At 69.1% G+C, this 53,353-nt stretch carries 41 protein-coding genes, 1 rRNA gene and 1 pseudogene; 18 read left to right on the top strand and 25 right to left on the bottom strand.

From position 1 onward, the window contains the following. The 3 genes from D7Y15_RS13040 to def all read right to left on the bottom strand — a co-directional run. Positions 1-79, bottom strand: a 16S ribosomal RNA gene (locus tag D7Y15_RS13040); the annotation flags it as partial. 960 nt (positions 80-1,039) lie between these two features. Next, positions 1,040-1,744 (bottom strand): sterol desaturase family protein, encoded by a 705-nt coding sequence (locus D7Y15_RS13045; protein WP_121752768.1) that lies wholly within the window; start codon positions 1,742-1,744, stop codon positions 1,040-1,042. A gap of 3 nt (positions 1,745-1,747) precedes the next feature. Beyond that, positions 1,748-2,287 (bottom strand): peptide deformylase, encoded by a 540-nt coding sequence (gene def / locus D7Y15_RS13050; protein ID WP_121752769.1) that lies wholly within the window; start codon positions 2,285-2,287, stop codon positions 1,748-1,750. A 59-nt stretch (positions 2,288-2,346) separates the two neighbouring features. On the opposite strand from def, the gene D7Y15_RS13055 reads away from it, so the two are divergent. Further along, positions 2,347-2,829, top strand: a complete 483-nt coding sequence (locus D7Y15_RS13055) for a nuclear transport factor 2 family protein (protein ID WP_120599893.1) — start codon at positions 2,347-2,349, stop codon at positions 2,827-2,829. A gap of 1 nt (position 2,830) precedes the next feature. Here D7Y15_RS13055 and D7Y15_RS13060 read toward each other — a convergent pair whose 3' ends face one another. From D7Y15_RS13060 to D7Y15_RS13085, 6 genes are all read right to left on the bottom strand, one after another. Continuing rightward, positions 2,831-4,273 carry a hypothetical protein gene (locus D7Y15_RS13060; protein ID WP_121752770.1) on the bottom strand — a complete coding sequence of 481 codons (1,443 nt, stop codon included), beginning with the start codon at positions 4,271-4,273 and terminating at the stop codon, positions 2,831-2,833. Positions 4,274-4,360: 87 nt separating this feature from the next. Continuing rightward, positions 4,361-4,876, bottom strand: a complete 516-nt coding sequence (locus D7Y15_RS13065) for a hypothetical protein (RefSeq protein WP_121752797.1) — start codon at positions 4,874-4,876, stop codon at positions 4,361-4,363. Positions 4,877-4,930: 54 nt separating this feature from the next. Continuing rightward, positions 4,931-5,548 carry a DUF2378 family protein gene (locus D7Y15_RS13070; RefSeq protein ID WP_121752771.1) on the bottom strand — a complete coding sequence of 206 codons (618 nt, stop codon included), beginning with the start codon at positions 5,546-5,548 and terminating at the stop codon, positions 4,931-4,933. A 45-nt stretch (positions 5,549-5,593) separates the two neighbouring features. After that, positions 5,594-6,703 (bottom strand): 3-oxoacyl-ACP synthase III family protein, encoded by a 1,110-nt coding sequence (locus D7Y15_RS13075; protein ID WP_120575466.1) that lies wholly within the window; start codon positions 6,701-6,703, stop codon positions 5,594-5,596. Positions 6,704-7,210: 507 nt separating this feature from the next. Continuing rightward, on the bottom strand, positions 7,211-7,735 hold the full coding sequence (locus D7Y15_RS13080; RefSeq protein WP_120575467.1) for a hypothetical protein: 525 nt from the start codon (positions 7,733-7,735) through the stop codon (positions 7,211-7,213). A gap of 131 nt (positions 7,736-7,866) precedes the next feature. Beyond that, a complete protein-coding gene (locus D7Y15_RS13085; RefSeq protein WP_233604932.1) occupies positions 7,867-8,559 on the bottom strand; it encodes a vegetative protein in 693 nt (230 codons plus the stop codon). A gap of 108 nt (positions 8,560-8,667) precedes the next feature. Between D7Y15_RS13085 and D7Y15_RS13090 the strand changes: the two genes are divergently transcribed. Both D7Y15_RS13090 and D7Y15_RS13095 read left to right on the top strand, forming a co-directional pair. Next, positions 8,668-9,516, top strand: coding sequence for a MoxR family ATPase (locus tag D7Y15_RS13090; protein WP_121752773.1), 849 nt, complete (start codon positions 8,668-8,670; stop codon positions 9,514-9,516). A 20-nt stretch (positions 9,517-9,536) separates the two neighbouring features. Continuing rightward, on the top strand, positions 9,537-10,742 hold the full coding sequence (locus D7Y15_RS13095; protein WP_121752774.1) for a VWA domain-containing protein: 1,206 nt from the start codon (positions 9,537-9,539) through the stop codon (positions 10,740-10,742). Positions 10,743-10,755: 13 nt separating this feature from the next. Here the strand turns inward: D7Y15_RS13095 and D7Y15_RS13100 are convergent, their stop codons facing one another. From D7Y15_RS13100 to D7Y15_RS44125, 5 genes are read right to left on the bottom strand one after another with little or no spacing between them, the layout of a single operon-like run. After that, on the bottom strand, positions 10,756-11,730 hold the full coding sequence (locus tag D7Y15_RS13100) for a M28 family metallopeptidase (RefSeq protein WP_121752775.1): 975 nt from the start codon (positions 11,728-11,730) through the stop codon (positions 10,756-10,758). A 3-nt stretch (positions 11,731-11,733) separates the two neighbouring features. Next, on the bottom strand, positions 11,734-13,125 hold the full coding sequence (locus tag D7Y15_RS13105; protein ID WP_121752776.1) for a sigma-54 dependent transcriptional regulator: 1,392 nt from the start codon (positions 13,123-13,125) through the stop codon (positions 11,734-11,736). Further along, on the bottom strand, positions 13,122-15,452 hold the full coding sequence (locus D7Y15_RS13110) for an ATP-binding protein (protein ID WP_121752777.1): 2,331 nt from the start codon (positions 15,450-15,452) through the stop codon (positions 13,122-13,124). The genes D7Y15_RS13105 and D7Y15_RS13110 overlap by 4 nt, the downstream gene beginning before the upstream one ends. Positions 15,453-15,479: 27 nt before the next feature. After that, complete coding sequence (locus tag D7Y15_RS13115) at positions 15,480-16,379, bottom strand: hypothetical protein (protein ID WP_121752778.1); 900 nt, start codon at positions 16,377-16,379, stop codon at positions 15,480-15,482. A 4-nt stretch (positions 16,380-16,383) separates the two neighbouring features. Further along, on the bottom strand, positions 16,384-17,178 hold the full coding sequence (locus D7Y15_RS44125) for a hypothetical protein (protein WP_233604933.1): 795 nt from the start codon (positions 17,176-17,178) through the stop codon (positions 16,384-16,386). A 307-nt stretch (positions 17,179-17,485) separates the two neighbouring features. On the opposite strand from D7Y15_RS44125, the gene D7Y15_RS13125 reads away from it, so the two are divergent. The 4 genes from D7Y15_RS13125 to tkt all read left to right on the top strand — a co-directional run bounded on the left by D7Y15_RS13125 (position 17,486) and on the right by tkt (position 22,559). Beyond that, positions 17,486-17,929 (top strand): hypothetical protein, encoded by a 444-nt coding sequence (locus tag D7Y15_RS13125; protein WP_121752780.1) that lies wholly within the window; start codon positions 17,486-17,488, stop codon positions 17,927-17,929. Continuing rightward, the gene (locus D7Y15_RS13130) at positions 17,929-19,362 is read left to right on the top strand and encodes a hypothetical protein (protein WP_121752781.1); all 1,434 of its coding nucleotides are present in this window, start codon (positions 17,929-17,931) and stop codon (positions 19,360-19,362) included. The genes D7Y15_RS13125 and D7Y15_RS13130 overlap by 1 nt, the downstream gene beginning before the upstream one ends. A 69-nt stretch (positions 19,363-19,431) precedes the next feature. Further along, positions 19,432-20,364 (top strand): arginase family protein, encoded by a 933-nt coding sequence (locus D7Y15_RS13135; protein ID WP_121752782.1) that lies wholly within the window; start codon positions 19,432-19,434, stop codon positions 20,362-20,364. A gap of 137 nt (positions 20,365-20,501) precedes the next feature. Beyond that, entirely contained in the window at positions 20,502-22,559 is a 2,058-nt protein-coding gene (tkt, locus tag D7Y15_RS13140) for a transketolase (RefSeq protein ID WP_120575473.1), read from the top strand. Between the two features lie 104 nt (positions 22,560-22,663). Here the strand turns inward: tkt and D7Y15_RS13145 are convergent, their stop codons facing one another. The 5 genes from D7Y15_RS13145 to D7Y15_RS13165 form a co-directional block, all read right to left on the bottom strand. Then, the gene (locus D7Y15_RS13145) at positions 22,664-24,175 is read right to left on the bottom strand and encodes a hypothetical protein (RefSeq protein ID WP_222595358.1); all 1,512 of its coding nucleotides are present in this window, start codon (positions 24,173-24,175) and stop codon (positions 22,664-22,666) included. Positions 24,176-24,382: 207 nt separating this feature from the next. After that, positions 24,383-24,979: a GNAT family N-acetyltransferase gene (locus tag D7Y15_RS13150; protein ID WP_121752783.1), complete on the bottom strand. Its 597-nt coding sequence runs from the start codon at positions 24,977-24,979 to the stop codon at positions 24,383-24,385. Positions 24,980-24,991: 12 nt separating this feature from the next. Continuing rightward, positions 24,992-25,888 (bottom strand): tRNA pseudouridine(55) synthase TruB, encoded by an 897-nt coding sequence (gene truB / locus D7Y15_RS13155; protein ID WP_121752784.1) that lies wholly within the window; start codon positions 25,886-25,888, stop codon positions 24,992-24,994. Next, positions 25,885-26,979: an AAA family ATPase gene (locus D7Y15_RS13160; RefSeq protein ID WP_120575477.1), complete on the bottom strand. Its 1,095-nt coding sequence runs from the start codon at positions 26,977-26,979 to the stop codon at positions 25,885-25,887. Before D7Y15_RS13160 ends, truB begins: the two co-directional genes overlap by 4 nt. Positions 26,980-27,006: 27 nt before the next feature. Next, a complete protein-coding gene (locus tag D7Y15_RS13165) occupies positions 27,007-27,765 on the bottom strand; it encodes a hypothetical protein (RefSeq protein ID WP_121752785.1) in 759 nt (252 codons plus the stop codon). 117 nt (positions 27,766-27,882) lie between these two features. On the opposite strand from D7Y15_RS13165, the gene D7Y15_RS13170 reads away from it, so the two are divergent. Continuing rightward, complete coding sequence (locus tag D7Y15_RS13170) at positions 27,883-29,448, top strand: LVIVD repeat-containing protein (protein WP_120575483.1); 1,566 nt, start codon at positions 27,883-27,885, stop codon at positions 29,446-29,448. Positions 29,449-29,458: 10 nt separating this feature from the next. Here the strand turns inward: D7Y15_RS13170 and D7Y15_RS13175 are convergent, their stop codons facing one another. From D7Y15_RS13175 to D7Y15_RS13200, 6 genes are all read right to left on the bottom strand, one after another. Beyond that, positions 29,459-31,486, bottom strand: a complete 2,028-nt coding sequence (locus D7Y15_RS13175; RefSeq protein WP_121752786.1) for a response regulator — start codon at positions 31,484-31,486, stop codon at positions 29,459-29,461. Further along, positions 31,483-34,275, bottom strand: coding sequence for an ATP-binding protein (locus D7Y15_RS13180; RefSeq protein WP_121752787.1), 2,793 nt, complete (start codon positions 34,273-34,275; stop codon positions 31,483-31,485). The genes D7Y15_RS13175 and D7Y15_RS13180 overlap by 4 nt, the downstream gene beginning before the upstream one ends. Beyond that, on the bottom strand, positions 34,275-34,649 hold the full coding sequence (locus tag D7Y15_RS13185; protein ID WP_014400722.1) for a response regulator: 375 nt from the start codon (positions 34,647-34,649) through the stop codon (positions 34,275-34,277). Before D7Y15_RS13185 ends, D7Y15_RS13180 begins: the two co-directional genes overlap by 1 nt. A gap of 67 nt (positions 34,650-34,716) precedes the next feature. Next, positions 34,717-36,297, bottom strand: a complete 1,581-nt coding sequence (locus D7Y15_RS13190; RefSeq protein ID WP_121752788.1) for an ATP-binding protein — start codon at positions 36,295-36,297, stop codon at positions 34,717-34,719. A 137-nt stretch (positions 36,298-36,434) separates the two neighbouring features. Further along, a complete protein-coding gene (locus tag D7Y15_RS13195) occupies positions 36,435-36,890 on the bottom strand; it encodes a helix-turn-helix domain-containing protein (protein WP_233596734.1) in 456 nt (151 codons plus the stop codon). A gap of 53 nt (positions 36,891-36,943) precedes the next feature. Continuing rightward, complete coding sequence (locus tag D7Y15_RS13200; protein ID WP_120575488.1) at positions 36,944-37,321, bottom strand: helix-turn-helix domain-containing protein; 378 nt, start codon at positions 37,319-37,321, stop codon at positions 36,944-36,946. A 230-nt stretch (positions 37,322-37,551) separates the two neighbouring features. On the opposite strand from D7Y15_RS13200, the gene D7Y15_RS13205 reads away from it, so the two are divergent. The 10 genes and pseudogenes from D7Y15_RS13205 to D7Y15_RS13250 form a co-directional block, all read left to right on the top strand. Continuing rightward, positions 37,552-38,766 carry a serine/threonine-protein kinase gene (locus D7Y15_RS13205; RefSeq protein ID WP_121752789.1) on the top strand — a complete coding sequence of 405 codons (1,215 nt, stop codon included), beginning with the start codon at positions 37,552-37,554 and terminating at the stop codon, positions 38,764-38,766. Between the two features lie 114 nt (positions 38,767-38,880). After that, the gene (locus D7Y15_RS46395; RefSeq protein ID WP_121752790.1) at positions 38,881-40,179 is read left to right on the top strand and encodes a serine/threonine-protein kinase; all 1,299 of its coding nucleotides are present in this window, start codon (positions 38,881-38,883) and stop codon (positions 40,177-40,179) included. A gap of 593 nt (positions 40,180-40,772) precedes the next feature. Then, positions 40,773-43,118, top strand: coding sequence for an RTX toxin (locus D7Y15_RS13215; protein ID WP_233604934.1), 2,346 nt, complete (start codon positions 40,773-40,775; stop codon positions 43,116-43,118). A gap of 83 nt (positions 43,119-43,201) precedes the next feature. Further along, entirely contained in the window at positions 43,202-45,607 is a 2,406-nt protein-coding gene (locus D7Y15_RS13220; RefSeq protein ID WP_233604935.1) for an RTX toxin, read from the top strand. Between the two features lie 66 nt (positions 45,608-45,673). Then, the gene (locus D7Y15_RS13225) at positions 45,674-47,953 is read left to right on the top strand and encodes an RTX toxin (RefSeq protein ID WP_121752793.1); all 2,280 of its coding nucleotides are present in this window, start codon (positions 45,674-45,676) and stop codon (positions 47,951-47,953) included. A gap of 137 nt (positions 47,954-48,090) precedes the next feature. Then, positions 48,091-49,011 (top strand): DUF2381 family protein, encoded by a 921-nt coding sequence (locus D7Y15_RS13230; RefSeq protein ID WP_121752794.1) that lies wholly within the window; start codon positions 48,091-48,093, stop codon positions 49,009-49,011. Positions 49,012-49,020: 9 nt separating this feature from the next. Further along, complete coding sequence (locus D7Y15_RS13235; protein WP_211486768.1) at positions 49,021-50,841, top strand: serine/threonine-protein kinase; 1,821 nt, start codon at positions 49,021-49,023, stop codon at positions 50,839-50,841. Between the two features lie 174 nt (positions 50,842-51,015). After that, a complete protein-coding gene (locus tag D7Y15_RS13240; RefSeq protein WP_121752795.1) occupies positions 51,016-52,272 on the top strand; it encodes a protein kinase in 1,257 nt (418 codons plus the stop codon). Positions 52,273-52,397: 125 nt separating this feature from the next. Next, positions 52,398-52,685, top strand: a complete 288-nt coding sequence (locus tag D7Y15_RS13245) for a hypothetical protein (protein ID WP_148712755.1) — start codon at positions 52,398-52,400, stop codon at positions 52,683-52,685. Further along, positions 52,675-53,353 (top strand): annotated as a pseudogene (locus tag D7Y15_RS13250) (DUF2380 domain-containing protein); the annotation flags it as partial. The gene D7Y15_RS13245 and the pseudogene D7Y15_RS13250, both read left to right, overlap by 11 nt.

The raw sequence follows: 53,353 nt of genomic DNA on the forward strand, positions 1-53,353 counted from the left end.
GCCCCTATTCGCGCTCGACTTGCATGTGTTAGGCACGCCGCCAGCGTTCGTTCTGAGCCAGGATCAAACTCTCCAATTGTATTCTTGGTTTGCTTGAACCGGCGTTCCCCGAGACCCGGCTAAGGAGTCTCGGCTCGCTGATTCGTCGGCACTTCCCTCTCGCTGCGCTTTTCAGCGCTGCTCTCGAGGTGAAGCGCCCTCAAAAAATTGACTGCGGGTTTCCGCAATCCATTACTTCTTGGGCTTGCTATTTGGTTTTCAAAGACCGAGCCGCTTGTGCTGCTTCGCGACTTTTGCTACCGTCTACCTCGCTGCTGGTTTCGTTTCAACCAGCGGGGTTGCAGCTTCTATTTCAGTTCGCAATCAGCGTCAACTTCGCTTTTGCGTCCTGCGGGCTGCTTCGAAGTTCGTCGGCGCCGTCCAGTGACTTCCGCCGTTTCTTTTCGAGGGGGAGCGGCTTCTACTTCGGCGCCGTCTTCCCTGTCAACCGCTTGCTGTCAGCTTTCCTCACCGCTTTGCGTCCGTCGTGTTGCTTTCCGGACTGCTGCTTCTTCGGTGGGGCGCGGCTTCTATCTCTTCGCCGCGTTCGCTGTCAACTCGCTCGTTGACTGCCCTATTTCCTTGTCGGTGCTGCTCTCTCCACGAAGTGCCTTCCGCGCCAGTGCGCGGGCTTCGAGGTGAGGGGCGCGGCTTGTACCACCACCGCATCCGCGATCAACCATTTTGGTGGCGACCGTTTGCTGCTGTCCGCTCTCTGCGTTCCGAGGTGCTGCTTTCGGTCCGGTTCGGGCGGGGCGCGGCTTCTACCTCTTTGCCGCGTTCGGGATCAACAACCTTCGTCGATCCTTTTCTTCCCCGCGCTGACTTCCCGAGGCCCGAGGGCCAGCGGTCCGTTGCGCGGAGGTCCAGTCTCTAACGCTTCGGTTCGGCGACGTCAAACCCTGATTGATCCGGGCCTGATCATTCGACTCAGCCGCCGGGGATATGGGCACGCCGTTCCAAGGTGTGAACCCCCGGCTCCGGCTTTCTTCTTTCCCCGTCACTTCCCTCGGCGTGCCGCCTGCTCCTCATCCAGCGGGGCGCGCCATCGCGTCCCGAAGAGCCCGTCCGAGAGGGGAAAGGTGATGTTGAAGTTGTGGCGGCCCATCCGGCTGGGATCGTGGTGCACCTGGTGGTGACGCCGGAGGAAGGAGATGCCGGGCAGCCGGGCGCTCCAGTGGTTGCTCGGCAGGTGGGTGGTGAAGTGCACCCACTCGTACGCCAGGTAGTAGCCGAGCGCCGTGGCGGCGAAGAGCCAGCCCGCGTTGGGGGAAATCAGCAGGAAGCAGAGGGCGCCTAGCGGGGCGGCGATGGCTCCCAGGAAGAAGAGGAGCAGCACCGGCGGGAAGAGCACCATCTTGAAGTCCCGGCTGGACTCGTACGCCATCGCCTCGTGGGTGAAGAAGCGGTGGTGCTGGACGGTGTGCCGCTCGAACATCAGGCCCAGGCCCCGGGTGCGGTGGTGCATGGGGCCCCGGTGCCCGAGGAACTCGACCACGTTCGCGAGCGCGATGACCGCGGGGACTCCGAGCAGCTCCCAGAGGCGGGGGGCCTCCAGCTGGCTCAGCGCCAGGGCGATTCCCCCCAGGCAGACGAGGCTGGTGAAGGCGAAGTGGACCTGCCCCCGGTAGCCGGGCCCGATGGCCTGGGCCCGGTACTCCTCACGGAAGGCCAGGACCTTGCGGGGGACAGGGTGCGGTTCCATGCGTCAGGAGCGCTTCGTTCCCTTGCCGTCCGCGGGCTCTTCCTTCCGGCGCGCGAGCGACTTCTGCAGCTTCTTCATGCGGTCCAGGATGAGGGTGCGCTTCAGGCTGGAGAGGTGGTCCACGAAGACGTGGCCGTCCAGGTGGTCGATTTCGTGCTGGAGCACGTGCGCGAGCCGGCCGTCCGCCTCCAGTTCGTGCCACTGGGCCGTCTTGTCCTGGTAGCGGACCTTCACGCGCTCGACGCGGGAGCACTTCTCCCAGACGTCCGGCACGGAGAGGCAGCCCTCCTCCAGCTTCACGCTCCCCTCCTTCGAGAGTATCTGGGGGTTCACGATTTCGAACTGGGTGCCGTCCTCGCGGCCGACGATGGCCACTCGCAGGGGGACTCCCACCTGGTTGGCCGCGATGCCGATGCCCTTGGCTTCCGCCATGGCCTCCGCCATCTCCTGGAGGAGCGTTTCGAGCGCCGGGCCGAAGTCGGTGACGGGCTGGGTAGACGTGGTGAGAACCTTGTGGGGCCAGATGACGATGTCGCGAGCCATGCGGCGGACTCTGCCATGCGGCCCCTTCCATTGCTCGGCAGTTCCGCTAGACCGGCGGCATGCACCCGAACGCCCAGCTCATCACCGACTTCTATTCGGCCTTCCAGCGGCGCGACGCGGACGGAATGGCCGCCTGCTACCACCCGGACGTGGAGTTCAACGACGCCGTGTTCCAGGGCCTGCGCTACGCGGGGGCCACCTCCATGTGGCGCATGCTGCTGGAGCGCGGCAAGGACCTGGAACTCGTCTTCAGTCAGGTCCAGGCCGATGACCGCACCGGCAGCGCCCACTGGGATGCGACCTACACCTTCAGCCAGTCGGGCCGGAAGGTGCTCAACCGCATCGACGCGACCTTCGAGTTCGCTGACGGGAAGATCATCCGCCACACCGACCGGTTCCCCTTCTGGACCTGGTCGCGGCAAGCGCTGGGGCCAGTGGGATGGGCGCTCGGGTGGACGCCGCTCTTGCACAACAAGGTGCGCGCCCAGGGCGCAGCGGGCCTGCGCAAGTACATGAAGGAGCGCGGCATTCAGGGGCCGTGACTCACTCCCTCACGTCGAGCGCCTTCAGCGTCACCGGTCCCTTGGGGCCCTGGCGTGAGAGGGTCGCCTCGCAGCGCACCTGGCCCATCCAGTCCGTGTAGCGCAGCGACGCGTTGCCGTCCGCGTGCAGCCACAGCGACGCATGACCGTGGTTGCCCCGGTCCTGGCGCACGCCCGTCCATTCCGGGAAGCGCGGCCGGGATTCGAAGAAGCGAACCGGTGCCACCGGGTACTCCGGGGCATCCCTGCGCTCGGAGGGAAAGCCTCCGTGGCCCAGGCTCGCGCCGACGAAGGGGAGGCCCGGGGCGCGGTCGTAGAGCGCTCCGGCCTGGGCGCCTCCCCAGCACCAGAGGTCCACCCACTCGCGCTCCACGACCAGGGTGCGCAGGTCCTCCGTCACCAGCGGGGCGAGCTGCTCCGCGCCCGGGCCGTAGGGCGCGGCGTGGGTCAGCAGGATGTTCATCGCTCCCCGCCGGCGTCCCTCCGACAGGCGTTGCTCCAGCCATTGCAGCAGCGCGGGCTCGCGGTGACGGCCCGCTTCGAACCACGCGGTGTCCAGACCGATGAGCTGGAAACGCTCCGCGGCGAGGCTGAAGTAGCTGCCCTCCTGCGGGTGACGGGAGCTTGCGCCCCGCCGCTCGTCCAGGTAGCGGAAGTAGGCCCCCGCTCCCGAGCGCATCTCCGGCGGCGCGTTCAACGTCAGCAGCGCCGTCGTCCCGAGCAGTGGCTCCAGCGGCTCCGCCAGGTGCGCGTCGAATTCGCCCTGGCGGCCCGAGTAGAAGACACCGCCCAGGTGCACCGCGCAGTCCAGGCGCTCGCCGCGCATCACCAGCTGCCGGGCGATGTACCGGGAGGAGTATTCGCCCGTGCCGAAGTCTCCGAAGAGCGCCACCTCCACCGGGCGGCCGGGCTCCGGCTCTCGCAATGGGTAGACGAAGCGGCTCTTCGCTCCGAAGTGCCAGCGGAATGGAGCCTGCCGCGCCGCCGCGCCCTGCTCCAGCCACACGGGGCCGCTGAACAACAGCCAGCCTCGCAGGTCCGCTTGCGGCTCGAAGCGCGTGCGCATGGGGTCGATGGGGATCTCCTCCGTCCTCAGCGGGAAGGTGAAGTCCGCGGGCAGACCTCCTGTCCCCTGACGGGCGTGGCGCTCCGTCGCGTCCAGCTGCTCCTGGAGCTGGCCGGGGTCCGTGAAGAGCAGCTCGAGCTCTCGCAGCGACTCCACGAACGCGCCCACCGTGACCCTCGCGCCCAGGCCACTCTCCGTCCAGCGCAGCACGTCCTCCGGCTCCCGCAGGAAGGCGGTCTTGAGCGCCTCCAGCTCCTCCGGGCCGAGGAGGGGCAGGTCCGTGTCCTCCGGCGGCGGTGCTCCCGCCGGCACGGCCCTTCCGCTCGCGGGCGGGCAATAGCCGAGCGCTTCGTAGAGCGGATTCCACCTGCTTTCCATGCGTCGTCCCCCTGGTGATGGCGTCGGATGCCCAGGGACGTATTCTCCCAGGCATCCCCGACATTCCTGCTCATCCTGGGGTGCCGCTCAGGGCGCGGCGGTGCCCGTGCCTTCCTTCCGGAAGGTGTAGAGCGTGTAGTACGAGCCCGTGGCGAAGCCGGGCAGCTTGAGCGGGTTGAACACGCTCAGGTTCGTCATCACGCCGCCCACGAAGCCCGGCGGGACTTCCACCAGCTTGAGCGCCCCCCCCGCGAGCACCACGCCCGCCTGGGGCTGGTCGTTGCTCACGAGCACGCACTCGCCCTGCGCGGTGAAGGCTCCCACCGGCAGGAGGAAGCGTGCGTAGAACGGGACCTGCGTGCCTGGCGTGAAGGCCCGGTCCGTCAGCCGGAAGCAGGCCGTGGCCGAGCCCACTCTTTCGTAGCCGCCGTCGCCCGCGGGCACATACAGGCCCGCGCCCAGCTTCACGGTGGGCGTGAAGGGCGCCGCCGCGCACACCGCATCATCCGGTGGCGTCGCGGCGTCCTCCTGCGAGCGAAAGGCATACACCCACTCGTCGCCGGACTGCAGCCGCACCGGGGCCCCCGCCTGTCCTTGAGTCATGTTCAAACCCATCCTTCTTCGAGGACAGCGAGGACCGCTGGGTTCGTGCTCCGGTCACTGCCAGGACAGCGCGTACTCCGTGTCCACCGGGCCCGTCTGCCGGCCCTTCACCTGGACGCCTCGGGCACCGAGCGCCTCGATGACGCCCTGGAGCACGCCTTCGTGGTACGCGGGCGGCATGAAGTCCCGCTTCATCATGAGCTTGCCCGCGCGGTCGCTGGACCACTCCACGCTGCGCTCGCCGTAGCTCACCGCCGCGCGGTAGCCCGTGGGCAGATTCGTCACCAGCCGCCTGGGGCTGTCGCCCGCGAGCAGCAGCAGCGTCTTGCCCGCCGCCGACGACAGGAAGTCCGTGGTCGCCTGCGTGCCCATCTTGCGCAACATCGCGTCGAAGCCGCCCAGCTGCGGGCCCATCAACTGCGCTCCCGTGAAGGACAACTTCAGGAAGCCCGCCACGGGGTAGTTGAAGAAGTCGACGAACTTCTTCTCCTGCACCACCGCCAGGCACTTCTCCACCGCGGCATCGCCGCCCAGGATGCGCACCGCGTTCAACGCGCCGTTGAAGAACATTCCTCGGGCCGTGTCGTCGGGGGTCGCCAGGGCCAAACGCTTCTCGAGATCCTGGGCAATGGCTGGCTCCAGGACCGTGACTTCCTTGCGCTGCTCACTCATAGAGGGGGGAATCTCCGGGGGGGAGGAGATGAACACGCGTGCGCGCTACAGCCGCACGAGCTGGGCCCCATAATGGACGTTGGCTCCGACAGCCGCCACCACCACCAGGTCCCCACTGCCGAGTGCAACACGACCCTGCTCCAGGTCGTCCGCCAGAAGAATCAACATCCCGGCCGCGGACGTATTGCCAATGCGATCCACGTTGCAGGCCACCGACTCCTTGGGCAGACCCGCCCGGGTCACGAACGAGTCCATCACCCGCTTGTTGGGCTGGTGGAAGTAGTAGCGCTTCACCTGTTCACGCAGCGTGGGGGTGAGCACCGCGTCCAGGCACTTCTGCATGTACTCCGGGTAGCTGCGCGCGACCTTGAAGCCGTCCACCACGAAGGCCATGTCGGACGGGCGCGTGCGGCCCGGCTGGTAGGGCAGCTTCAGCATGCCGCCGCCACGGCGCGTCACCAGCTCCGCGTATGCGTTGCCGGAGAACGAGGAGAGGATGCCCGGACCGTCCTCGTCCCCCTCCTGCTTGCGCAGCACCACCGCGCCCGCGCCGTCACCGAAGACATACATGGACAGGTAGGCGTTGAGCGCCTTGGGGCGGCCCGGCGTGGGCGGCAACTCGTCCGTGTAGACCTCCCGGTTGAGCAGCGGCGACGTGAACGCCGAGGCCACCACCGCCACCGTGCGGAAGCGGCCGCCGTCCATCATCTTGCGCACCAGGTCCAGCACGTAGGGCGTGCCGCCGCAGCCGTCATCCACCACCAGCGCGAAGGCGTCCTCGCGCAGGCCCAGCCGCTCGTGCAACGCCATGGCGTCGTGGTTGAAGTGCGGCGCGTCCGGGGTGCACGTCACCACGAAGAGCGCGTCCAGCTCCTTCGGATCCACGCCGCCGCGGGACAGGGCCTGGCGCAGCGACACCTCACACATGTCCGTGTTGGTCGCCGGATAGAAGCGCCCCAGCACGTCGTCCGGCGGGGGGATGGCGCGGCCCGTCTCGTCGTCGAAGTCCCAGAGGAAGCGGCGCTCCTTGATGCCAATCTTCTCTTCGATGCGGGCGGCCGACCAACCGGGGATGGCTTTCGCGATCCGCTCGTTGGAGATGGTCCGTGCTGGGACGAACGAACCCGCGCCCACCACACACACCCGTTCGGTCATTACCATGGCCTCGCGATTTCACAGCCTTGCCGGACGGGATGGATTCCCTGGCACGCGTGCATAGAGCACGTTCCAGGCCACTTCCTAAGCCCTTGGAAAGACGGAGTTCCTGTTTCTGGACGCGTCATTCGTGAAGCACACGCCAGGACAGAACAGCCCCGAAAGCCTGTGAAATCCGCAGGATGCGGAATGTTTCAGAAGTGAAGCTATCGACGTGGAATGAATCACACGCGATGTGTCAATTCACTGACAGTGGACACCGAGGAGACTCATGGTGTCTGCCATTGCTCAATACTGTCAATGGCCCTCGCGTCGGCAAGGGTCCGCCGCCCCCTGCCGGGCGGGCGGTGGACTGACGACAAGCCCGCCGCGCCTCCCCCCCATTGCCAGCAGGTCGCACCGGGCCCGGCTCGCACTACGCAGGGCACGGAAAATCGGATCTCCCGCCGGACACGCCGGACTTCTCTTCGAATATTGCGCGGGACGGGTCCGATTGGATCGCTCCCCTCAGAAGGGGATGTTGTCGTCGTCGCCGGGGGGCGGGATGTCGCCGTCGTCCGGCGGGTTGCCGAAGCCGTAGCCACCGCCCCGGCCTCCTCCGCCACCGCGCGCGGGGGGCTCGCCACCGCCGCCGTCACCGCGCTGCCGGGCGATCTCCGCCTCGATGGAGGCCAGGAGCTGGCGCTCCTTGTCGTGCCAGCGCGACTTGCTGGGGTCCGACAGGGAGCGGCGCGCGCCGTTGGCGTAGAACTCCAGGTCCTGGAGGCTGGCGCCGTAGACAGGGGCGCCCTTGCTGCGGCCGTAGTTGGGCAGGAGCATGCCGTCGCCGCCGCCGCCACCAGACGGGGCGCCCGAGGACGCGGGACGGCGATACGCCGGGGCCGACGCCGCGACGGGCGTGGCGCTCATGGACAGCTCGCCCAGTTGAAGCGTGAAGCCGTCGTCGTTCCTGTACGCCGTGCCCACCCGGACCTGCTCCACCGAACCGTCGGGACGGCGGACCGCGACGGTGACTGGATATTGCTCGCTCATGGGGCCGGGATTCACACCGCCACGGCCCGCATGTCAATCGAAGGAAGCAATCCGTGTCGGTCCCGAGGCACGCACGGCGGGCCGCTCGGGGCGACCCGTCACGCGGGGAGGAGCACGGACGACGTCCTCCGTCAGGTCAGCGACACCATGCCGCCGCTGGAGCCCTTCTTGCGCAGCCACGCCTTGGGCTTGGGCGGCACCGCGGGCGCGGCCGGCTTCGCCGCTTCCTTCAGCGCCTGGCTGCCCGCGCGACCCCTCGGCAGCGTGAGGTCCGGGACCGACTGCGGCTTCGCGCCATCCACCCACGCGTCCGGGCGGCGGCCCGTGCGGATGAGCAGGCGCAGCTTCTGGTAGTGCGCCGAGCAGTAGCCCTTGGAGCGGCTCTGGCGCTTGCAACCGATGACGGCGCAGGCCTGGTTGTCTTCCGCGGCGACGACCTTCGGCGGACGGCCCGGGGACTTCGCGGCGGGCGCCTTCACGGGCGCGGCCTTCGCGGCGGGCGCGACCTTCGCGGCGGGCGCGACCTTCGCGGCGGGCGCGGCCTTCGCGACGGGCGCGGCCTTCGGCGGACGGCCCGGGGACTTCGCGGCGGGCGCGGCCTTCGCGGCGGCGGACTTCGGCGGACGGCCCGGACGGCGGCGGGCAACCGGCTCCGGCGCCAGCGAGGGCGTGCGCACGCCCGCCACGGCTCCCAGGCGGCTGGACAGCGGCGCCAGGCGGTCGGTCACCGCGCGCAGCGCATCCAACGCATCCAGCCCCTTGGCCATACGGGCCACGGCCTTCTGAACGGGAGCCAGTTGCAGTTGCAACTCGCGGCGGACCATGTCGCGAAGTTCGGTTTCAAGGGAAAGTGGGGCCATGTGGGGCAGGATATACACCCAACCGCCCGGGGAGGGATGGAAACATTCCCCAGGATGTTAAAGGAACCATCCATGACTCCGGTTCCCACTCCCGTTCGCTTCCGCGGCACCGACTCCTACCTCACGAGCGAAGGCCTGCAGGCGGCCGTCAACTGCGCCCTCACGCTCCAGCGCCCCCTGCTGGTCAAGGGCGAGCCCGGTACGGGCAAGACGCTGCTGGCGGAAGCGATTGCCCAGGGACTGGGATTGAAGCTGCTCACCTGGCACGTGAAGAGCACCACGCGCGCGCAGGACGGCTTGTATGTCTACGACACCGTGCAGCGGCTGTATGACTCGCGCTTCGGGGACGGGGACGTGCGAGACATCCGGCGATACATCCGCATGGGGCCGCTGGGCGAGGCCTTCGCTTCGCAGGAGCGCGTGGTGCTCCTCATCGATGAAGTGGACAAGGCGGACCTGGAGTTCCCCAACGACCTGCTCCACGAGTTGGACCGGATGCGCTTCCGCATCTCCGAGACCAACGACGAGGTCGTGGCGAAGAACCGCCCCGTGGTGCTCATCACCAGCAACAACGAGAAGGAATTGCCTGACGCGTTCCTGCGCCGGTGCGTGTTCCACTTCATCGACTTCCCGGAGCGCGAGCTCATGCAGCGCATCGTGGACGTGCACCACCCGGGGCTGGACTCGGCGCTGGCGGACCAGGCGATGAAGGTCTTCTACGAGCTGCGCGCGATGACGCGCCTGCGCAAGCGGCCGTCCACGAGCGAGCTCATCGACTGGATTTCCGTGCTCAAGGCCAACGGCGTCGTGGAGTTGAAGCTGGAGGAGCAGCTTCCGTTCCTGGGTGCGCTGCTCAAGAAGGAGCAGGACCTGGTGGCGGTGGCGGAAGCCTTCGGACGCGGCCGGCGGACGCGCGCTTAAGACAGCCCGGGAGCCACGCCATGTTCCTGCCGTTCTTCTACGAGCTGCGAAAGCGCGGGGTGAAGGTGGGCGCGCAGGAAGCGCTCGCCCTCGCCGGGGCGCTGAAGGCCGGGCTGCATGACAGCAGCCTGGATGGGTTCTACCACGTGGCTCGCGCGCTCCTGGTGCACTCGGAGACGCAGCTGGATGCCTTTGACCAGGCGTTCCTCTTCCACTTCCAGGGCGTTGCCTCCGACGCGCTGAAGCTCACCGAGGAGCTGTTGTCCTGGCTGGAAGAGGCCAAGGAGCGCACCGACCTGAGCCCGGAGGAGATTGCGCTCCTGGAGCAGTGGGACCCTGAAGAGCTGCGGCGGCAGCTGGAGCAGCGCCTGAAGGAGCAGACCGAGCGCCACGACGGCGGCAACCGCTGGGTAGGCACGGGCGGCGCGTCTGCCTTTGGCAACAACGGCGTGGCCCGGCAGGGCGTGCGCATTGGCGGCACGGGCGGACGGCAGGGTCAGGCGCTGTGGCAGGCCGGGGCTCGCAAGTACGCGGGCTACCGCGACGACCTGGTGCTGGACACGCGGCAGCTGGCGGTGGCGCTGCGCAAGCTGCGGGCCTTCGCGCGTGAGGGTGTGGCTGAAGAGTTGGACGTGGACGAGAGCATCGCCGCCACCGCGAAGAACGCGGGCGAGCTGGAGGTGGTCACGCGTCCGCCGCGCCGGCCCAACACGCGTGTGGTGTTGTGCATGGACGTGGGCGGGTCCATGGACCCGTACGCGCACCTGGTGAGCCGGCTGTTCAGCGTCGCCAGCCAGGCCACGCACTTCAAGGAGCTGCGGACCTACTACTTCCACAACTGCGTCTACGGGAAGCTGTACGCCACGCCGCAGCTGACGGGCGGCATCACCGTTCCGGAGCTCACCGCGCAGGTGGGAAGGCATCACAAGCTGGTGATGGTGGGCGATGCGTCCATGGCCCCGTATGAGCTGGGCATCCGCACGGACGCCAATGGCCAGTACCGCCAGGAGGGCCTGGAAGGGCTCACGTGGCTGATGCAACTGGCGCAGCACTTCGAGCGCAACGTGTGGCTCAACCCGGAGCCTCGCGGGTCGTGGCGCTCGGGCAGCATCGCGGTCATCGCCAACGTGTTCCCCATGTTCGCCCTCACCGTGGAGGGCCTGGGTGAGGCGGTGAACCACCTCACCCGGGGGAAGACGCCCCGGGGGGCGATGGCTCGGCGGTAGGGACCGCGGCCTGCTACGGCGTGGTGCGCCCGATCCGCCCAGGCACCGACCTGCCTTCGAGCCCAAGCACCTGCTCGGCGAGCCAGACCAGCACGCTCACCGTAATCTCCCGGTGCAGCAAGAAGTCCAATCGCTCCGGCGTATCCGACTCGCGGTGCCGCTGGTCCTCCGACACATCACCCTGTCCCTCGAACGCCCCCACTGCTGGCAACCTCTCTCGGATGAAAGAAGCATGATCGCTTGAGGTTGAACAAAGCGACACGTACGTCTGAAGCGAGGTGTAGGTCGCGGCGGCGCGAACCAGCGCGTCCATGACGCCTTGAGAAACGTCGTCACCTTCGAAGATCACTGAAGGACGTGACGTCTTCAGGTTCGCCACCATGTCCAGATTCACGACACCACTGATCCGCTCCCTGTCTTCGCGGCCAAGGCCATCCACGTAATGCTTGGAGCCAAGCCTGCCTTGCTCCTCCCCACCAAACAGGATGAAGCGGACATCATGCAGAAGCCGCTGATTGAGCAGCATGTGGGCCATTGCCACCAGGCTGGCGCATCCGCTTGCGTTGTCGTTGGCACCCGGCGCTCGCGCATTCGAGTCTCCAGCGGAGTTCAGTGAGTCGAGATGGGCGCAAACGATGAAGAGGCGGGGTGCGTCCGAGGTACCTCGCCGCTCCGCGACGAGGTTGACGGTGTGCCTCCCCCGACCCATCGGGACCGGCTGCCGCCACGTCATGCAACCCGCAGCCTGGAGCCACCCCTCAACCAGGTTCAGGGCTGGCTCCAGGTGGGGCATCTCCGAGTAACGCGTGTGTAGAGCAGCGAGAGCCTCCACCTTCGTGCGCAATTCGGAGGGGGTCACCTGCCCGATGAGGGACAGGACGACGGCGCTCCTGACTCCTGGTGCGGCCTGCACAAGACGGCCCTCGCACGGTTTCCCTCGCACCTGGCTCTTCTCAGCTTCGTTGTTCATCGAAATCCCATCCCCCATCGGTCAGGAGTAACCCTCGGACTCCTCCTCTTTGCGTCCCATGCGGCGCTCGATGGCCTTGCGGTGCACCCCCAGGAGCCGCGCGGCCGCGCTCTTGTTGCCTTCGACCAGCGCCATGGCTTCGGTGATCAACTCCTGCTCGAGGCGCTCCAGCTTGTCTCCTGCCTCCGGCAGTCTCAGCACCGCACGCACAAGGTCCTTCAGCGGGTCCACGCGCGGGACGCCCTGCGTGGGACGGCCCGGCAGCTCGGAGAGGACTTCGGGGGTGATTTCGTCCGTCTCGGCGAACACCGCCAGCCGGTCCACGAGGTTGCGCAGCTGGCGCACGTTGCCGGGCCAAGCCATCCGAGTGAGCAGGTCCACGGCTTCCGAGGAGAAGCGCAGGAGCCGCCGCTGCTGCTGGACGAAGTGGGCGAGCAGCGCCGGGATATCCTCGCGACGCTCCTCCAGGGAGGGCACGCGGACCTCCAACACGTTGAGCCGGAAGTAGAGGTCCTCGCGGAACTTCCGCTGCCGCACCAGGTCCTCCAGGTCCGCGTGTGTCGCGGCCGCCACCCGGCCCTGGAAGGATTGCTCCGCTGTCGCTCCGATGGGACGGAAGTGCCCGGCCTCCAGCACTCGCAGGAGCTTGGCCTGGAGGCTCAGCGGCAGCTCCGCGATTTCGTCCAGGAAGAGCGTCCCCTGCCCCACGGCCTTCATCAGGCCGTCCTGCCGCCGCTCCGCTCCGGTGAAGGCTCCCCGTTCGTGGCCGAAGAGCTGTGATTCCATGAGCTGCTCGGGGATGGCGCCACAGTTGATCTCCAGGAGCGGTGCGTCTGGCCTGGGCCCCAGGGAGTGGAGAGCTCGGACCACGCCTTCCTTTCCGGCGCCCGTGGGGCCAAGGACGAGGACGGGGCGGTCTGAAAGCGCCACGCGACGCACCAGGGACAGCAGGCGCTGGTGCGCGGCGGAGCTTCCCACCATCCCTGGCAGCCGTTGGGCGCCTTCACGCGCGCGGAGGACCTGCACCTCCTGCTCCAACTTCCTCCGGTCCCGCAACCCTTCGAGGATGGGGACGATGAGTTCCTCGCACAGCTCGTCCTTGAGGACATAGTCGTAGGCGCCCAGGCGCATCGCGGTGCGGATTTCCGCCATCTCGTTGGAGACGGTGACGACGATGGGGACCGCGTTCGTGCGCTTGCGGATCTCCTCGATGAGGATGAGCCCGTCGCGATTGCGCGAGTCCGCGCTCAAGCGGATGTCCACCAACGCCACGTCGATGGACTCCTCGGAGAGACACCTTCGCGCTTCGTCGAGGCTGGCTGCCTCCCGGAACTCCAGGCCCGCCATGGACGACAGCACCGTCGTGAGGACCCGCCGTGCGCTGCGCTGGTCGTCGATGATGAGGATCTTCATGCACTCTCCAGCGAACGGTGGTCCGCGAGGCGGCGGGCGTGGATACGGAAGCAGGTGCGCCCCTGCTCGCGGTGGACGGCGATGCTCCAGCCGAAGCGGCGTACAATGCGCTGCGTGACGGACAGGCCCAGGCCCAGCCCTTCCTTGCGCGTCGTCACCCAGGGGTCGAACAGCGTGTCCTTCGCTGCCTCTGGAATGCCCGGGCCCGAGTCCCAGACCTCCAGGAGTTGCTCCGGGCCCTCCTCCCAGGCTCGCACTCCCATCTGTCCACCCTCCCCTGCCGCCTGGACGGCGTTGCGCAGGAGGTTGGCGAAGAGCTGCACCATGGCATCTGGCTCCGCGAGCAATTGAAGCGACTCGGGGACCTCCACGGTGACGGCGATGCGCCTTGCCTGGACCTGGTCCCGGATGAGGTCCAGGGCACGGCGGGCTCGGGGCAGCACCGCCACCGGCTCCACGCGCGGAGGCGGCAGCGACAGCCGACGCAGGGACCCGAGCATGCGCTCCAGCCGCTCAATCTCCTCCCGGCCGATGTCGACGTCCTCGGCTTCCAGCGGCTGGGCCTGACCGCCCTGGCGGAGCAGGTGGCGGAAGAAGTTCAGCGGATAGGCAATCTCGTGGGAGATCTCCGCGCTCAGCACCGCGAGGGCGAGCCGCTTCTCCTCGTGCGCCGCGCCCACCTGCGCCTGGCGGAGCACGTCGAGCTCCTGGAGGACCTGGGCATTGTGCAACGCCACGCCGCCCAGGCTGGCGATGGTGTGGAGCAGCTCCAGGTCCGCGTTCGTGTAGAGCGCGGCCTGATGCTTGGGGGCCAGCAGCAACACGCCCCGCAGCTCTCCGGACGAGCGCATGGGGACGAGCAGCCTCCGGTGCCAGGGGCCCTCCTGCGTCCACAGGTGCTCGCCCGCTTGGAGGGTGGTCAGCGAATCCTCGGGGAGGTGCTCCACCTTCGACCCTTCTCCCAGGTCGAGGACCTGGACCTGCCCCGTGGGCAACCAGCGCCGCACGACGCGCTCCAGCGTGTCCCTGAGGGCACCGGGCTCACGCGGGGCGGACAGCTCGTCGCTGAGCTGTTCGACAGTGGGACGGAACTGGAGGGTGGCGGGGAAGAAGAGTCGGACCACGAGCGGTCTGCCGAGCAAGACCAGGGCCATGAACGTGGCGAATGCGACCAGGAGCGGCAGTGCCTGCGACACCGTGGAGACATCCAGGAACCGCCGCGTCGCGAGCCAGGCGAAGGAGGCCGCGAGCAGTCCCGCCAGCACGAGGGGAATGGCCAGCAGGCGCCGCGTGAGCACCGCGGTCACCGCCAGCACGTTGTGCCGGATGAGGCCGTAGCCGATGGACAGCGGCAGCAGCGCGATGAAGCAGGGCACCACCAGGTAGAAGCCCCGGCCGGAGAACACAATCACCGCGAGCACGACCGGGAGCGCGGCGAGCCCCCACGCCGCCGCGAGCAGCTCCGCCCGCGCGCGTCCCGTGCTGCCTCGGAGCCGGACGAGAATGGCCACACCGCAGACCAGCAGCGAGCCCTGGGACGCGACGTCCACCCAGTGCCGAACCCGGGCCGTGTCCAGGCCCAGACCTGGAGCAATGAGCAGCCACGCCGCCGCGAGCACGGCCGCCACCGCCAGCAGCCACAGCGCGGTCAGCCAGAAGCGACGCAAGCGCACGGGCCGCTCCGGGAAGGCGTAACCCAGCCACACGCTGCCCACCGCCGTCCCCAGGCGCGACAGGATGAAGAGCGGCATGAAGGTGGCTCGCGTGTGGTAGTCGAACAGCGTGAGCAGGAAGACATGGCTGGAGATGCACAGCACGCCGTAGGCCAACGCTCCGTCCCTCCGACCCGCGAGCAACAACACCAGCAGTCCGGACCACAGCAGGAAGCCTCCCACCAGGGCGTAGACCCCGAACAGGAACAGGCCTTCTTCCGCACCGAAGTGGCGCAGGGGTTGGTTCAAGGTGAGGCGTTCACCTCCGCGCCGGAGGAACGTCAGCGCCACGTGGGAGCGGCCCTGGCGCTCCGCCTCCTGGACGCAGGCGCGCAGCTGCGTTCCGGGCAGGCCTGACTTCGCGACGTCGCCGTCCAGTGGGGCTCCCTCGCAGGCCACGAGGAGGTCCGGGTGGCGCAAGGGCATCCGGCGGCCCTCGCTCCACGTGGGCAGGTAGACGGAGGAGAAGGCTCCGTAGGGGTCCACCAGCAGCGAGGCGAAGGGGGTGCCGAGCGTGGTCGACACCTGCCATGCCACTCCCGCGCTCAGCCCCACGCCCAGGATGGCGAGGAGGAGGACGGTCCACCACCGGCTGCGCGTCACGCCAGACGTCATGGCCCCGGGCTCCTTGCCCCAGCGGATTCATGGGCTCGTGACGGTGGGCCCCCCATAGAGCTGTGTCACGGCCGCCATCAAGGCGAGAGCGCTCATCTCCGCCTGGAATGACGACTTCCCGGAATGGGATTCATCCAGGGAACGTGCACGGTCCGCAAGCCAGGCGCCCAATTCGTGGAAGCCGCCCTCGCGCGCCACGGCCGCCCCGAGCCGGGCCACTCCGGGCGCGGTCCGGAGCAGGCCTCGGGGTGGATGGCCCAGGGCCGCAGGGAAGCCGATGCCGTGGAGCCGGGCGTCCTCGTCCGCATCGAGAGCGTCGTCGAGGCATTGGGAGCTGAGCAGGAGCAGGTCGAAGGCGCGGCGGAACGCGGGCAACCGCGCGGGGTCGCCGTGGGCGAGCAGGAGGCAGAAGGCGCTGGTTCCCAGCCAGGACACCTTCTGGCTCACGAGGCAGGCGTACTGGGTCATGGACAGCCTGCGGCGGGACAGCAGGGCCTTCTCGTTGGCCACGGCCTCGGCCCAGTCCTCCAGGGCCACCTTGATGGCCTCGGTCGCGAGGACTTCGTTTCCGGTCGCCTCCGTCAAGGATTGCAGCCACTGGTCGAACAGGGCCTGGCGGAGGCGGGGCCACTCCGAGCGCGGTGGGACCTGACCGTCGTCGAGCCGGTCGATGAGGAGCCCGAAGAAGCCTCCGCGGTGGTGGGCGCGGAGGTAGCGGGACTGGAGCTCTGGGGCGAGGCCCTGGCCCAGGCGCTCTGACGCGTAGAGCGGCAGGCGCTGGAAGGGGGCCAGGGCGCTGTAGTCGTCCCAGCCTCCTTCGGGGTGGGCGGTCAGGCCCAGGTGGAAGGGGAGCTCCTTCGCGAAGGACTGGAGGTCCTTGGGCAGCGCTTCGAGCGTGATGGCGTATTCGAGGTCGCTGGGGCCCATGGGCTCAGTAGCACGCAGCAAACTGTTTGGACTCATCAGGCGGAAGCACACAAACCGCGCCCCCCGCATAGGGTTCCAGCGCGCTCAGGTCTTCATCTCCCAAGAACTTCATGATCCGACCCAGCAACTCAGAGTCGATGTCCAACGAAACAATCCCCCCGACCCCCACGCCGCTGAAGCTGGTCACCGGCCAATCCATCCCTGTGAAGCCTCTATCGTTGAACAACAGCTCCAACACGATCACAATCCCCTGATCATCCTTACGAACGGCAGCCTTCTTCAACGCATGAAGGTAGTTGTGGGCTTGGTGTTCGTCACGAGGATCAAACAGCCAGGAGTACAACCGCTCCAGCTCGCGGGGCCCAACCTTCAATTCACCATACTGATCCGGGCGATTGAACGGTACTTCGCTGATGCCCTGGATCTGTCGCAGTGAGGCGTATGCGGGTTCAGTGAACGCGCGCACCAGCGCTCTCCACTGCTCGTTACTCAGTGCATAACTAGCGGGTGCCTCCTGGCTCGTACGCGCATGGAGAACGTTCAGGAATGCATCGGCTTCTTGGCGCGGCACCCCTTGCGCTGAGCCAGCACGGCCCATCGTCCCGATCGCGGTTTCCGCGAGTTCGCAAATCCGTGCGCGCACGCGTTCACCGGGTTGCTCTTCAGGAGGAGCAGGAGGTCTTGGGAGCGCTGGGTTCACGAACAACTGCCGGTAGACAGCCCTCAAGTTCTCGCGCTTGAACTGTTCTTGCGCATCCAATTGCGTCTGCTCGTCCACGTCTCGCCTGGCTTCGGACATCGGACCCACCCCTGGTTTGTGAACACAGCCTTCATCCAGCACCGGCTGCCACCAGCTAAGCAATGGGCGTGCCTTTGCGTCCACTCATGGGCAGACAATGGCCTTGGGGTCGTAGCGCGGCCCTCAAGGTGGACGAATTCGTCCACCTTGGCCGGGCGGATGGCCGGGTTCGTCCAATGCCTCGCGGCCTTGCCCCGGCGCGCAGGCGGCATGTGACTTGCTCAACAGCGGGTCCTGTCAGGCCGCCGTCGGGCTTCTTGGCTCCGCCTGACACGCACTGAACTTGGATGTTTCGAAGGAGGGGCACATGGCGAATTCGCCGAAGGCGCGCAAGCGTTCGGGTTTGCGCAAGAAGAGTGCAAAGGCGGAAGTCGGCACGCAGGGAGTAGCACTGACGACGAAGGAGCTTACGGCGACAGCTGACAAGCCTCAGCTCACCGCGCTCAACGTCGCCACGACACGCCGCGTAGAGCTCTCGATGCCGACGGGAGAGGGAAGCACGAGGGGACGCGTGTTCCGGCGGCGTCCGGGTCCCGACGAGATGGTCGAGACTGGCGTGACCGTCCGTCGCGGAGCGCCACACATCCTGCCGTCCTTGAAGGCTGGCGCTCACTACTTCCAGATCAACGCTGGCCTCGGAGACGACAAGTTCACGCTCACCGCGAAGAACCTCGAGAACGGGCATGAGTGTGCACGCGAGGAGCTCGAGGGTGAGCGGCCCGGCCTGGTCTTCAACTTCGAGGTCTGCTGATGCGAACGTTCCTTCCCTCCATTGCACTGGCCTTGGGCGTCCTGGTCTCGGCGACGGCATCCGCCGGAAGCGACCCGAAGGATTCCGAGTCGCACTTCGCGCCGCCGCGGCTCGAGCTGAAGGCAAGCTCGAGTGGCGATGCCGAGTTCCTGGTCGCTCCCGGATGGCTCTTCGCGCGCAAGGACAGCCCGGTTGACTGGATACCCCGGCTGGAGTTCACGGCCAAGACGTCCAAGGGTGTCGCATCCCTCCTGTCGGTTGCAGATGGTGACCTTGGTGATGCGGGCGAGTGGGCGGCCGGCGCATCACTGACCGTCCGCGACATGGAGATCGGCGACGAGGGCGAGGGTGCCACGCTCCTTCAGCCGGTTCATCAAGTCGCCTACGAAGAATGCTCGAGGATGTGTCGCGCCGGAGCGCAGCGGACGGACGACGACAAGAAGTTCTGTGAGATCCGCTCAAAGCAAGTCCAGGCCGAGTTCCGCGAATGGCTGAAGGAGCAATCCTCCCCCCTCACCTCCGACCGCTTCTGCGACACCAAGCGAGAGGCGGTGGAACATGCGGAGGCCAACCATCGAGCCGGCACGATCACGGACGAAGAACTCATCCAGGTGAAGGCAGAGGCGCTCGACGTCTGCCTGAAGCCGTGTTTCGACCCGACCGCGGCGCCCGAAGCCCGGGGGTACTGCTCGGCGACGGCGTTCGGCGACAAGCCCGTCGAGATCGACGTCGCCAGCGTAGGCCGGCAGAACATGTGCTCAGCTGGCAAGACGAAGTTCACTGAGTTCTTCAAGGCAAATCCCTGGTTGGTCGCGCGATATCCGCGCAAGCAACTGAACGTCGGCGCCCGGTTCGGTGACGCGACGGTGAAGTACCTGGGTGGCGAGTCCACAGCCCTGAAGCTGGTCAGCGATCACGCATTCGCCTGGTCGTCGGGTGCGACGGGCTCGTGGCTGTTGGGCGCCGGCCGACGCGTCATGCCCGTAGAGGGCATCCTCACGGTGAGTCGGACCGCCGAAGCACAGGACAAGGCGCGCTGGTGTGTCCCGTCCGGCACCGTGGTCTCCGACGATGCTCCCAACGCACCCGCGGAGGTGTGTAATGAGACGCCTCTCGGCGCACCTGACTTCCCCACGAAGGTGCGATTTGGACTGTATGCCGGGTACTTCAACGAGTTCGCGAACAGCTGGCGCATTTCCGCAGGTGTCGATGCGCGCCTTCCCCTTGGACGAGGAACCCGGTCGGTGTCCGTGGTGATGCCCATCTGGTTCAACGCTTCGAAAGCCGGTGCCGATTACAAAGGGCTTTTCCGGGTGCTCCCCTCTGTCAATTGGAGCAAGGCCCCCGACAAGGAGACCGAGGTGACGTTCACTGTCTCGCTCGAGGTGCTCACGCAGCCCACGATGTTCACCGAGCGGTTCGACGCGATCTGAATGCCCTTCTGGACCTGCTCCCCTTGCTGAATCCAGGCGAGCAGGCCGCGACGGCGGTATCTCTTCCCCATGTTCCTGCCCATCAGCGTCCTGGATGCGCCGTCCAACCTGGGCCTGCGGCCCGCTTCCCCGGGCGCGATTCCGGGCGTGTACCGACTGCCCCGGGTCCTGCGCGCGCAGGGCATCGTGGCGCGGTTGGGCGCGGAGGACGCGGGCGTCGTGACGCCACCTGCGTACTCACCGGAGGCGGAGCCGGACATCGGCTTTCGCAACGGCGCGGCGCTGGGCCGCTACAGCGTGGCGCTCGCGGACCGCGTCGGCGCACTGCGGGCCGGGGGACGGTTCGTGCTGCTGCTGGGTGGGGATTGCAGCGTGCTCGTGGGCTCATCGCTCGCGCTGCGGCGGGCCGGGACGCATGGGCTGGCGTTCATCGACGCGCATGATGACTTCTCCTACGTGAAGGACCGCGCCCGCATGGCGGGCTGGTTCACCGCGGCGGGGCTGGACCTGGCGCTGGCCACCGGACATGGCCCCGATGCCCTGTGCGACCTGGAGGGCCTCAAGCCCTACCTGCGCGAAGAGGACGTCGTGCACCTGGGCCTGTCCCGCACCGCCGAGGACACCGCCGAAGCCGCGGTGCACGAGTTCGACACCTCCCGCATTGCTTCACTGCCGCTCACCGTCATCCGTGAGCGCGGCGCGAAGTCCGTGGGCGACGAGGCCCGCTTCCGGCTGGAGGCCCGAGGGCTCACGGGGTTCTGGATCCACGTGGACGCGGACGTGCTGGACCTGAGCGTCATGCCCGCCGTGGATTCTCCCAATCCGGACGGGATGCGCCTGGAGGAGTTGACCGCGCTGCTGGCGTCATTGCTCGCGAGCCCCCAGGCGGTGGGCCTGGAGCTCACCATCCTGGACCCCGACCTGGACCCGGAAGGCCATTGCGCCCGGGCCTTCACCGATGCAGTGGTCGCGGCGTTCGTCCAGAGCGGTCGCGTCCCGTAGCGCATTCCCGGAAAAAGAGCCCCGGCCCCCTGCCCGGCCGTCGGTGTGACTGCCGACGGACGGGCGCGTTTGGTGCGGCGCGGCGGCTCCAGTTACGGCATGGTGCGCCCGCGACGCAGTCCTGCGCGGGAGGCCGCATGACGACCGAGAAAATCGATACCCAGGCAATCAACACCATCCGCACGCTGTCCATGGACGCGGTGGAGAAGGCCCACTCTGGCCACCCGGGCGCGCCCATGGCGCTGGCTCCCGTGGCCTACCAGCTGTGGCAACAGGAGCTGCGTTACGACCCGGCCCAGCCCAACTGGCCGGACCGCGACCGCTTCATCCTGTCCAATGGCCACGCGTCCATGCTGCTCTACAGCCTGCTGCACCTGGCCGGCGTGAAGCGCGTGAAGGACGCCAAGGTCACCGACGTCCCCGCCGTGTCCCTGGACGACATCCGCAACTTCCGCCAGCTGGACTCCGCCACGCCCGGCCACCCGGAGTACCACTGGACCACCGGCGTGGAGACCACCACCGGCCCCCTGGGCGCGGGCGTCTCCAACAGCGTGGGCATGGCCATCGCCAGCAAGTGGCTGGGCGCCCACTTCAACAAGCCCGGCTTCGACCTGTTCACCCATGACGTCTACGCCCTCTGCGGCGACGGCGACATGATGGAGGGCGTGGCGTCCGAGGCCGCTTCGCTCGCGGGCCACCTCCAGCTGCCCAACCTGTGCTGGATCTACGACAGCAACCACATCTCCATCGACGGAAGCACCGACCTGGCCTTCACCGAAGACGTGGGCCGCCGCTTCGAGGGCTACGGCTGGCGCGTGCTCAAGGTCACCGACGCCAACGACCTGGACGCGCTGTCCAAGGCCTACAAGTCCTTCAAGGACGAGCGCGGCAAGCCCACGCTCATCATCGTCAACTCGTTCATCGGCTTCGGCTCGCCCAAGAAGCAGGGCTCCGCCAGCGCTCACGGCGAGCCCCTGGGCGCTGACGAAATCAAGGCCACCAAGAAGGCCTACGGCTGGCCCGAGGACGCGCAGTTCCTGGTGCCCGACGGCGTGCGCGAGCGCTTCCAGGAGCGCATGGGCGCTCGCGGCAAGGCGCTGCATGACGCGTGGGAGAAGTCCGTCGCGGACTACCGCAAGCAGCACCCGGAGCTGGCTCGTGAGCTGGAGGCGCTGCTCAAGCGCGAGCTGCCCGAGGGCTGGGACAAGGAGCTGCCCGTGTTCCCCGCGGACGCGAAGGGCATGGCCACCCGTGAGTCCGGCGGCAAGGTGCTCAACGCGCTGGCGAAGAACTACCCGTGGCTCGTCGGCGGCTCCGCGGACCTGAACCCGTCCACGAAGACGTACATCTCCGCGTCCACGTCCATCAAGCCGGGCGAGTACTCGGGCCGCAACATCCACTTCGGTGTTCGCGAGCACGCGATGGGCTCCATCGTCAACGGTCTCAACCTGAGCCACGTGCGCGGCTACGGCGCCACGTTCCTCATCTTCAGTGACTACGAGCGCCCCTCCATGCGCCTGTCGTCCCTGATGGAGATTCCGTCCATCCACATCTTCACGCACGACTCCATCGGCCTGGGCGAGGACGGCCCCACGCACCAGCCGGTGGAGCAGCTGATGTCCCTGCGCGCGGTGCCGGGCAACGTGGTGCTGCGCCCCGGCGACGCCAACGAGGTGGCCGAGGCGTGGCGCTACATCGCGCAGCAGAAGCACCACCCGGTGGTGCTCGTGCTGTCGCGCCAGCCGGTGCCCACGCTGGACCGCACGAAGTTCGCTCCCGCTTCCGGCACGGCCAAGGGCGCGTACACGCTGCTGGAGGCGGAGGGCGGCTCGCCGGACGTCATCCTCATCGGCACGGGCACGGAGGTGGCGCTGGTGGTGGAGGCCGCGGAGAAGCTCAAGGCCGAGGGCGTGAAGGCCCGCGTGGTGAGCATGCCTTCGTGGGAGCTGTTCGAGCAGCAGCCCCAGGAGTACCAGGACAGCGTGCTGCCCCCGGGCGTGAAGGCTCGCGTCGCGGTGGAGAAGGGCGCGGCGTTCGGCTGGGAGCGCTGGACGGGACACACCGGCAGCATCATCGGCATGCGCAGCTTCGGCGCTTCCGCCCCCATCAAGGCGCTGCAGCAGAAGTTCGGCTTCACCGTGGAGAACGTGGTGAAGGAAGCGCACGCCACCATCGCCAAGGCGAAGAAGCACTGACGCGCCTGTAGAAAAAAGAAGGGCCCCGGACCCTCCCCCGAAGGTCCGGGACCCCTCTGACTTCCAATCCCCCCTACTTCGACTTCGCTCCCCCCGGCTTCACATCAGGCCGCGTAGAACACGGGGCGCGTGGGGCGCGGGTTGCTGACGAACTTCATCTCGTTGATCATCTTCTTGAAGTCCTTCTGGTCGATGCCCGTGGAGCCCTGGGCCTGCGAGCGGGTGGCGTACTTCTCGTAGGTGTCCACCACCTTCTTCGCCTCCGGCGTGAGGCGGTCGTAGTTCTGGCGCGCCCACTTCATCGTGTCGGTGAACTCGGTGCCGGCCGCGTTGCCGTCCAGGTCGCCCGCGCCCTTCTCGATGGCGGCGGTCAGGTCGTTGCCGGAGATCTTGCCCTTCTTGGCGTCCAGGCCCTCCAGCGCGTCGCGCATGGAGCTGTCGTGGAAGGTCTTGAAGCCATCCATCTTCTTGAACATGGCGTCCGCCTCCTTCTGCGTCATGCCCTCCGGGCCGGCCTTCTTCGCGGCCTGCTGGTAGGTCTTCAGGACCTCCTTGGCCTCGGGCGTGAGGCGGCTCTCGTTCTTGGCGGCCCACTTCTCGAACTCCTTCAGCTCGGAGGTGGAGGAGTGGCCGTCCGTGTCGGAGATGCCGTCCTTGATGGCCTTGGTGAGGTCCTCGCCGGAGATGGGGCCGCTCTGCTTGTCGAGCGCCTCCGTGGCCTTGCGGGCGCTCACGTCACCGGCGCCCACCTTGCTCAGCTCCTTGTTCATGGCGGCGGTCTCCTTGTCGGTGAGACCGGTGCGGCCCTGGGCCTGCGCCGCCTGGGTGTGCTTGCGGTAGACGTCCAGGACCTCCTTGGCCTCCGGGGACAGGCGGCTCTCGTTCTTGGAGGCCCACTTCTCGAACTCCTTCAGCTCCGCGCCGCCGGCCTGGCCGTCGTGGTCCGCGGTGCCCGTCTTGATGGCGCGGGCCATATCCTGGCCGGACACCGTGCCGCCGTGGCTCTTGCTGTCCAGGTTGGCGAGCGCCTTCTTCGCGCTGGCGTCACCCACGTCGCGCATCTCCGCGAGCATCTTCTTGAAGTCGCCCTGGGGGATGCCGGACTCGCCGCGCGCCTGGGAGACCGCCGCGTACTTGCTGTAGATGTCCATCACCTGGCGGGCTTCCGGGGTGAGGCGCTCGCGGTTGTTGGCGGCCCAGTCCGCGACGGCGCGGTACTCACCGGAGGCGGCCTGGCCGTCCAGGTCACCGACCGCGGCCTCGATGCTGTCCGCGAACTGCTCCGCGCCGATGGAGCCAGAGGTCTTGTTCAGCTTGTTCATCTCCACCATGGCGCCCAGGTCCTTGGGCTGCCAGTTGTCACGCGGGCCCACGCAGCCGTGGCCCTGCGCGGAGAAGCGGTCACCCAGGTGCGCGTGGCGGGACTGCAGGTCGTGGAGCTGCGACTTCAGGCCCGCCATCTGCGACTTCATGTTGTTGAGGGTGGCCTTCATCTCCGCCGCCTGCTTCGCCGGGGACGAGCTGCCACGCAGGACCGCGAGCTCCTTGTTGCCGAGGGCCGGCTTGCTGTTGAGGGCGGTGGCGACGGCGGTGGAAGCGGACTTGGCGATGGTCATTTTTGATCTCCGGTGGGAGCGGCTTCCGTTGCGGAAGCAGTCATGCCGGGACCTATTGCGCGCGCCGTGCCAGCTCCCCGGGCCAGCACACCCTGAAGGATTCCATGGGGTTACGCTGCGATGACGCGAGAGCCGGGGTGGTGACAACAGTCACCAGCGGTGATGACTGTCACCATCCCCCCCGCCCCGGGGTGGTGACGAAAGGCATCACTTCCGGCGCGAGGGCTTGAGCGCCTTGCGCACGCGCTGCTTGCCGGCGGGACGGTCCGCGACGTGGACGTAGCCCCGCTTGAGGAAGAACGGGAGCGTGCCCGTGTAGGCCATTCCGTTGCTGATACGCGCTGAGCCCTTGGGTGGTTTCACCGGATAGCCTTCGAGGGTGGCGGCGCCTTCGCGACGCACCGCGGCCTCCACTGCGGCGAGCAGCGCGGTGGCCACGCCCTGGTTGCGCCAGTTCCGGTGGATGAAGAAGCAGGGCACGGAGGTGACGGTGTCCGCGTCATCGCACGTGAAGCTGGGGGCTCGGTCCAGGCGCGAGAAGGAACGGCGCGGGCCGAAGGTGGCCCAGCCCACCGGTGCGCCGTCCGCGTAGGCGAGGACGCCCTTCGCCTCTCCGCTCGCGACCAGGGCCTTGAAGCGGCGCTTTGCTTCAGGGCCTCGCACGTCGTCGTAGCGCTCGCCCTCCGGGATGCGCCAGTACATGCACCAGCAGCCGCCACAGGCGCCGTTGGGGCCGAAGAGCTTCTCGAGGTCGGGCCAGAGCTCCGGGGTGAGCTCCACGGTCTTCAGGTCGGGTGGCGCCATGGGGCGCCCGTTCTAGACGCCGCCGCGCAGCTCTGTCTCGGGCCAGAGGGCTCCGTCCCTCGGGGTGAGCAGGAAGGTCAACTTCCCCTGGTGGAAGCCGCGCACCGGGCCCGTGGGCTCCGGGTAACCCGGTGGCAGGAGCCAGTCCGGGGGCTGGAGTGGTGTGGTGGCGATGGACTGGCCCTGGCGCAGGGCTCCCACGTCCTGGTCCGTGAGTGCTCGCGAGGGCGTCCAGGGGAGCAGGTCGCGGCCGTGCCGTTCGATGCGAGCGCCGGGGCCGGGGTCCTTCCACGGACCGATGGCCGTGCGCTTCAGCGTGGAGAGGTGCGCGCCGCAGCCGAGTGCGCGTCCCAGGTCTTGGGCCAGGGAGCGGACGTAGTAGCCACCACGGCAGGTGAGTTCCAACGTGCTGGCCTTGGGCAGGTCGTGCGAAAGCCAGCGCGCGGTGTGCAGGTACACGCGCGAGGGAGGCAGCTCCACGGCTTCGCCCCGGTGGGCCTTGCGGTAGGCGGGCTCACCGCCGAGCTTCTTCGCGCTGGTGGCGGGCGGGATTTGATCCGTCCAGCCGAGGAACGGGCGCAGTGCTGCTTCGAGTTGCTCGGGGGTGAGCGCGGTCGCGTCCCCCTGGTGCACGGGGCGGCCGTGCAGGTCTCCGGTGTCCATCTCCGTGCCCCACTCCACGCGGGCCTCGTAGACCTTGGGCGCCGCGTGCAGGTGTTCGAAGAGGTGCGTGGCCGGGCCCACCAGCATCAGCAGCAGCCCTTCCGCGAACGGATCCAACGTGCCGCCGTGGCACAGCGCCGTGCGGCGGCCGGGCCTCGTCGTCTGCGCTTCCTCCTGGAAGGCACGGACGGTGGCGAAGCTGGTGGCGCCCACGGGCTTGTGCGTGAGGTAGAGGCCGGGGGTCATTCGTCGTTTCCGTTCCGCTTCACCGTCGTCGCGCCCTGCTGCTTCTCCAGGTGCACGGGCGAGGTGCCGGTCTTGTCCGCGATGACGGTCGCCAGGGCTTCCGCGTGCGTCGTCACCCAGACCTGGCTGTACTCGGAGGCTCGCACGATGAGCCGGCCCAGGGGCTCCAGCAGGTCCGGGTGCAGGCTGGTCTCCGGTTCGTTCAACGCGAGGAACGGCGGCGGTCTGGGACTGAGCAGCGCCGCCAGCAGACACAGGTAGCGCAGCGTCCCGTCCGACAGCTCCGGCGCGGACATGGGCCTCGACAGGCCGGGCATGTGCAGGAAGAGGCTGAAGCGTCCGTCCTCCGCTCGCACCTCCAGCCTGGAGCCGGGAAAGGCGTCGTCGATGCCCTGCTCCAGGGCGCGGTCATCGCCAATCTCCCAGAGGGTCTGAAGCGCCGCCGCGAGGTCGCGCCCGTCCGACGCGAGCACCGGCGTGCGCACTCCCACCTGCGGGTGCCGGGGCAGCGCGTCCGGGTCCGTGCGGAAGTGGTGGTAGAAGCGCCACGCGCTCAACGTGCGTTGGACTTCGCCCAGTCTGGGGAAACGGTGCGGTTCGGCGAGCTGATCCATCACCGACTCCGAGCCCCACAGCTCCGCGGGGAACGTGACGCGCTTCCCGTCCGCGTCGCGAAGGAAGGCCGTGCGGTCCTTGCGCTCCATCAACACCAGATGCCGGCCTCCGGAGTGCGCCCAGAGGTGCTCCTCCTTCACCTCCGGATCCAGGGTGAACATCGTCTGGGGTGGCGACGTGGGCACCACGCCGCACTGCAATTCGTAGGTGAGGTCGTCCAGGTCCACCGTCACGCGCATGCGCGCCGGCTTCTTGGGGTCACGGGGGCCGGCCCACATCACGCTCGAGGTGCCGCCCTCGTCCGCCAGCGTGCGCGCGAGCCGGCCTTCCGCCGCCGCCGCGAGCAGGTACAGCGCGCGGTACAGGTTCGTCTTGCCGCTGCCGTTGGGGCCCACCACCACGGTCACCGGCCCCAGCTCCAGGTGGAGCTGACGCACGGAGCGGTAGCCTGCGATGTCCAGACGCGTGAGGGCCATGACGTGCGCGCGAGCCTATCCGGCCTCCTACGGAGGGGGCCGCACCTTCGTCCGGCCGCTGCCCACCTCCCGGCACAGGGTCCAGCCGTCCTCGAGGACTTCGTCGGACGGCACGGGCTCCAGCCAGCGCCGCTCCTCTTCACCGGCCGTGGAGTTCTTCAGCCGCAGCCGGACACGGACCTCTCCGCCAACGGCCAGCGAGCCCTCCGAGCCGGACGGCACCAGCAGCTCCGCATCCATGTCCCCGGTCACGACGTGATCCGCGCCCGCGGACAGCGCGCACACCCGTTCGTTGCCAATGACCACGAGCCCCGAGTCCGCCGGGTCCCCATCCATCAGGGCCCCATGGATGATGAGGTCTCCCAGCACGACGACGGTGCCCCGGAGGTCGACATGGCCGTGAAGCTCCAGGGGGCCCTGGAAGATGACCAACTCGTCGAAGGCAGTGCCGAGCGTGATGACCGGCTCCCCCTCCTTCCGCCGGGTCTCCGAGAAGTGCGGGTAGGACGCCACCGGTCCGCTGTGACGCGCCAGCGCGTGGGCGAGAATGAACTCCCAGTCCGGGGGACTCCGCGCTTCGGGGATGACGATGGGCACGAAGTCCTGCCGTGTCAGCGCCATTTCCAGCGCCTCCGCCAGGCTGTCGAACCATGCGTCGCGCAGGCGCAGCTGTTCCGGCGTGGGCCAGGGGGGCTCGCTGTGCCAGTGGTCGACAATCTTCCCCCCGGGCAAGCGGTTGCGCAGGTCGGTGAGCGCGGCGTCGATGTCCGGGCGGCGTGGGTGCATGACGGGCTTCTAGCGCCTCAGGGAGGGCTCGCGCATCCGCTACGGGCCATGGGCTAGACTCCCCGAGGCTTCGCGTCGGCCGTGGACCGCGAAGCCCCGCGCAGGAGCCTGCACCCCATGACGTCCTCTATTCGCCTCCTGGGCACGGGCCTCTTCGCCTGCGCCCTGTCCCTTTCCGGCTGTAGCGACTCCAACCCTCCCGGACCGGGACCGTCGGATCCGAAGCCGCTCGTCGAGCTCACCGACTACATCGACGTGGTCCCCAACGAGCCCTGCATGGACTCGAGCTACGCGTCCCCTCGCGCGAACTGCACCGACCCGGCCAGCTTCCCCCTCACGGGCTGTGACCTGGACGCGGTGCGCGCCGTGGAGCCTTCCGGCGTCTACCAGGCCGTCTTCCGCTACACCTCCGTGAGCGCGTTCGGCACGGGCTTCCGCCTGGACACCACCCCCAGCTTCCTGGGCAAGCCCCTGGTGCGAAACCAGGTGGGCCCCGAGGGGTTCTTCGTCACCGGCGAGTACATCACCTCCGCCAACAAGCAGCAGCGGTACGCGCTCGCGGGCTGCCGCGTTCCGGAGCCCGGCCGCATCACCGGCTGCTTCGTGCGCTGCACCGATGGCGTACCGGATTACTCCGGCACCTTCGACGCCCGGCGGATGAACCTGGCCCATGAAGCGGACACCGGCGCCCAGCCCATGCGCCTCGTCTCCGAGACCGCCGTTCCGGTGGGCGACCCCGTGGACGTCTACGTCACGAAGGGCCACGCCTACGTGGTGTCCCTGCCGCGCGGCAAGGAGGAGCCCGGCGGCCTGAGCGTCATCAACGTGAGCGACCCGGCCCACCCCGTCCTCGTCACCCGCCTGAGCCTGCCCAACGACAACTACTGGAACGGCGTCTGGGCCAAGGGAGACGCGCTCTACGTCGCCAGCGGCGACTCCGGCGTCATCATCTACGACATCACGAACCCGGCGGATCCCCGGTACGTGCGCGCGCTGCCCGGCGGCGCCATCAACGTGCACACCGTGTTCGTGGACGGCGACCGGCTGTACGCCATGTCCCCGTCCCCCAGCGGCACGACGTTCGTGTTCGACGTGTTCCGGCCGCTGGAGCCCTCTCTGGTCAGCCGCATCACCGTGCCCCACGAGCCAGGCGCCTACCCGCACGACGCGTTCGCCTACAAGGGGCGGCTCTACATCAACCACTCGACCACGGGCTACGTCGTCGTGGATGTCACCCGCACGGACGTGACGCCCGTGCTGGGCATGTATGCCTTCTCCGGCCAGTACAGCCACGCGAACGCGGTGGGCACCATCAACGGGCGCACCATCGCCTTCGAGGGTGGCGAGCGCCCTGGCGCGCACCTGCGCGTGCTGGACGTCACCGACCCGGCGAAAATCCGCCTCATCGCGGAGGTGCGCAAGCGCCCGCAGACGTCCATCCACAACATGGTGCTGGTGGGCACGCGGCTCTACGTGGCCTGGTACCACGAGGGCGTGCGCGTCTTCGACGTGGCCGACCCCGAGCACCCGAAGGAGGTGGCCGCCTTCGACTCCTTCCAGGAGGCACACCCGCGCAGCACCGACAGCCTCTACCAGGGGGCCATCGGCATGCGCGTGCCGGGCGACGGGCACGTGTACGTCGTGGACCTGTCGCGCGGACTGCTGGTGCTGGCGGAGCCGTGACGCGCGGGCGTCACTCCGTTTCGATGCGGTTGCGGCCGTTCTCCTTCGCCCGGTAGAGCCGGGCGTCCGCGGCGCGCAGCAGCTCGTCCAGGGTGGTGCCGTCCCTGGGCGCCACCGCGAGCCCCGCGCTGAAGGTGACGTGGAAGGTCTCCCCCGCGTCGCCTTCGAAGGTCATCGCCGACAGCTCCTCGGCGGTGCGGGAGAGGATCTCCTTCGCGCTCTCCGGCGTCTCACCCAGCAGCGCGACGACGAACTCCTCGCCGCCCCAGCGGGCGCGCAGGTCCTCGCGGCGGAAGCGCGCGCCCAGCAGCCTTCCCAGACGCATCAGCACGCGGTCCCCCGCGAGGTGGCCGTACTGGTCGTTCACCTTCTTGAAGTGGTCCACGTCCAGGAAGCACAGCGCGAGCGGCCGGTCGCTCCGGCGCGCCTCCGACAGCCGCGTCGCCACCGCCTCCACGAAGGGACGGCGCAGCATCAGTCCCGTGAGCGCGTCTCGCTCCGTGCGCTCGCGCGACAGCCGTGCCCGCTCCAGCCGCGCGTGCACGCGGGCGCGCAGCTCCTCCTTCAGCACGGGCTTGGCCAGGTAGTCATCCGCACCGGCCTGGAACGCGGCCAGCCGGAACTCCAGCCCCACCTGCGCGGTGATGAGCAGGATGGGCAGATCCTGCCACTCCGGCGTCAGGCGCAGGATGCGGCACAAATCGAACCCACTGGGCCCGGGCATCTGCACGTCCAGGAGCAGCAGGTCCGGGCGGTGCTGCGCGAGCGCGTCCAGCAGGCCGTAGGCGTTCTCCAGCCCCACGACCTCCACGGCGTCGCTCACCAGCGCCTGGGAGAGGGCGCGCACCGCCTCCGGGTCGTCATCCACCACCATCACCTTCGAGCGCTCCAGCCGGCGCGTGGCCACCAGCCGCTCCGCCGCGGTGGCGAAGTCCTGCTGGGTGAAGGGCCGGGGCAGGAACAGCGACGCGCCCGCGTGCGCCGCGCGCACTCGCTCCTGCAGTCCTCCGCCCGTGCTGGAGAAGGCCAGCGGCAGGGACTGGTGTCCCTCCATCGCGCGCAGCGCGCTCGCGGTGGAGAGCCCCGCCGCGCCCATGTGCAAGAGCGCCCCGTCCACCCACTGCCGCTCCACCGCGGCGCAGGCCTCCAGGGGCGTGGCGGCCGTCACCACGCGCACCCCTTCACGCTTGCCCATCCGCTTCGCGTCCGCGAGCACGCCCGCGTCCTCGTCCACCACGAGCAGCGTGCCCATGGCGGCGACGACGGCCTCCTCGGACTCCGGCTCCGGGGTCAGCACCGGCAGCGACACCCGGTCCTCCAGCGCGCGGAAGCCCGCGTCCACCTGGGCCCAGTCCAGCGTGCCCCCGGTCTTCACCGGCCGGAGCACGTCCTCCAGCGCGCCCGCCGCGATGCTCACGTCGCGGAAGCCGTAGCTGCCCGCGGTGCCGTGCAGCTTGTGCACGACGCTGTAGGCCTCTTCCATGGCCTCCGCGTCGCCGTGGCGCCCCTTGCCGAGCAGGGCCTGGAGCATGGCCAGCCGCTCCGGCAGCTTCGCGCCGTAGTCCGCGCTCAAGCGCGCCAGGCTGGCCGCGAAGTCGTCCACGGGCTCCGCGTCCTCCGCGTCCAGGGACTCCCGCGGCGGGGGCGGCGGCTGTGCCACCGCGAAGAGCTGCTCCAGCCACACCGCCAGCTCCTCCGGCCGGTAGGGCTTGTGCACCACGCGCGCCACGCCCAGCTGGCGCGTGAGCAGTTCGTGGCTCTTCAGGTCCTTCCAGAAGGCGGACGCGAAGAGCACCGGCAGGTCCGGCTTCGTCTTGCGCAGCTCCCGGATGAAGTCCGCGCCCGTCATGCCCGGCAGCAGGCCGTCCACGATGGCGGCGTCCACCGGCTTGGATTGGAGCACCTCGCGCGCTTCGGCGGCGGTGCGCGCGGGGGTCACCTGGTAGCCCCTGTCCCGCAGGAAGGTGCAGACCAGGGCCTGGAGGTCGCGGTCGTCCTCCAGGAAGAGCAGCGTCTTGTCGTTGCGCGCGGTGCTCATGGCATCGCCTTTCGGGGCTCGGCCGCGGCGTCGCGGCGGGCCAGCAGTCCGTTGAGCAGCTCCCGCACGGAGGCCACCAGCTCCTCCTCGGAAGCGCGGGCCTTCGTCAGGTGACGGGTGATGCCCAGGGTGAGCTGGCGCTGGTCGGTGCGAGACAGCTCGCGGCCGGTGAAGACGATGAGCGGCGTGGCGCGGCCCTTGCCCTGGCGCAGGATGTCCACCACCTCGAAGCCGTCCAGCCGCGGCAGCCCCACGTCCAGCACGATGAGGTCCGGGGGCGTGTCACGCGCGAGCGCCACCGCGCTCTCTCCGTCCGCCGCTTCGATGCACAGCGCGCCCAGCCGTTCGAACTGCGCGCACAGCACCCGGCGCGTGGTGGCGTCGTCATCCACCACCAGCACGCGCGCCTGGCCTGGCTGGCGCATGGCGTAGCGCAGTGTCTTCAGCAACCGGGTTTCATCCACCGGCGTGGGCAGCCAGTCCACCAGCAGCGCCGTGCCCGCGTCCTTCGCCCCCGGCTGCGAGCGCCCGGACAGGGCCAGCACGGGCAGGTCGCGCGTGCGCGGCTGTTCCCTCAGGCGGCGCACCCAGTCCAGCACGGCGCCGTCCGGCATCCGCGTGTCCACCAGCAGCGCGTCCGGCAGCGCGTGCTCCACCGCCTGCACGGCCTCCGCGAGCGAGGCGGAGCGCACCACCCGGTAGCCTTCGTGCGACAGCAGGCCGCGCAGCAGGGCGGACAGCTCCGTGTCCGCGGTGACGATGAGCACGTTGTGGCGCGACTCGTCCCGGGGCAGCGGCGCGACGGAGGGAGCGCGCAGGGCCTCCAGGGTGAAGTGGAAGGTGGCGCCCTGGCCCGGGGGACTCGACACCTCGATGCGGCCGCCGTGCTGCTCCACGATGGCCTGCGAGATGGCCAGCCCCAGGCCGGTGCCGCCCTTGGAGCGGGTGTCGGACGCGTCCAGCTGCTGGAAGCGGCCGAAGAGGCGGGGAAGATTGTCCTCCGGGATGCCGGAGCCCTGGTCCGTGACGCTGAAGCGCACCTGGCCGTCCACCGTGAAGCCAGCCGCCACCACCACGGAGGCGCCCTGCGGGGAGAACTTGATGGCGTTGGAGACCAGGTTGGTGAGCACCTGGATGAGCCGGTCGCGGTCGCCCTTCACCTGCGGCCCGCCCTCCACGTCCGAGCGCAGGGTGACGTGCGCCGTCTCCGCCATGCCCTGCACGCCCGCGAGCGTGGCCTCCACCAGCTCCTGCGCCGCCTGCGGCTGGAGCTTCAGCTCCAGCATCCCGGACTCCATCTTCTCCAGGTCCAGGATGTCGTTGATGAGGCGGATGAGCCGTTCGGTGTTCGTGCGCGCGATGCGCACCATGTCCAGCGCCTGCGAGGGCAGCTCCCCCACGATGCCGTTCTCCAGCAGGCCCAGCGAGCCGCGGATGGAGGTGAGCGGCGTGCGCAGCTCGTGGCTCACGGTGGAGACGAACTCGTTCTTCATCCGCTCCACGGCCTTGCGCTCCGTGAGGTCGCGCACGAAGACGGTGGTGCGCGGCGGGCCGTCCGCGTGCACGCGCGCGAAGGTGAGCTCCGCGGGGAACACGTCGCCGTCCGCGCGCAGGCACGGTGATTCCAGCCGAGCCGCGCCGTCCTCCTGGAGGAGCGCGGCGTGGACGGCTTCCCGCTGCGAGGCCGGCAGCGTCGCGGGCAGCGCCAGCGACATGAAATCCGCCCCCACCGCTCGCGCGGACGGCAGGCGGAAGTGGGTCGCCGCGGAGGGGTTGAACTCCGCGACGCGGCCGGACTCGTCCAGCACCACGATGCCGTCCGGCGACGCCTCCAGGATGGCGGCCTTGCGCGCGTCGCTGGCCCGCGCCTCCGCGCTCGCGGCGGACAGGGCCTGGGTGCGCTCCGCCACGCGCGCCTCCAGCCCCCGGTTGAGCTCCCCCAGCGCCGCGGACGCCCGCGCCAGCCGCACCAGCACGACGAGCACGTAGCCCACGAGCAGCAGGCACACGCCGAAGAGGACGATGCGCGTGCGCTCCGCGCGGGCCTGGGACTGCTCCTGGAGCTGGAGGTAGGTGGTGATGAGGCGCTCGGACTCACCGGTGGCGCCGTGGTCCAGCAGCGCCTGGTAGGACGCGTCCGTGGCGCGCTGGAGCGCCATCAACTCCCGCGTGCGGGCCTCCAGGGCGTCCAGCGCGGCGAGGGCGGGGGCGGGCAGCGGCTGCTTCTCCCGCGCCCGGGCCAGACGCGCGAGTGAGGCCTCCACGCGGACCCCCGACGCCTCTCCCGGAGCGCGCGAGGCGAGCAGCACGTCCACGTCCATCGCCTCCACGTGCGCGCGAGGCGAACCCGGAGGCAGCGCGGCGGCGGTGGCGGCGACGACGCCGGGGAAGGCCTCACGCAGGGCGGCGAGCTGCTGGTCCTTCTCGCGGGCCGCCGCCAGCAGGACGCGCGAGCCCTCCAGCACGCGCAGGTACGTGTCCAGGGACGCGTTGAGCGAGCGCATGCCCTCCGCGGGGAGGAAACCGGGCGCCGTGCGCAGCTGGCGGGCGCGGGCGGCCAGCGCGTCGAAGTCCCGGTCGGAGGAGCCGTGCAACTGCGCCATGCCCACGCGCTGGCGCAGCACGTCCTGTTCCAGCTCCGACGTGGCCACGCGCAGCTGCCGCAGCTGGGTGCGGTAGTGGTCGTGGTCGGCGGTGGAGCCCGGGCGGCCCAGGACGAACAGGGCACACAGCAACACCAGGGCGCCAGCGGCCAGCGCGGCGGAGCGTTTGGACAGGCGGGGTTCCATCAAGGCACCAGGCGGCGGATTTCCTGCGGCAGGGTCATGGGGTCGAACGGCTTGCCGATGACGCCCACCGCGCCCAGCTCCAGGTAGCGCGCCACCTCCTGCTTCTGGACCTTGGCGGTCATGAAGATGATGGGCGTGTTCGCGGTGGCGGGCTGGGCGCGCAACCGGCCGAACGTCGTAGGCCCGTCCATGCCGGGCATCATCACGTCCAGGAGGATGAGGTCGGGGCCCTCCTGGCCCGCCTTCTCCAGGGCCTCCGCGCCAGAGGACGCGAGCACCGTCTTCCACCCCCCCACACGGCTCAGGCTCAGCTGCCCGATGGTGCGGATGTCATCCTCATCGTCCACGAGCAGGACCTTCTCGATTTTCGCCATGGGAGGGGGTGCTCCAGGGAAAAGGGTTTGGATCGCGGTACGGAAGCGGGGGGGAAGTGGATGTCCGTCAGGCGACGTCGGGCCCGGGTTCGCACTCCGGCAGGTCGAAGGAGAAGCGGGTGCCCTCGCTGGGGGAGGTGCTGAAGCGCAGGGTGCCTCCCATGCGGGCCACCAGCCCGTGGGCGATGCTCAGCCCCAGGCCGGTGCCGGGGCGCTTGCGGGTGTCGGACGCGTCCGCCTGGGCGAACTTCTGGAAGACGCGGGACTGGAAGGCCTCCGGGATGCCGGGGCCGTGGTCCTGCACGCCCACGCGCAGGACGCCGTCCTCGCGGGTGAGGAACAGGGTGACGCGCTCGCCCTGGGGGGAGAACTTGATGGCGTTGGAGAGGAGGTTCGCCAGCACCTGGATGAAGCGGTCCTCGTCCACGCGGGCGCGGGCGTGGGGGAGGTCCACCACGGCCTCCAGGCGCACGCCGTATTCGTCCGCGTAGCCCTGGTGGGCCTGGAGCGCCTGGGCGAGCAGCGGCGCGACCTCCGTGGGCGCCAGGTTCAGGTCCAGCCGGCCGGACTCCATCTTCTCCAGGTCCAGGATGTCGTTGATGAGGCGCAGCAGCCGTTCGCTGTTCTTGTGGGCAATGCCCACCATCTGCGCCACCTGCGCGTCCAGCGGGCCGAGGATGCCGCCGCTGAGCAGCCCCAGCGAGCCGCGGATGGAGGTGAGCGGCGTGCGCAGCTCATGGCTCACGGTGGCGATGAACTCGTTCTTCATCCGCTCCACGCGCTGGCGCTCCTCCTCCAGCGTGCGGGCCTGGGTGACGTCGCGGGCGACGGCGTAGAGCAGCCCCTCCTCCGGGTCCGGCACGGCGTTCCACTGCAGCCAGCGCCAGGTGCCGTCGCGGCAGCGGGCGCGGTGCTCGAACTGGAGGACGGGGATGCCCTCCCGGGCGCGGGACAGGTGCCGCGAGGTGTCTGCGCGGTCCTCCTCCAGCGCCAGGTCCACCAGGGACGTGCTGTAGAGCTCCGCGTCGGAGAAGCCCAGGGTGCGGCTCCAGGCGCGGGACAGGCGCAGGAAGGTGCCGTCCATGGCGGCGATGCAGAGCATGTCCACGGAGACTTCGAAGAAGCGCTCCTGCTGCTCCAGCGCCGCGCGGGCCTCGCGCTCGTCCAGGGCGTTGAGCTCTCCTTCCGCCCAGGCGGCCATGTCCGCGAGCGCGGTGCGGTCCGCGTCCGAGAAGTCCCGGGGCTGCGAGTCGATGAGGCACAGCGTGCCCACGCGGCTGCCGTCCGTAGCGCGCAGGGGGTGGCCCGCGTAGAAGCGGACAAAGGGAGCGCCCAGCACGAACGGGTTGTCGTGGAAGCGCGGGTCCTTCAGCGCGTCCGGCACGATGAAGGTGGAGGGCGAGAGGATGGCGTGGGCGCAGAAGGACAGCTCGCGCGGCGTCTCCGTGCCGTCCAGGCCGATGCGGGCCTTGAACCACTGGCGGTTCTCGTCCACCAGCGAGACGAGCGAAATGGGCACGCGGAACAGGTGCGCCGCGGCGCGCACGATGCGGTCGAAGCGCTCGTGAGCGGGCGTGTCCAACAGACACAGCGAGCGCAGCGCCTGGAGTCGCCGCGGCTCATCCGAGGGCGTCGGGGGAGGAAGCATGGCGTAGCTCCCGTGCTACCCCACTTGTCTGCCATTGGGGAGAGGGCCCCACCCGAAGGCCCGGCCCCGGGTCAGGAGGACGAGCGGGCAGCCATCCTGTTGCAGCCCGAGAGGATTTGTCTGCTCTTGCCGCCTCGCTAACCCGCGCGGCGCTTGCGGGCGGCCCGCGGCTTCTTCCGGGGCGTGGGAGTGGGCGAAGACCCGGGCGCCGTCTTCGGGGGCATGACGGACACCACCGTGCGCACCACGCGGGCCACGGCCTTGAGCTGGCGGGGCTCCAGGTCGCGCAGCGTGCGCACCAGGCGGCGCAGCTCCAGTGAGTCCTCCTGACCTGGCGAGGCCCGGGGCGGCACCGGGGAGGTGCCGGCCCCCACGCCCAGCAGCGCGTCCGCGGACACGGACAGCACGTCGCACAGCCTCCGCAGGGTCTGGGCGCGGGGCAGCATGCGGCCGCGCTCCATGCGGCTGTAGACCTCCATGGCGATGCCCACGCGCTCCGCCACGTCCGCCTGCGTGAGTCCCAAGCGCAGCCGCGCGTCTCGGGCGGCGGCTCCAAACACCGTGTTCAGCTTTTCATTCACCGGGGCAGGCACGCGCAAAACCTTGCATCTCTCCCCAGGGGCGCAAGTTTTCGGGGGCCTGTCGGTCAGCGTTCCCGCAGCGCGAGCGCGCCCTGGATGATGAGGCCCATGGCCTTCAACCCCTCTTCATCCAGGGGCCGCAAGGCGCGCACCAGCCGGCGCAGGGAGGGGGGATCCTCCTCGCGGTCCGCCAGGGCCAGCGTGAGCGCCTCGTCCGGGGGCGACGGCCCGTCCAACCCCAGCAGCGTGTCCGAGCGGATGCGCAACACCATGCACAACCGGCGCAAGGTGGTGGAGCTGGGCAGCACGCGCCCGCGCTCCATGCGGCTGTAGACCTCCATGGCGATGCCCACCTGGCTGGCGACGTCGCCCTGGGTCATGCCCTGCCGCTCGCGGGCCTGTCGCGCCGCGGTGCCCACCGTGATGGCCAGCTCCTCGTTCATTGCCGCTCACCACCCCTGGCCGGACCGTGTCTCCCATGAAGTCAGGTGTCCGGCATCCTACCTGACACGGCAGCAACACTACCCCAAGGGGCGTGCGCCATGCTATGGACCCTTGAGGTCACTTCCATCCTTGCGCGAATGCATCCTCTCAGCCACGTCCTCCCTCTGGGATTCAACCCCCCACGTCCCGAAGCATCCGGGCTTTCCTTCCACGTAGGAGGCGCCACCCCATGAGCCTGGAGGGAGGACATCCGCTGCTCCTTCAGCCCCAGGAGGTGGTGGGCAGCTTCCGGCTGTTGAAGCGCCTGGCCACGGGGGGCTTCGGCACCGTGTTCCTGGCGGAGACCGGGGGGTTCCAGGTGGCGCTGAAGTTCGCGCTCCAGGGGCCGCAGGACTCCGAGGAGGGTTCGCAGGTGGACGCGCGCACGCTCAAGGAGGTGAGCGTGCTGCACCGCATGACCCATCCCAACGTGGTGGCGTTGCGCGGCTACCACCGCTGGCCGCACCCGCGCACGGGCTACCTGTTCCTGGTCATGGACTACGTGGAGGGTCCCACGCTGTCCGACTGGGCGATGGAGGCGAAGCCCACGGCGCGGCAGGTGGCGCGGCTGTTCGCGGAGCTGGCGCTGACGCTGGACTTCATCCACCGCGCGGGCGTGCGCCACCGCGACATCAAGGGCAGCAACATCATCGTGCGCGCGTCGGACGAGCGGCCGGTGCTGGTGGACTTCGGCGCCAGCGACCACGCCTGCGCCCCGGTCATCACCGACGGGCGGCCGCCGCCGGGCACGCCCAGCTACCGCAGCCCGGAGCTCCTGCGCTACTGGCTGAGCAACCCCCTGGGCATGGCCCGCTACGACTACCAGCCCACGGATGACCTCTATTCGCTGGGGCTCACGCTCTTCCAGGTGCTCACCGGGGACTTCCCCTATCCCCCGGACCTGCCGGCCGCGGCGCTGCTGGGAGGAATCCAGGCCATCAAGGGGCGAACCGCGCGTTCGCTCAACGCGCGCGTGCCCCGCGCCCTCGATGACATCTGTGGGCGGCTGCTGCGACTGGAGGCCAGCGAGCGCTACCAGATGGGCGCGGATCTCTACGCCGACCTGAGCGCGGCGCTGGAGCGCGCTCCGGACAGCTGGGACACGCCGCTGTTCAACACACCGCCGCCCCACGACGCCGTCACGGAGGAGTCCGACACGTACTTCGACGGCAACGAGGAGGCCCGCGAGCTGCGACGCTGGACCCGCTCGCAGGAGCGGCGCATCCCCGGCGCCGCGCCCCACTCCAGCGCGCCCACGCCGTCCGTGCCGCCTCCGCCCGGACCGACGCTGGGGCTGGCCGCGCCCCTGCCCCCGCCCATGCCCTGGTGGGTGGCCCGGCGGCTGGCGTGGCGGCGGCGGTGGGAGCGGTGGCTCCGGCGTCTGGGATTGCGCCGGGACGGGTGAACCCCAGGAGTTCCATGGCTCCAATCCAACCCTGGACGTTTGACGGCGACAGGGTTTGTGCTACCTGCGGGGTTGAGCGATTTCCGCTCCACCTGGGAGGTTGGAAGGCAGGCCATGAAGACGCCCGATACGACGACGGAGGAGAACCCCGGCATGCCCCGCCGCCCGCGCGTGCTGTTCACGGTGGGAGGCACGGCCTTCGAGTTCGTGCGCAAGCTGGAGGTGCGCTCCACCGGAGAGCTGCTGATGCTGGCGCGGCGGCGCTACCGGGGAGGGATGGGTGGCCCGGTGGTGATCAAACGGCTGCGCAACCCGTCCGGCTTCGTGGAGCGGCGGCGGCTGGTGGAGGAGGTGGAGCTGACGTTCCGGCTCAACCATCCGGGCATCGCCAAGGTCTACCACCTGAAGGCGTACCGGGGCGTTCCGCACGTGGTGATGGAGTACGTGGAGGGCCGGTCGCTGGACACGGTGCTCAACCTGGTGGCCATGCGGCGCAAGCCCATGTCCCCGGCCTTCGGTGCGTGGGTGGTCTCCGAGGTGGCGGAGGCGCTGCATCACGCGCACACGCTGCGGGATGAGTGGAACCGGCCGCTGGGCATCGTGCACCGGGACGTGAGCCCCCGGAACCTGCGCCTGGGCGTCCATGGCGAGGTGAAGCTCACGAACTTCACCGCCGCGTTCTCCACGCTGCCGGGGCGGGAGATCACCAGCCGCCCGCTGGTGAAGGGGGACGTGGCGTATGCCTCACCGGAGGCGCTGCGGCGCGAGCCCCTGGACGCGCGCAGCGACCTGTTCTCGCTGGGGCTGGTGCTGCTGGAGGTGCTGACGGGGACGCACCCGCTGGCGCAGGGGGACACGGCGCCTCCGCCCCCGCCGGACCTGCCTCTGGTGCAGGCCCAGGGCCCCACGTGGATGCCCCTGACGGAGGTGGCGGCGCGGATGGCGCTGGTGGGGCCTGGGGAGGTGGAGCTCATGGCCCGCGACGTGCCGGAGGGGCTGCGCGCGGTGGTGGTGCGGGCGCTGCGCCAGGCCCCGGCGGACCGCTTCGGCACGGCGGCGGAGCTGGCTTCCGTGCTGCGGGAGTGGCTGCGGGAGCATGCGCCCGCGTACGGGCGGCAGTCCGCGGCGGAGGAGGTGGCGGAGGCGGCCCGGGAGGCCACCGGCCGGCGCAACCAGGCGGAGCTGCTGGAGGGAGGGCTGCACCCGGAGGAGCTGACCGCGGAGGAGGCCGCGATGGCGTCCGAGGCCACCGTCTCGGAGGGTCCACCGCCGTTCCTTGGGGGTGACGACGTGACGCCGGACCTGAATGACGAGCCCTTGCCCGTGGAGGACCTGGATGAGCTGGCCAGTCCGGACGAGGAGGCCCCGGGAGACGACCTCGAGGACGACGACGACGGCCACCAACCGGTGTGAGTTCGTGTCCGCACCGGGTCCCTGGGACTCGGGTCACCCGAGTCCCCCGGGACCAGCGGGGTACCGAATGGCGGCCATGACTGTCTTTTCCGGACTTCGTGCGAGCCGCAAAGCATTCTGGTGTTTGGCGAAGCTTCCGTGAGTTGCTTGATTCCTCTCACTCAGCAACCCACTGCGTCACCCGGCCGGCGCGTTCCTCCAGGTGGGGCGCCGAGGGGGGGATGACAAATCCTGTCACCCGAGGGTCCACCGCGACTGACACGCATTCCACCCGCCAGTCAGCGCAAACCCAGACATTGACAGACTTTCACAGGAACCAATAAAAGGCGTGACAGCATTTTCACCCGCTGGCACTGTGATTTGCGTTTCCAGCTGTAGTCCAGACATACGCCGAGGGCCGGGAGGTCCCCCCGGGTCGGCGTAGGCCTGTCCATTCCCTCCATTTTCCATGACGTCCCCCGGCCGTGCTCGCTCCGAGCGCGGCACGGGAAGCGTGTCTCCGGGCTCCGGCCCGGTCACGTGAGGCCGGCGCGTGCCCGCTGCAAGCCATTGACTCTTTTCCTGACTGTCTTTGTCTCCCCAAGGAGTGTCGAGTGAAGCGAACGTCCCCTCGTTGGTTCCGGTCGCGCGGCATGTTGGGCGCGCTCTTGCTGTCCCTGTCTTCCCCGTGGATTGCCGCGTGTAGCTCCGGCTCGAGCGCGCCGGAGCCCTCCGCGCCCGCCGACCAGACGCAGTCCCAGGTCACCGTCTCCATTGGCGCTCAGGACCTCTTCAGCCAGGCCGTGAAGGGTCGCGTCTCCGCCCAGGCCTTCGCCTACAGCGACGTGAAGAGCATCCGCGTCGATGTCTCCGAGCAGGGCACCAACGGCCTCGTCATCTTCAAGAACTTCGACCTCTTCACCTCCGCCGGAGCGTGGACCGGGAAGCTCCCCTTCCTGCCCAAGGCCAAGGCCCTCACCTTCTCCGCCCGTGCACTCGATGCCTCGGGGAATCTCCTCTTCTCCGGCACCCTCGACGCCACGCTGAACCTCGACTTCGAGACCGTCACCATTCCGCTGGCTCCGGCCAACAACAACGCCGTCATCTCCCTCCCTCGCATCCGAAAGATCAGCATCCCCAGTGCCTTCGCCTCTTCGCAGTCGGGCAACATCACCTTCGCGGTGGAAGCAACGAATGGCGAAGTGCTGCGCTACGCCATCACCTCCGCCGTCACCGGAAGTGGCAGCTTCTCGCCCCTCAACGGAGCCATCACGCTGCAGAACACCGCGGGCGCCTTCGTCTCCCAGTACACGCCGCCGACGGTGTCTTCAGAGACGGTCTTCAACCACACCGTCACGGTGACCAACCCCGCGGGCCACTCCATCAGCACCACCTTCACCACGAAGGTGAAGCCCCCGGAGACGTCCAACGGCGTCATCGACACGTCCGTCGCCGTGCTCTTCAACCCCGTCATCAACGGCCTCAACGGCCTGCGGGTGCGCGACACGCAGAACGTCATCTTCACGGCGGACGTGAGTGACGACGGTGCCCAGGAAGCGCTCACCTACGCGTGGAGCTTCACGCCCGCTACGGGCACCACCTTCGACCCCGCGCCCGCGTTCACCGGGGACACCAACCCCTCCACGCTCCAGAACTACACCACCGCCGTGCAGGGTGACCTGAAGCTCGCCGTGACAGACGGCAACAACGGCACCACCACGCTCACCTACAAGCTCACCCCGGATCAGTTCCCGGACAACCCTGTCGCCGAGGGCCCGCTGGACGGTATCAACAGCATCCGCAACGGCCGGGACCACACGTGCACCCTCTTCAACAACGGCTCGGTGCGGTGCTGGGGCTACGGGGCCTTTGGTCAACTGGGCTACGAGAACACCCAGAGCATCGGTGACAACGAGCTTCCGTACACGGCTGGCGAGGTGAAGCTGCTCGGCAAGGCCACGAAGATCGCGATGGGTGGCAACCACTCGTGCGCGCTGATGGACACGGGCCTGGTGCGCTGCTGGGGCCTGAACAACTACGGGCAGCTCGGTTACAACAACACGGCCAACCTGGGTGATGGCGAGCCGGTGGCCAGCTTCGGCTACGTGAACCTGGGCGGCCCGGCCACGCGCATCACCGTGGGCGAGACGCACTCCTGCGCGGTGATGGCCACGGGCAAGGTGCGCTGCTGGGGCCGCAACCAGTACGGACAGCTGGGCTACGGCCACGTCAACAGCATCGGTGACGACGAGCAGCCCTGGAGCGCGGGTGACGTCGACCTGGGTGGCGTCACGGCCACGGATGTCGTCGCGGGCTCCAACCACACCTGCGCGCTGCTCTCCAACGACAAGATGCTCTGCTGGGGCTACAACCTGGAGGGCCAGCTCGGCTACGCCCACGCCAGCAACATCGGCGACAACGAGGTGCCGGGCAGCCAGACCGCGGTCGAACCGAGCGGTCCGATTGCACAGCTCGCCCTGGGCAACAACCACACCTGCGCCCTGCTGAAGACGGGCACCCTGCGGTGCTGGGGCGCCAATGGCCTGGGCCAGTTGGGCACCGGGCAGGCCGGCGGCAACTTCCTGTTCAAGGATTCCGGCAGCATCGACCTGGGCACCGGCGCCCTGCAGGTCACCGCGGGCGTGAGCCACACCTGCGCCCTGCTCTCCACGGGCAGCGTGCGGTGCTGGGGGCAGGCGAACTTCGGACAGACGGGCTACGGGACCACGACGGCGCGCAACACGCCGGGCCCGGCCGTGGACCTGGACGGAGCCACCGCGTACCAGGTGGCGGCCTCCTCCTCCGGAAACTACACCTGCGCGCTGCTCTCCACGGGCAAGGCGCGGTGCTGGGGCCAGGGCAACTCCGGTCAGCTCGGCTACGGCAACACCAATCACATCGGTGACAACGAGCAGCCCTCCGCCGCGGGCGACATCCAGCTCCTGCCTCCCGCGCCGTAGTCGCCGTCTCCCTCGCGGGCGCCCTCAGGACCGGGCGCCCGCCTGTTTTCGCCTGTCATTCCCTTCGCCTTCAGGAGTCTTCCGTGCAGAGGTCATCCCCTCGTTGGTTCCGTTCGCGCGGCATGTTGGGCGCGCTCTTGCTGTCCCTGTCTTCGCCGTGGATCGCCGCGTGTAGTGCTGGCTCCAGTACACCCGAGCCCTCCGCGCCCGCCGACCAGACGCAGTCCCAGGTCACCGTCTCCATTGGCGCTCAGGACCTCTTCAGCCAGGCCGTGAAGGGTCGCGTCTCCGCCCAGGCCTTCTCCTACAGCGACGTGAAGAGCATCCGCGTCGATGTCTCCGAGCAGGGCGCTGGTGGCCTCGTCATCTTCAAGAACTTCGACCTCTTCACCTCCGCCGGGGCGTGGACCGGGAAGCTCCCCTTCCTCCCCAAGGCCAAGGCCCTCACGTTCTTCGCCCGCGCGCTCGATGCCTCCGGGAATCTTCTGTTCTCCGGCTCGCTCGACGCCACGCTGAACCTCGACTTCGAGACCGTCACCATCCCGCTGGCCCCGGCCAACAACAACGCGGTCATCTCCCTGCCGCGCATCCGCAAAATCAGCATCCCCAGCGCCTTCGCCTCTTCGCAGTCGGGCAACATCACCTTCGCGGTGGAGGCCACCAACGGCGAGGCGCTTCGCTACGCCATCACCTCCGCCGTCGCTGGAAGTGGCAGCTTCTCGCCCCTCAACGGAGCCATCACGCTGCAGAACACCGCGGGCGCCTTCGTCTCCCAGTACACGCCGCCCACGGTGTCTTCAGAGACGGTCTTCAACCATACCGTCACGGTGACCAACCCCGCGGGCCACTCCATCAGCACCACCTTCACCACGAAGGTGAAGCCCCCGGAGACCTCCAACGGTGTCATCGACACCTCCGTCGCCGTGCTCTTCAACCCCGTCATCAACGGCCTCAACGGCCTGCGCGTGCGGGAGACCAGCAACGTCATCTTCACGGCGGACGTGAGTGACGACGGTGCCCAGGAAGCGCTCACCTACGCGTGGAGCTTCACGCCCGCTACGGGCACCACCTTCGACCCCGCGCCCGCGCTCACCGGGGACACCAACCCCTCCACGCTCCAGAACTACACCACCGCCGTGCAGGGTGACCTGAAGCTCGCCGTCACGGATGGCAACAACGGCACCACCACGCTCACGTACAAGCTCACCCCGGATCAGTTCCCGGACAACCCTGTCGCCGAAGGGCCCCTCGACGGCACCAACGCCATCCGCGGCGGCAGCAATCACACCTGCGCGATGCTGAATGACGGCACGGTGCGGTGCTGGGGCTACGGCAACTTCGGCCAGCTGGGCTACGCAAGCACCAACAACCGGGGTGATACCCAGGCGCGGCTGCCGTATCTGGCGGGCCCGGTGGGCATCCTGGGCAAGGCCACCAAGCTGGCCACGGGCGGTGACCACTCCTGCGTCCTGCTGGACACGGGCCTGGTGCGCTGCTGGGGACGCAACGACTTCGGTCAGCTCGGTTACAACACCACGCAGAACCTGGGCGACGGCGAGGCCGTGACCGAGTTCGGCTATGTCAACCTGGGCGGGCCCGCCATCCGCATCGCGGCTGGCAAGGACCACACCTGCGCGGTGATGGCCACCGACAAGGTCCGCTGCTGGGGACGCAACAACGCGGGCCAGCTGGGCTACGGCAACACGGACAACATCGGCGACAACGAGCAGCCCTGGAGCGCGGGTGACGTCGACCTGGGCGACAACACCGCCACCGACGTCGTCACAGGCGAAGAGCACACCTGTGCACTGCTCTCCACCGGCAAGGTGCTGTGCTGGGGCCTCAACACCTTCGGGCAGCTCGGCTACACGCACCTCCAGACCGTGGGCCTCTCCAACAAGCCCAGCAGCCAGACGCCGGTGGAGCCCACGGGACTTGTGGCCCAGCTCGGCGCGGGCCACAACTTCACTTGTGCGCTGCTTCGCTCCGGCTCCGTCATCTGCTGGGGCAGCGCCACCAACGGCAAGCTGGGAGGAGATAGCCCCACCTACGATTACTACTCCTCCTGCGCTGACTACTCCGGCTGGTGCACGTTCCGGAGGCTCCCTGGCCCGGGCGTGCAGAACGCCACGTCCGCGGTGAACTTCGGCGGAGTCACCGCCCTGCAGGTGTCCGTGGGCTCGGAGCACGCGTGCGCCTTGCTCTCCACCGGCACCGTGCGGTGCTGGGGCCTCAACAACTACGGACAGCTCGGATACGGCAACACCACGAGTTTGGGCACTCCGGGCGGCGCGGTGGACCTGGACGGCGCGACGGCCTACCAGATCAGTGCCTCCTCCGGAAATCACACCTGCGCGCTGCTCTCCACGGGCAAGGCGCGCTGCTGGGGCCGGGGCACCTACGGTCAGCTCGGCTACGGCAACACCAACCACATCGGTGACAACGAGCTGCCCTTCGGCGACGTCCAGCTCCTGCCGCCCACGCCGTAGTTCCTGAGCACTCGCGGGCGCCTGGCACACACCGGGCGCCCGCTTCGCCGTCTTCCCGTGTGAGCCATGACGAAGCCTGCCGCCGCCCTCACGCTCCTGCTGTTGTGCACCGCCGCCGCGTGCACCGCTCCGTCGTCCACGGGTGACACACCTCTGGAGCCGACGTCCGCGGTGACGTTCAACATCACGGCGGACACCGTCGGCTCCCAATCCCAGACACGGCGCGCGCTGGGCATCACCTTCGCGGACGTGGCGCGCATCCGCATCGACGTGGAGGACGCGGCCAGCCACAGCGCGCTGTTCTCCAACTTCGACCTGGTGCCGTCTCCCTCCGGGTGGTCCGGCACCATGCCGTCCCTGCCGCGCCATCAATCCCTCACCTTCATCGCGTGGGCCTACGACGGAAACAGCGCGCTCCTCTTCCAGGGCAGCACCACGCAGACGCTCATCGCGGACCGGGAGTCCGTGGCCATCACGCTGGCGCCCACCAACGACGGCGCGCCCATCACCCTGCCGCGCATCCCTCGCATCCAGCTCCCCGGCGAGCTCATCTTCGGCCAGCCCGCCACCGTCACCTTCTTCGTCGAGTCCACCTCCGGTGAGGCCCTCACCTTCGCCCTCACCGCCGCGAACGACGGCGGCGCCTTCGTGCCCTCCAGCGGGACGTTCACGCTCACCGGGACCTCCGGCGCCTTCGTCGCCCGCTACCTGCCGCCCTTCGGCATCCCCAGCCCCACGGACTACACGCACTCGCTCACCGTCACGAACCCGGCGGGGCACTCGGTCAGCACCACGTTCGTGACGCGCGTCCTTCCCGCGGATCAATCCACGGACTCGCTGGGCACCACCGTGCGCATCCTCTTCGCTCCCGTCATCCAGGGCCTGGCCGCGTCCCGCCTCGCTGGCACCTCCGAGGTCGCGTGGTCCGCCACCGTGTCGGATGATCAACCCGCCCGCACGCTCGACTACGCGTGGAACTTCATCCCGGACGCGCCCGTGACGCCCGCTCCGGGCTTCACCACCCAGGCCAACCCCACCGTCCTCCAGCATTACGCACCCTCGCTCCAGGGCCGGCTGTCCCTCCAGGTCACCGACGCCGCTGGGGCCCGCACCACCGCCACCTACCGCCTGGGCGCGCAGCAGTTCCCCGACGCTCCCGTGCAGGCCGGCGGCCCCACCGACGTCGCCCAGCTCCGCGCTGGGGACAGCCACACCTGCGCCCTGCTCAACGACGGCTCCGTGCGCTGCTTCGGCAGCGGCGCGCAGGGCCGGCTCGGCTACACCGGCACCGCCAACGTCGGTGACGACGAGACGCCCGCGTCGAAGGGCCCCGTGCCCCTCGCTCCCAGCGAGAAGGCCGTGCAGCTGGCCACCGGCCTGGGCCACACCTGCGCCCTGCTCTCCACCGGGCGCGTGCGCTGCTGGGGCGCCAATGCCTCCGGACAGCTCGGCCTGGGCCATACGCGCACCATCGGCGACGACGAACCCATCGCCAGCGTGGGCACCGTCGACCTGGGCGGCGCACGCGCGCTGCGCATCACCGCGGGCGACCGCCACACCTGCGCGCTCCTCTCCTCCGGCCACGTGCGCTGCTGGGGCGACAACACCCACGGACAGCTGGGCCTGGGCCACACCGACACGCTGGGCGACAACGAGCCTCCGCCCACCACCGACGTCCCCGTCGGCGCTCCCGTGCAGGACCTGGTCGCGGGCGGCGACCACACCTGCGCCCTGCTCTTCTCCGGCCGCCCACGTTGCTGGGGCGCCAACGCCTACGGACAACTGGGTTACAACCGTGATGATGATGTCGGTGACACCGAGTTGCCGTCGTCAGCGGGTGACGTGGACGTGGGCGGCACCGCCGTGCAGCTGGCCCTGGGCACGAACCACACCTGCGCCCTGCTGGACACCGGCGCCCTGCGCTGCTGGGGCGCCAACGCCTACGGACAGGTGGGCAACGGCAACCCCGACTACGCCACGCCCCTTACCGCCGTGACGTTGGGCTCGGGCCTCCGCGCCGTCCAGGTCGCAGCCGGTGCGCAGCACACCTGCGCCCTGCTCGAGTCCGGCCAACTCCAGTGCTGGGGCAACGGCGCCCGGGGACGGCTGGGATACGCCAACACTCGTTCCCTCTCCGCTCCCGGCACCGCGTTCATCGACGTGGGCGGCGCTCCCGCCACCTCCGTCACCGCGGGCGGCCAGCACACGTGCGCCGTGCTCTCCTCCGGCCGGGCGCTGTGCTGGGGCTTCAACACCTCCGGACAGCTCGGCTACGGCCACGTGCGCGCCATCGGCGATGACGAGGCACCCGCGCTCGCCGGGGGCATCCTCCTCGTGTCGCCCTGACACCGCGCACGGGAGGGCCATGGCAACCTACGTCCGCGTGTCCGTGGAACGCCCCCCGCGCGCGTGGACCGGAAGCGGAGCTTCCAGGCCTGTGATTCCTTCTGGTTTGGTAGTTTCGCGGGCGGAGGCCGTCCCGCTTGCCCTTCTCCTTCTCCGCGTTGAACCTGCCCCTGGTGCTTGGGGGACTGCTTCTCTTCACGGCGGCCCAGGCTCAGTCGGCATCACCTGTCCGCGAGCGCAGGGACAGGCGGGTTGCGCTCCCCCGCCCGGGTGAGCCCGTCCTGGAGGTCCCAGTCGCGGCGGGCATCCTGACGACCCTCGTCCTCGATTCGGCGCTGGACCGGAACTCCGTGGAGTTGGAAGGCCGCGCCCGTTTCCAGTTCGTGGACGTGGGCGAGCGCTCCATCAACCTGAAGCCGACGATGGAGCCTGGCGCGGGGGAGCGGCTGATGCTCCGGGTGCGGTTCACGGATGGCGCATCCCCAGAGCATGCGGTCTTCGCCCTTGTGTCGCGCCCATCGGAGGTGGACTCCCACGTCGAGGTGTCTCGTCGTCCACTGGCTCCCGAGGCGCTTCAGGCGGAGTTGTCCGAGGTGCGCGCCCAGCTTGCGGCCAAGGATGCCGAGATTGCCACGCTCCGCGCACGCGGCGATGCGGGTAGCCCCGCGGCTCTCGCGCTGGCGGGGCTTCTCGACGAGAAAGGGGTATCGGCCAGGAGGGTTGCTCAGCAGCCCGAGGCGGAGATGCAGTCGTCTCTGCGTGTCATGGACGGCTTCAGCCTTCGGGCCACCGCATGGGCAGTGGTGTCCTTGGAGGTGAAGAACCACGGCAAGGCGCCCTGGACCCCCACGGAAGCGCGCCTCACCCGTTCAACGGGCGGTGTGCCGGTGCGGGTGCTCGGCGTTCACATGAAGCAGCCGCGGATTGGGCCCGGAGAGGTTGGCACCGTTGTGGTGGAGGCGGAGGACCCTGCCTGGGATGCCGGTGCGTTGTTCCGCTTGGAATTGGTGGATGCCACGGGCACGCGTCCTCTTCTCGTTCCATCTGTTGCGCTGTAGAGGTCGGCCATGTTGACGGTCATTCACCACCCCGCGCAGCTCCCGCCCGGGTACATGATTCACGGCTGGCGCGTGGTGAAGCTGCTGGGCGCGGGCACCTACGGTGCCGTCTATCGTGTCGAGATGAACGGCCACCACTTCGCGATGAAGATCGCGATGCACCGCCCGAGCAGCGGAGACGCGGAGCAGGCTGACGCGCGGCTCATGCGTGAGTTGGGATGCCTCGTTCATCTCCGGCATCCCAATATTGTTGGTGTGCACGGGTTCGGTCGCTTCCCGGACTTCCAAACGGGATGGCTCTACGTACTGCTCACCTTCGTGGAGGGCTACACCTTGGCGGAGTGGGTGGAACGGATGCACCCCACGGCCCAGGAGGTGGTCCGCGTCTTCGAGAAGCTCGCGGGCGCGATGGACTACATGCACGGGCGCGGCGTCTTCCACCGCGACTTGAAGCTCGCCAACATCATGGTGCGCGCCAAGGACGGTGAGCCCGCCATCCTCGATTTCAGCGCAGGCGACTACACGCACGCCGAGGACTTGACGGATGCCCCACTGCCGCCCGGCACCCGCCGCTATCGCTCGCCCGAGGCTGCGCGCTTCTTCAAGGAGCATGGAGACGAGCGGGGCGCGCGCTACGAGTTCAAGGTGACGGATGACGTCTACGCGCTGGGCGTCTGCCTCTACGACGTGCTGACGACGGCGGAGCCCGCGAGCGGTTCCCCGAAGGCGGCCGTGGAGGGACGCTGGGTGCCCAGGTCCGCCCGGGAGTTGAACGCGCGGGTGCCGGCGGGACTCAGTGACGTGGCGATGCGCTTCATCGCGCGCGAGCCCGAGCAGCGCCCCCCCACGGCGGAGGTGATGCGCCGCGAGTTGGCGGCCCTCGCGGGCGAAGCGGGACCGGAATGGACCGTTCCCGTCCACGTCCCCTCCTTGAAGCCCCCTACCGCTCCCGCCTCCAACACGGATGAGGAAACGCCCCCCGCCCGCCGCGTGAGGCGGGCCCGCGCCGTGGATGCCGGAGTGGCGCTCCTCGTCGTGGCGGCCGTGGCGGGGGCCTTCATGTGGCTGCGCCCCGCGTCGCATCCAATCTCCAGTGAGGTTGTGGTGCGTCCGACCGCGCCCACTTCGTCTGGGGATGCGGGAGTCGCCTCTCTCATTCCAGCGCCCATGTCCCTCCAGGATGCGGGCCCCTCACCTGACGCGGGCGACATGCTGGCCGCGTCGTCCCCTGGGGTAGCTTTGCCCCCTCTTGATCCTGTCCGGAAGGAAAGCTCCGCCGTGAAGCATGCTCCCATCGTCGCAAGCCCGTCCAAGAAGGACTCCACCTCCAGCTCCAGGGCGGAGTTCCTCGCGAAGTGTGCCGCGGCGAGCGCCGCCGTCGTCTTGCAACTTGGCTGCCCCAGCAGCTCCCAGGTGCGTCCTGAATCAGGGGCGTGCCCCGAGGAAGCGCGCAACGCCATGCATACGTGGGACAAGCCCGACGGGCTCCATTTGAGCAAGGGCGATTCTGTGCTGGTTACCATCGACAGGAGCCAGCCGGGCGATCCTGGGGATGCAGGGGTGTTCAGGGATGGCCCCGTGACAGGGGTTGTCTTCAAGGGCAGGAAGTATCTCCCCACGGGAACGGTGTTCTCCGGCCGGTTGTGGACGGGAGACGGGACGTTCCTGCTGGCCCGCTACACCGAAGCGCACCTCCCAGACGGACGCACGCTTCCGGTGTGCTTCACCATTGGGGAGGACGGTCCCGTGGAGCCTTACAAGAATTCCAAGCCGGGGGCAGTTCGCTACTCTCGTGTCGACGTGGCTTACGCCGTGGACCGCTGGCCCTGAGTCCGGAACGTAAAGACGCGTTGCGTTTCCGTCGCTGCGGGGCCCATTCCGGGGATAGCAGGAAAATTTGAAATAGAGGACCCCTGGCGTCGTTCACGCGTGGAGGCAGCCGGAGGTAGCTTTCCGTCTGCCTTTGCGCGGCTCCCTCGCGCGGGCATTCAGGAGCCCCCCTTCATGTCCAGTGGTGCTGACTCCCGGCTCGCCGGGGGCACGGTCCTCTTTTCCCACGCGGGAACCGCTTACGAGTTCTTCCAGGAGCTGGGCATTGGCCGCAATGGCGAGCGAGTCCTCTTCGCCCGGCCCCGAACGCCCTCCGGCTACAGGGGGAAGGTCCTCGTGAAGTGCGTGCCCCTGCCGGAAGGGGCCGCGCCGGAGAAGTTCCAGCGGGCGCGGGCGCGGCTGGAAGAGGAGGTGCGGCTGGCGCAATTCCTCCAGCACCCCAACATCGCCCGCGTCCATGGCCTCTTCGAGATGAAGTTTGGAGAGGCACGAGGCCTGGGCGCCGTCATGGAGTGCGTGGAAGGCTTCAGCCTGGACACCCTCCTCACCATCGCCCAGCTGCGCGGGCGCTACTTCTCCGAGGCCTTCGTCCTCTACGTGGGCGCGGAGGTGGCGGCGGCCCTTGCGCATGCACACACCCGCACGGACGACGCGGGCAACTCGCTGGGCATCGTCAACCGGGACATCAACCCCGGTTGCATCCGCCTGCGGCCTGGTGGGGGCGTGGTGCTGACGGACTTCGGCGTCGCTTGCTCCAGTCTGCAAGGGCGCCTCGCTACGACGCTGCCGCGTCCTCCAGGAGAAGTCATCTACGCTTCACCCGAGGCGCTGGTGGGGGCGGTGACGGATGCGAGAAGCGACCTCTTCTCCCTGGGGCTGGTGCTGCTGGAGTTCGCCACGGGGCGACACCTCTACTACCCGGGGAATCTCAAGGTGGAGGACGAGTCCCCTCGGCTCTCGCGGGAGCAGAGCCAACGCGTGCTCGCGGCCATGACCACGACAATGGACATGAACCTGCCGCCCTTCGTGGAGGACGCCGTCCAACGCGCCATGGTGTTCAGCGGGAAGGACGTGAAGGAGGCCGCGTTCGGGCTGTCCACCTCGCCGCGCTCCGTCTTCCTCCGGCTGCTGTGCCGCGAGCCGGCGTCTCGCTACCCGACAGCGGCGGCGCTGGAACTGGAGTTGCGCGGGCAGCTCGCGCGGCTGGGGCCGTACAGCGCGGCGGATGCGGTGAAGGAAGTAGAGACCGCCCTCTTTGAAGGCGGCGAGGCCATGGAGGAGCTGAATCTGCTGGAGGACGAGGGTGGCATCGTCCCAGCCTTTCCGTCGCGGAGTCAGGACGCCATCCGCACGGAGCCGCGCCCGCTGCGCAGCGCGGACGAGACGACGACAGAGCCGGGACCGGGCGCCTTGCGCCTGCCACGGCATTAACAGTCGCTGGCTCGACGCAGCCGACCTTCCCCCTGTGTGGCAGCGCTGGGCCCGCGGGTGCCGGGCTGAATGTCAGACGTGTGTCCTTTGCTCTCCTCGGGAGGTGTCACTCCCAGGGGGCGTGGATGCGAATGACGCGAAGTGGGGCTGTCTGGCTGTGGCTGCTGTTGCCGGTGGCCGCATGGGCCGGGGACGTCCCGGAGGTGCCGCGCGCGGGGAGGGGCGCGGACGAGGGCTTCCTCCAGGTGGAGCCGACCCTCATTCTGGGGGCTGCCGAAGCCCGCTGGCGATTGCTGGGCGGGAAGCTCTACGCGATGGGGATGGGCGGCACGCTGCTCTCCCCCACGCCGCAGGGGACGCCGCGGCCGGGGGCCTTCGCCTCGGTGGGCCTGGGGGTGGACCATGCGCGCTGATGCCCTCTTGCTGGCCCTGGTGCTGATGGCCATGGGATGCGCCTCCGTGCCGCAAGCGCATGGGCGTGGCCGAAGCTTGAGCCATGCGCCGCGAGAGGACTCCTCGCCCGCCTGGGTGGCGGCTCCGAACGACGAGCCCCCGCGCGCATGGAACGCTCTCCCCCGCGTCCTCTCCGGGTCTGAGCAACGGCTCCTGCGCCGCCAGCAGCCGCGTGACGACGTGACCGCCGTGGGAGACGGCGCTGTCGGGGGCGGGGCCCGGAGCAATGCATTGACGCGGCAGGCAGTCCTCGACGCGACGAAAGACGTGAAGGGCTCCCTGTCCCGCGTCGAGGCCGCGTTCACCCAGTTGGCGGCCCGTCCTCCGGACCTCTGGGGCTTCAGCCTCACCGGCGTCTTCACGCGCTACCTCGACCAGGGCTCCAAGCAGGTGACGTGGCTTCATGGCGCGCTTGGGAGCGCCACCGCGTTGACGGAGGCGGCCTCGGAAGTTGGCGACACTGACATGGAGTTGGGCCTGCTGCGCATGACGGGGCCAAAGCTCCAGGCGGCTCAGTTCGGGACGCTCCTGCTGGCCACCTGGGTGGACTTCCTCCACCTCGCGGACGCCATTCTCAGAAACTGCCCCATGTGCAGCGCCGAGAAGCTCTTCGTGGACCTTCATCGCG

The organism is Corallococcus sp. AB030, from assembly GCF_003668965.1.
GTDB lineage: Bacteria > Myxococcota > Myxococcia > Myxococcales > Myxococcaceae > Corallococcus > Corallococcus exiguus.

Bases quoted from the DNA above. Each gene is read 5' to 3' on its own strand.
- D7Y15_RS13045 (WP_121752768.1), bottom strand. From the start codon at position 1,744: ATGGAACCGCACCCTGTCCCCCGCAAGGTCCTGGCCTTCCGTGAGGAG.
- def (WP_121752769.1), bottom strand. From the start codon at position 2,287: ATGGCTCGCGACATCGTCATCTGGCCCCACAAGGTTCTCACCACGTCT.
- D7Y15_RS13055 (WP_120599893.1), top strand. From the start codon at position 2,347: ATGCACCCGAACGCCCAGCTCATCACCGACTTCTATTCGGCCTTCCAG.
- D7Y15_RS13060 (WP_121752770.1), bottom strand. From the start codon at position 4,273: ATGGAAAGCAGGTGGAATCCGCTCTACGAAGCGCTCGGCTATTGCCCG.
- D7Y15_RS13065 (WP_121752797.1), bottom strand. From the start codon at position 4,876: ATGACTCAAGGACAGGCGGGGGCCCCGGTGCGGCTGCAGTCCGGCGAC.
- D7Y15_RS13070 (WP_121752771.1), bottom strand. From the start codon at position 5,548: ATGAGTGAGCAGCGCAAGGAAGTCACGGTCCTGGAGCCAGCCATTGCC.
- D7Y15_RS13075 (WP_120575466.1), bottom strand. From the start codon at position 6,703: ATGACCGAACGGGTGTGTGTGGTGGGCGCGGGTTCGTTCGTCCCAGCA.
- D7Y15_RS13080 (WP_120575467.1), bottom strand. From the start codon at position 7,735: ATGAGCGAGCAATATCCAGTCACCGTCGCGGTCCGCCGTCCCGACGGT.
- D7Y15_RS13085 (WP_233604932.1), bottom strand. From the start codon at position 8,559: ATGGTCCGCCGCGAGTTGCAACTGCAACTGGCTCCCGTTCAGAAGGCC.
- D7Y15_RS13090 (WP_121752773.1), top strand. From the start codon at position 8,668: ATGACTCCGGTTCCCACTCCCGTTCGCTTCCGCGGCACCGACTCCTAC.
- D7Y15_RS13095 (WP_121752774.1), top strand. From the start codon at position 9,537: ATGTTCCTGCCGTTCTTCTACGAGCTGCGAAAGCGCGGGGTGAAGGTG.
- D7Y15_RS13100 (WP_121752775.1), bottom strand. From the start codon at position 11,730: ATGGGGGATGGGATTTCGATGAACAACGAAGCTGAGAAGAGCCAGGTG.
- D7Y15_RS13105 (WP_121752776.1), bottom strand. From the start codon at position 13,125: ATGAAGATCCTCATCATCGACGACCAGCGCAGCGCACGGCGGGTCCTC.
- D7Y15_RS13110 (WP_121752777.1), bottom strand. From the start codon at position 15,452: ATGACGTCTGGCGTGACGCGCAGCCGGTGGTGGACCGTCCTCCTCCTC.
- D7Y15_RS13115 (WP_121752778.1), bottom strand. From the start codon at position 16,379: ATGGGCCCCAGCGACCTCGAATACGCCATCACGCTCGAAGCGCTGCCC.
- D7Y15_RS44125 (WP_233604933.1), bottom strand. From the start codon at position 17,178: ATGTCCGAAGCCAGGCGAGACGTGGACGAGCAGACGCAATTGGATGCG.
- D7Y15_RS13125 (WP_121752780.1), top strand. From the start codon at position 17,486: ATGGCGAATTCGCCGAAGGCGCGCAAGCGTTCGGGTTTGCGCAAGAAG.
- D7Y15_RS13130 (WP_121752781.1), top strand. From the start codon at position 17,929: ATGCGAACGTTCCTTCCCTCCATTGCACTGGCCTTGGGCGTCCTGGTC.
- D7Y15_RS13135 (WP_121752782.1), top strand. From the start codon at position 19,432: ATGTTCCTGCCCATCAGCGTCCTGGATGCGCCGTCCAACCTGGGCCTG.
- tkt (WP_120575473.1), top strand. From the start codon at position 20,502: ATGACGACCGAGAAAATCGATACCCAGGCAATCAACACCATCCGCACG.
- D7Y15_RS13145 (WP_222595358.1), bottom strand. From the start codon at position 24,175: ATGACCATCGCCAAGTCCGCTTCCACCGCCGTCGCCACCGCCCTCAAC.
- D7Y15_RS13150 (WP_121752783.1), bottom strand. From the start codon at position 24,979: ATGGCGCCACCCGACCTGAAGACCGTGGAGCTCACCCCGGAGCTCTGG.
- truB (WP_121752784.1), bottom strand. From the start codon at position 25,888: ATGACCCCCGGCCTCTACCTCACGCACAAGCCCGTGGGCGCCACCAGC.
- D7Y15_RS13160 (WP_120575477.1), bottom strand. From the start codon at position 26,979: ATGGCCCTCACGCGTCTGGACATCGCAGGCTACCGCTCCGTGCGTCAG.
- D7Y15_RS13165 (WP_121752785.1), bottom strand. From the start codon at position 27,765: ATGCACCCACGCCGCCCGGACATCGACGCCGCGCTCACCGACCTGCGC.
- D7Y15_RS13170 (WP_120575483.1), top strand. From the start codon at position 27,883: ATGACGTCCTCTATTCGCCTCCTGGGCACGGGCCTCTTCGCCTGCGCC.
- D7Y15_RS13175 (WP_121752786.1), bottom strand. From the start codon at position 31,486: ATGAGCACCGCGCGCAACGACAAGACGCTGCTCTTCCTGGAGGACGAC.
- D7Y15_RS13180 (WP_121752787.1), bottom strand. From the start codon at position 34,275: ATGGAACCCCGCCTGTCCAAACGCTCCGCCGCGCTGGCCGCTGGCGCC.
- D7Y15_RS13185 (WP_014400722.1), bottom strand. From the start codon at position 34,649: ATGGCGAAAATCGAGAAGGTCCTGCTCGTGGACGATGAGGATGACATC.
- D7Y15_RS13190 (WP_121752788.1), bottom strand. From the start codon at position 36,297: ATGCTTCCTCCCCCGACGCCCTCGGATGAGCCGCGGCGACTCCAGGCG.
- D7Y15_RS13200 (WP_120575488.1), bottom strand. From the start codon at position 37,321: ATGAACGAGGAGCTGGCCATCACGGTGGGCACCGCGGCGCGACAGGCC.
- D7Y15_RS13205 (WP_121752789.1), top strand. From the start codon at position 37,552: ATGAGCCTGGAGGGAGGACATCCGCTGCTCCTTCAGCCCCAGGAGGTG.
- D7Y15_RS46395 (WP_121752790.1), top strand. From the start codon at position 38,881: ATGAAGACGCCCGATACGACGACGGAGGAGAACCCCGGCATGCCCCGC.
- D7Y15_RS13225 (WP_121752793.1), top strand. From the start codon at position 45,674: ATGACGAAGCCTGCCGCCGCCCTCACGCTCCTGCTGTTGTGCACCGCC.
- D7Y15_RS13235 (WP_211486768.1), top strand. From the start codon at position 49,021: ATGTTGACGGTCATTCACCACCCCGCGCAGCTCCCGCCCGGGTACATG.
- D7Y15_RS13240 (WP_121752795.1), top strand. From the start codon at position 51,016: ATGTCCAGTGGTGCTGACTCCCGGCTCGCCGGGGGCACGGTCCTCTTT.
- D7Y15_RS13245 (WP_148712755.1), top strand. From the start codon at position 52,398: ATGCGAATGACGCGAAGTGGGGCTGTCTGGCTGTGGCTGCTGTTGCCG.